The organism is Pseudocitrobacter vendiensis (genome assembly GCF_943590815.1).
Classification (GTDB): Bacteria; Pseudomonadota; Gammaproteobacteria; order Enterobacterales; family Enterobacteriaceae; genus Pseudocitrobacter; species Pseudocitrobacter vendiensis.
The window spans coordinates 1-46,169 of record NZ_CALSBS010000033.1; the positions used below are offsets into that span (position 1 = coordinate 1).

At 50.3% G+C, this 46,169-nt stretch carries 63 protein-coding genes; 47 read left to right on the forward strand and 16 right to left on the reverse strand.

What is annotated here, in order from left to right; genetic code table 11:
* From NMC31_RS22455 to NMC31_RS22505, 11 genes are all read left to right on the forward strand, one after another.
* A partial coding sequence (locus NMC31_RS22455; RefSeq protein WP_253899130.1) for a major capsid protein occupies positions 1-783 on the forward strand: 783 nt, incomplete at its 5' end.
* 71 nt (positions 784-854) lie between these two features.
* Positions 855-1,289, forward strand: coding sequence for a DNA-packaging protein FI (gene gpFI / locus NMC31_RS22460; RefSeq protein ID WP_253899131.1), 435 nt, complete (start codon positions 855-857; stop codon positions 1,287-1,289).
* A gap of 2 nt (positions 1,290-1,291) precedes the next feature.
* Positions 1,292-1,684, forward strand: a complete 393-nt coding sequence (locus NMC31_RS22465; protein ID WP_253899132.1) for a hypothetical protein — start codon at positions 1,292-1,294, stop codon at positions 1,682-1,684.
* Positions 1,681-2,295: a hypothetical protein gene (locus tag NMC31_RS22470; protein ID WP_253899133.1), complete on the forward strand. Its 615-nt coding sequence runs from the start codon at positions 1,681-1,683 to the stop codon at positions 2,293-2,295. The genes NMC31_RS22465 and NMC31_RS22470 overlap by 4 nt, the downstream gene beginning before the upstream one ends.
* Entirely contained in the window at positions 2,295-2,843 is a 549-nt protein-coding gene (locus NMC31_RS22475; protein ID WP_151218832.1) for a hypothetical protein, read from the forward strand. Before NMC31_RS22470 ends, NMC31_RS22475 begins: the two co-directional genes overlap by 1 nt.
* Entirely contained in the window at positions 2,843-3,433 is a 591-nt protein-coding gene (locus tag NMC31_RS22480) for a hypothetical protein (RefSeq protein ID WP_253899134.1), read from the forward strand. The genes NMC31_RS22475 and NMC31_RS22480 overlap by 1 nt, the downstream gene beginning before the upstream one ends.
* Positions 3,434-3,772, forward strand: a complete 339-nt coding sequence (locus NMC31_RS22485; protein WP_063617405.1) for a GPW/gp25 family protein — start codon at positions 3,434-3,436, stop codon at positions 3,770-3,772. It abuts the gene before it with no gap.
* Positions 3,765-4,769 (forward strand): baseplate J/gp47 family protein, encoded by a 1,005-nt coding sequence (locus tag NMC31_RS22490; protein ID WP_253899135.1) that lies wholly within the window; start codon positions 3,765-3,767, stop codon positions 4,767-4,769. Before NMC31_RS22485 ends, NMC31_RS22490 begins: the two co-directional genes overlap by 8 nt.
* Entirely contained in the window at positions 4,762-5,370 is a 609-nt protein-coding gene (locus NMC31_RS22495; protein WP_253899136.1) for a phage tail protein I, read from the forward strand. The genes NMC31_RS22490 and NMC31_RS22495 overlap by 8 nt, the downstream gene beginning before the upstream one ends.
* Position 5,371: 1 nt before the next feature.
* Positions 5,372-6,676, forward strand: coding sequence for a phage tail protein (locus NMC31_RS22500; RefSeq protein WP_253899137.1), 1,305 nt, complete (start codon positions 5,372-5,374; stop codon positions 6,674-6,676).
* Between the two features lie 18 nt (positions 6,677-6,694).
* Positions 6,695-7,120: a tail fiber assembly protein gene (locus tag NMC31_RS22505; protein ID WP_253899138.1), complete on the forward strand. Its 426-nt coding sequence runs from the start codon at positions 6,695-6,697 to the stop codon at positions 7,118-7,120.
* On the opposite strand, the gene NMC31_RS22510 is transcribed toward NMC31_RS22505, so the two are convergent.
* Entirely contained in the window at positions 7,092-7,517 is a 426-nt protein-coding gene (locus tag NMC31_RS22510) for a tail fiber assembly protein (RefSeq protein WP_253899139.1), read from the reverse strand. The genes NMC31_RS22505 and NMC31_RS22510 overlap by 29 nt on opposite strands.
* Complete coding sequence (locus NMC31_RS26335) at positions 7,514-7,822, reverse strand: gp53-like domain-containing protein (RefSeq protein WP_436651025.1); 309 nt, start codon at positions 7,820-7,822, stop codon at positions 7,514-7,516. Before NMC31_RS26335 ends, NMC31_RS22510 begins: the two co-directional genes overlap by 4 nt.
* 131 nt (positions 7,823-7,953) lie before the next feature.
* Between NMC31_RS26335 and NMC31_RS22520 the strand changes: the two genes are divergently transcribed.
* The 9 genes from NMC31_RS22520 to NMC31_RS22560 all read left to right on the forward strand — a co-directional run bounded on the left by NMC31_RS22520 (position 7,954) and on the right by NMC31_RS22560 (position 16,238).
* Complete coding sequence (locus NMC31_RS22520; protein ID WP_151218842.1) at positions 7,954-8,511, forward strand: recombinase family protein; 558 nt, start codon at positions 7,954-7,956, stop codon at positions 8,509-8,511.
* Between the two features lie 54 nt (positions 8,512-8,565).
* Positions 8,566-8,754 carry a hypothetical protein gene (locus NMC31_RS22525; protein ID WP_253899140.1) on the forward strand — a complete coding sequence of 63 codons (189 nt, stop codon included), beginning with the start codon at positions 8,566-8,568 and terminating at the stop codon, positions 8,752-8,754.
* The gene (locus tag NMC31_RS22530) at positions 8,741-10,180 is read left to right on the forward strand and encodes a phage tail sheath protein (RefSeq protein WP_253899141.1); all 1,440 of its coding nucleotides are present in this window, start codon (positions 8,741-8,743) and stop codon (positions 10,178-10,180) included. Before NMC31_RS22525 ends, NMC31_RS22530 begins: the two co-directional genes overlap by 14 nt.
* Entirely contained in the window at positions 10,180-10,686 is a 507-nt protein-coding gene (locus tag NMC31_RS22535; RefSeq protein ID WP_063617411.1) for a phage major tail tube protein, read from the forward strand. The genes NMC31_RS22530 and NMC31_RS22535 overlap by 1 nt, the downstream gene beginning before the upstream one ends.
* 62 nt (positions 10,687-10,748) lie before the next feature.
* Positions 10,749-11,375, forward strand: coding sequence for a hypothetical protein (locus tag NMC31_RS22540; protein WP_253899142.1), 627 nt, complete (start codon positions 10,749-10,751; stop codon positions 11,373-11,375).
* 111 nt (positions 11,376-11,486) lie between these two features.
* The gene (locus NMC31_RS22545; protein WP_253899143.1) at positions 11,487-14,504 is read left to right on the forward strand and encodes a phage tail tape measure protein; all 3,018 of its coding nucleotides are present in this window, start codon (positions 11,487-11,489) and stop codon (positions 14,502-14,504) included.
* Complete coding sequence (locus tag NMC31_RS22550; RefSeq protein ID WP_151218847.1) at positions 14,504-14,998, forward strand: phage tail protein; 495 nt, start codon at positions 14,504-14,506, stop codon at positions 14,996-14,998. Before NMC31_RS22545 ends, NMC31_RS22550 begins: the two co-directional genes overlap by 1 nt.
* Positions 14,998-15,213: a tail protein X gene (locus tag NMC31_RS22555; protein WP_253899144.1), complete on the forward strand. Its 216-nt coding sequence runs from the start codon at positions 14,998-15,000 to the stop codon at positions 15,211-15,213. The genes NMC31_RS22550 and NMC31_RS22555 overlap by 1 nt, the downstream gene beginning before the upstream one ends.
* Positions 15,204-16,238, forward strand: coding sequence for a contractile injection system protein, VgrG/Pvc8 family (locus tag NMC31_RS22560; protein ID WP_253899145.1), 1,035 nt, complete (start codon positions 15,204-15,206; stop codon positions 16,236-16,238). The genes NMC31_RS22555 and NMC31_RS22560 overlap by 10 nt, the downstream gene beginning before the upstream one ends.
* A 54-nt stretch (positions 16,239-16,292) precedes the next feature.
* Here the strand turns inward: NMC31_RS22560 and NMC31_RS22565 are convergent, their stop codons facing one another.
* Together NMC31_RS22565 and sopA are read right to left on the reverse strand one after the other, a co-directional pair.
* Entirely contained in the window at positions 16,293-17,315 is a 1,023-nt protein-coding gene (locus NMC31_RS22565) for a ParB/RepB/Spo0J family plasmid partition protein (RefSeq protein ID WP_253899146.1), read from the reverse strand.
* A gap of 2 nt (positions 17,316-17,317) precedes the next feature.
* Positions 17,318-18,481: a plasmid-partitioning protein SopA gene (gene sopA, locus NMC31_RS22570; protein WP_253899147.1), complete on the reverse strand. Its 1,164-nt coding sequence runs from the start codon at positions 18,479-18,481 to the stop codon at positions 17,318-17,320.
* A gap of 679 nt (positions 18,482-19,160) precedes the next feature.
* On the opposite strand from sopA, the gene NMC31_RS22575 reads away from it, so the two are divergent.
* Positions 19,161-21,056 carry a protelomerase family protein gene (locus NMC31_RS22575; protein WP_253899148.1) on the forward strand — a complete coding sequence of 632 codons (1,896 nt, stop codon included), beginning with the start codon at positions 19,161-19,163 and terminating at the stop codon, positions 21,054-21,056.
* Positions 21,057-21,229: 173 nt separating this feature from the next.
* On the opposite strand, the gene NMC31_RS22580 is transcribed toward NMC31_RS22575, so the two are convergent.
* The 10 genes from NMC31_RS22580 to NMC31_RS22625 all read right to left on the reverse strand — a co-directional run bounded on the left by NMC31_RS22580 (position 21,230) and on the right by NMC31_RS22625 (position 29,455).
* Positions 21,230-22,015 (reverse strand): BRO-N domain-containing protein, encoded by a 786-nt coding sequence (locus NMC31_RS22580; protein WP_253899149.1) that lies wholly within the window; start codon positions 22,013-22,015, stop codon positions 21,230-21,232.
* The gene (locus tag NMC31_RS22585; RefSeq protein ID WP_063617367.1) at positions 22,012-22,242 is read right to left on the reverse strand and encodes a hypothetical protein; all 231 of its coding nucleotides are present in this window, start codon (positions 22,240-22,242) and stop codon (positions 22,012-22,014) included. The genes NMC31_RS22580 and NMC31_RS22585 overlap by 4 nt, the downstream gene beginning before the upstream one ends.
* Entirely contained in the window at positions 22,239-22,403 is a 165-nt protein-coding gene (locus tag NMC31_RS22590) for a host cell division inhibitor Icd-like protein (RefSeq protein WP_253899150.1), read from the reverse strand. Before NMC31_RS22590 ends, NMC31_RS22585 begins: the two co-directional genes overlap by 4 nt.
* A 367-nt stretch (positions 22,404-22,770) precedes the next feature.
* Positions 22,771-23,190 carry a hypothetical protein gene (locus tag NMC31_RS22595; RefSeq protein WP_253899151.1) on the reverse strand — a complete coding sequence of 140 codons (420 nt, stop codon included), beginning with the start codon at positions 23,188-23,190 and terminating at the stop codon, positions 22,771-22,773.
* A 62-nt stretch (positions 23,191-23,252) separates the two neighbouring features.
* Positions 23,253-23,588, reverse strand: coding sequence for a hypothetical protein (locus NMC31_RS22600; RefSeq protein ID WP_253899152.1), 336 nt, complete (start codon positions 23,586-23,588; stop codon positions 23,253-23,255).
* On the reverse strand, positions 23,585-23,968 hold the full coding sequence (locus NMC31_RS22605; RefSeq protein ID WP_253899153.1) for a DUF5448 family protein: 384 nt from the start codon (positions 23,966-23,968) through the stop codon (positions 23,585-23,587). The genes NMC31_RS22600 and NMC31_RS22605 overlap by 4 nt, the downstream gene beginning before the upstream one ends.
* A 6-nt stretch (positions 23,969-23,974) precedes the next feature.
* Entirely contained in the window at positions 23,975-24,301 is a 327-nt protein-coding gene (locus NMC31_RS22610) for a hypothetical protein (protein ID WP_253899154.1), read from the reverse strand.
* Between the two features lie 82 nt (positions 24,302-24,383).
* Positions 24,384-24,599, reverse strand: a complete 216-nt coding sequence (locus NMC31_RS22615; RefSeq protein ID WP_253899155.1) for a hypothetical protein — start codon at positions 24,597-24,599, stop codon at positions 24,384-24,386.
* The gene (locus NMC31_RS22620) at positions 24,592-28,596 is read right to left on the reverse strand and encodes a plasmid replication protein, CyRepA1 family (protein ID WP_253899156.1); all 4,005 of its coding nucleotides are present in this window, start codon (positions 28,594-28,596) and stop codon (positions 24,592-24,594) included. Before NMC31_RS22620 ends, NMC31_RS22615 begins: the two co-directional genes overlap by 8 nt.
* A 250-nt stretch (positions 28,597-28,846) precedes the next feature.
* Entirely contained in the window at positions 28,847-29,455 is a 609-nt protein-coding gene (locus NMC31_RS22625; RefSeq protein ID WP_063617374.1) for a helix-turn-helix domain-containing protein, read from the reverse strand.
* Positions 29,456-29,536: 81 nt separating this feature from the next.
* Between NMC31_RS22625 and NMC31_RS22630 the strand changes: the two genes are divergently transcribed.
* The 9 genes from NMC31_RS22630 (at position 29,537) to NMC31_RS22670 (ending at position 33,897) form a co-directional block, all read left to right on the forward strand.
* Positions 29,537-29,752 (forward strand): Cro/CI family transcriptional regulator, encoded by a 216-nt coding sequence (locus NMC31_RS22630; RefSeq protein WP_074174131.1) that lies wholly within the window; start codon positions 29,537-29,539, stop codon positions 29,750-29,752.
* Positions 29,742-30,479: a bacteriophage antitermination protein Q gene (locus NMC31_RS22635; RefSeq protein WP_253899157.1), complete on the forward strand. Its 738-nt coding sequence runs from the start codon at positions 29,742-29,744 to the stop codon at positions 30,477-30,479. The genes NMC31_RS22630 and NMC31_RS22635 overlap by 11 nt, the downstream gene beginning before the upstream one ends.
* A gap of 206 nt (positions 30,480-30,685) precedes the next feature.
* Positions 30,686-30,889 (forward strand): hypothetical protein, encoded by a 204-nt coding sequence (locus NMC31_RS22640; protein ID WP_253899158.1) that lies wholly within the window; start codon positions 30,686-30,688, stop codon positions 30,887-30,889.
* Between the two features lie 2 nt (positions 30,890-30,891).
* Positions 30,892-31,974, forward strand: coding sequence for an exonuclease domain-containing protein (locus NMC31_RS22645; protein WP_253899159.1), 1,083 nt, complete (start codon positions 30,892-30,894; stop codon positions 31,972-31,974).
* Positions 31,971-32,438, forward strand: a complete 468-nt coding sequence (locus NMC31_RS22650; RefSeq protein ID WP_253899160.1) for a hypothetical protein — start codon at positions 31,971-31,973, stop codon at positions 32,436-32,438. The genes NMC31_RS22645 and NMC31_RS22650 overlap by 4 nt, the downstream gene beginning before the upstream one ends.
* 1 nt (position 32,439) lies before the next feature.
* On the forward strand, positions 32,440-32,799 hold the full coding sequence (locus NMC31_RS22655; RefSeq protein ID WP_253899161.1) for a hypothetical protein: 360 nt from the start codon (positions 32,440-32,442) through the stop codon (positions 32,797-32,799).
* A 215-nt stretch (positions 32,800-33,014) separates the two neighbouring features.
* Complete coding sequence (locus NMC31_RS22660) at positions 33,015-33,329, forward strand: hypothetical protein (RefSeq protein ID WP_063617379.1); 315 nt, start codon at positions 33,015-33,017, stop codon at positions 33,327-33,329.
* Positions 33,329-33,655: a hypothetical protein gene (locus NMC31_RS22665; protein ID WP_063617380.1), complete on the forward strand. Its 327-nt coding sequence runs from the start codon at positions 33,329-33,331 to the stop codon at positions 33,653-33,655. The genes NMC31_RS22660 and NMC31_RS22665 overlap by 1 nt, the downstream gene beginning before the upstream one ends.
* A gap of 20 nt (positions 33,656-33,675) precedes the next feature.
* Entirely contained in the window at positions 33,676-33,897 is a 222-nt protein-coding gene (locus NMC31_RS22670; RefSeq protein ID WP_063617381.1) for a hypothetical protein, read from the forward strand.
* Between the two features lie 372 nt (positions 33,898-34,269).
* On the opposite strand, the gene NMC31_RS22675 is transcribed toward NMC31_RS22670, so the two are convergent.
* Together NMC31_RS22675 and NMC31_RS22680 are read right to left on the reverse strand one after the other, a co-directional pair.
* The gene (locus NMC31_RS22675; RefSeq protein ID WP_253899162.1) at positions 34,270-34,557 is read right to left on the reverse strand and encodes a helix-turn-helix domain-containing protein; all 288 of its coding nucleotides are present in this window, start codon (positions 34,555-34,557) and stop codon (positions 34,270-34,272) included.
* Entirely contained in the window at positions 34,557-34,868 is a 312-nt protein-coding gene (locus NMC31_RS22680; RefSeq protein ID WP_063617383.1) for a type II toxin-antitoxin system RelE/ParE family toxin, read from the reverse strand. The genes NMC31_RS22675 and NMC31_RS22680 overlap by 1 nt, the downstream gene beginning before the upstream one ends.
* 166 nt (positions 34,869-35,034) lie before the next feature.
* On the opposite strand from NMC31_RS22680, the gene NMC31_RS22685 reads away from it, so the two are divergent.
* The 17 genes from NMC31_RS22685 to NMC31_RS22765 all read left to right on the forward strand — a co-directional run.
* Positions 35,035-35,256 carry a YubE family protein gene (locus tag NMC31_RS22685; protein WP_063617421.1) on the forward strand — a complete coding sequence of 74 codons (222 nt, stop codon included), beginning with the start codon at positions 35,035-35,037 and terminating at the stop codon, positions 35,254-35,256.
* 11 nt (positions 35,257-35,267) lie between these two features.
* Positions 35,268-35,495: a hypothetical protein gene (locus tag NMC31_RS22690; protein ID WP_063617384.1), complete on the forward strand. Its 228-nt coding sequence runs from the start codon at positions 35,268-35,270 to the stop codon at positions 35,493-35,495.
* Positions 35,496-35,762: 267 nt separating this feature from the next.
* Entirely contained in the window at positions 35,763-36,833 is a 1,071-nt protein-coding gene (locus NMC31_RS22695; RefSeq protein ID WP_253899163.1) for a DNA-methyltransferase, read from the forward strand.
* A gap of 49 nt (positions 36,834-36,882) precedes the next feature.
* On the forward strand, positions 36,883-37,176 hold the full coding sequence (locus tag NMC31_RS22700) for a hypothetical protein (protein ID WP_253899164.1): 294 nt from the start codon (positions 36,883-36,885) through the stop codon (positions 37,174-37,176).
* Between the two features lie 142 nt (positions 37,177-37,318).
* Positions 37,319-37,630, forward strand: a complete 312-nt coding sequence (locus NMC31_RS22705; protein WP_063617387.1) for a hypothetical protein — start codon at positions 37,319-37,321, stop codon at positions 37,628-37,630.
* Entirely contained in the window at positions 37,627-38,118 is a 492-nt protein-coding gene (locus tag NMC31_RS22710) for a hypothetical protein (RefSeq protein ID WP_063617388.1), read from the forward strand. The genes NMC31_RS22705 and NMC31_RS22710 overlap by 4 nt, the downstream gene beginning before the upstream one ends.
* A 13-nt stretch (positions 38,119-38,131) precedes the next feature.
* On the forward strand, positions 38,132-38,599 hold the full coding sequence (locus tag NMC31_RS22715) for a hypothetical protein (RefSeq protein ID WP_253899165.1): 468 nt from the start codon (positions 38,132-38,134) through the stop codon (positions 38,597-38,599).
* Between the two features lie 26 nt (positions 38,600-38,625).
* Entirely contained in the window at positions 38,626-38,835 is a 210-nt protein-coding gene (locus NMC31_RS22720; RefSeq protein WP_063617390.1) for a hypothetical protein, read from the forward strand.
* 9 nt (positions 38,836-38,844) lie between these two features.
* Positions 38,845-39,159, forward strand: a complete 315-nt coding sequence (locus NMC31_RS22725) for a DUF4406 domain-containing protein (RefSeq protein ID WP_063617391.1) — start codon at positions 38,845-38,847, stop codon at positions 39,157-39,159.
* Positions 39,160-39,170: 11 nt separating this feature from the next.
* On the forward strand, positions 39,171-39,638 hold the full coding sequence (locus tag NMC31_RS22730; protein WP_063617392.1) for a hypothetical protein: 468 nt from the start codon (positions 39,171-39,173) through the stop codon (positions 39,636-39,638).
* A 429-nt stretch (positions 39,639-40,067) separates the two neighbouring features.
* Positions 40,068-40,574 (forward strand): terminase small subunit, encoded by a 507-nt coding sequence (locus NMC31_RS22735; protein WP_301544640.1) that lies wholly within the window; start codon positions 40,068-40,070, stop codon positions 40,572-40,574.
* Positions 40,546-42,474 carry a phage terminase large subunit family protein gene (locus NMC31_RS22740; protein ID WP_253899166.1) on the forward strand — a complete coding sequence of 643 codons (1,929 nt, stop codon included), beginning with the start codon at positions 40,546-40,548 and terminating at the stop codon, positions 42,472-42,474. Before NMC31_RS22735 ends, NMC31_RS22740 begins: the two co-directional genes overlap by 29 nt.
* Positions 42,474-42,677 (forward strand): phage head-tail joining protein, encoded by a 204-nt coding sequence (locus tag NMC31_RS22745; protein ID WP_253899167.1) that lies wholly within the window; start codon positions 42,474-42,476, stop codon positions 42,675-42,677. The genes NMC31_RS22740 and NMC31_RS22745 overlap by 1 nt, the downstream gene beginning before the upstream one ends.
* Positions 42,674-44,254: a phage portal protein gene (locus NMC31_RS22750; RefSeq protein ID WP_253899168.1), complete on the forward strand. Its 1,581-nt coding sequence runs from the start codon at positions 42,674-42,676 to the stop codon at positions 44,252-44,254. The genes NMC31_RS22745 and NMC31_RS22750 overlap by 4 nt, the downstream gene beginning before the upstream one ends.
* A complete protein-coding gene (locus NMC31_RS22755) occupies positions 44,238-45,533 on the forward strand; it encodes a S49 family peptidase (RefSeq protein WP_253899169.1) in 1,296 nt (431 codons plus the stop codon). Before NMC31_RS22750 ends, NMC31_RS22755 begins: the two co-directional genes overlap by 17 nt.
* A 9-nt stretch (positions 45,534-45,542) precedes the next feature.
* Entirely contained in the window at positions 45,543-45,878 is a 336-nt protein-coding gene (locus NMC31_RS22760; protein ID WP_253899170.1) for a head decoration protein, read from the forward strand.
* A 42-nt stretch (positions 45,879-45,920) separates the two neighbouring features.
* Positions 45,921-46,169 (forward strand): major capsid protein (locus NMC31_RS22765; protein WP_253899171.1); only part of this gene is annotated, 249 nt, incomplete at its 3' end.

Below are 46,169 nucleotides of genomic sequence, written 5' to 3' on the forward strand. Positions count from 1 at the left end.
CATGAAGTGAATATTGATATGACTCCGCGAGCGTTGCCGGATGAAGATCCTCGTGCGCTGAAAGACCCGTCTTATCGCCGTAAGCGCCTCATTCTGCAGAACCTTCAGGATGAAGAGCTTGCTATCCAGCAGGTGGAAGAGAAGCAGTGTATTGATGCCGTTCTGCATGGTCGATACATCATGAAAGGGGATCAGTTTGCGCCGGTGGAAGTCGATATGCTCCGCAACCCGGAGAATAACATCATTCAGGCAGGCGCAGCAGCGTGGAGCCAGCAGGATAAAGAAACGTTTGACCCTACCGACGATATCGAACGCTATGCGGAAAACGCATCCGGGGTGATTGACCTGATTGTGTTCGATCAGAAGGGCTGGGCATTGTTCCGTTCCTTTAAGGCGGTGAAAGACAAACTTGATACCCGCCGTGGTTCCAATTCTGAGCTGGAAACAGCCTGTAAAGACCTGGGCAAAATCGTCAGCTATAAGGGTAACTTCGGCGATGTGGCCATCGTGGTTTATAACGGCCAGATGCAGGTTGATGGCGTAAAGCAAAAAGCGCTTCCTGAGTTCACGATGGTATTGGGTAACAGCAGCGCCCGTGGTATCCGCACCTACGGTGCTATTCGTGATGCAGTGGCCCAGGCTGCTGGCATCGATCGTGGTAGTCGTTTCCCGCGTAACTGGATTGAACCCGGAGACCCGGCAGCGGAGTTCACGATGGTTCAGTCTGCTCCGTTGATGCTTCTGCCTGATCCTAACGAGTTTGTTTCTGTCCAGCTGGGCTAATTAGGGGATAACCCTGCGTACTTTAACCATTAACCGGGACATTAGTCCCGGTCATTACTTCTGAGGTTTTTATGGCTGAGAAAGATGATTTACTGAAAAAACTGGCAGAGCTGGGTGAGAAGCTGGGGCGCGATGTTCCGACAGGCACGATCGCTGAGCTGAAAGGCAAAGTCGTTGAGTGGCAGGCTGAGCTGGATGCCCTTGATGCAGACGATGGCGAGCATGGTTCGGATCACACTGAAGATGGTAATAATACCGGTGATACTGGTGCAAGCCAGGCTGGCGCTGGTGCAGAAACAGTCGTAAAACCGGCAGAAGCGGTTCCATCCAGTAATAAAAGTGGTACGTCCTCTCTGGTCCGATTCACAGCTTTAGCCACTCTGCATGTTAATGCGGTTTCTGACGACGATGACGAGATCGCCGTAGTGGTAAAAGGCCAATCAGCCCGTTTGCCAGAAGAAGTCTTTAACCAGCTACAGAAACGCAAGCTGGTCAAAAAGGTGTAACCATGAGCGACTTCGACAGCCTTTTCGATGGCGCTATGCAGCATGCTGACCAGGTCATAATGGAGAGAATGTCGGGGTCGTATCAGTTACAACTGAAAAACGGCTCAACACTGGATATCAGGGCGATATATGACACGCAGCTGCAGCCGGCGACAGGGAACAACAGCGGTACGAACCCCCGGAATATTGATGCAGCGTATGAAAACGGTCTCCTGACAGTTTTAGGGGCGCGTCTGGATCGTGATTTGATTCATGGTGCAACAGTCTTGACAAAGTTCGGCGTAAAGACCATCGCCCAGGTTCTGTATCCTGATGCCACAACAACAACGATGGTGCTGGCAATGCCTACTGGCGGTGAGTTACCGACAGGCAATGGTGTGAGGTTCACGAAATGAGCAATAGCATGGTCTATATGCAGATTGACGATGAACAAATCGACAATGTGCTGGCGTTATTTTCTGATCTCGATGCCAGGGTTATCAAACTGGCCTACCATCGCGCGTTACGGCGTACAGAGGCGACGGTCAAACAGCTGGCGGCGCGTATGATGCGCGACCGCCTCAAATTAAAAGCAGGGTTGCAGAAGCGGCTTAAAGGCCGTATTCAGGCGTATATGAAGCCAAGCAGTACGGCCGATGAAATGAAGTTCTGGTTCGGCTTAAACAATCTGGACCCGTTGATGTTCCGGGGCGGTGCGAAACGTGCTCCCGGAGGATTGATGATACGTGGAACGTACTATGAACGGGCGTTCGTCGCGATAATCCACGGTAAAAAAAAGGTTATGCAACGCGAGGGCGCAGCCAGGAATCCAGTTAATCGTCTCACATTGCCGATCAGCGATGAAATGATTGTCGCACTGGAGGATGAGCTGTTTGTTGCGATGCCTGAGATTTTCCTTCGACACTTTGAAACTGATCTTCGTGGCCGCGTTAAATCGAAGGAGTGGAAAAGTGGCTGGAGTGACCGGCAAATGTCATCGGCTGCTAATTCTATCGGAGGGTGGTAATGGGGATCATGATTGCAACGGCCAGCCAGTTTTATGACCAGCTCGAAGCCGGTTTACGGGCGAAACTGGTTGATAGCATTCCGGTTGCCGGCTACGACGATATAGACAGACCTGAAATTAAAGGGCCTACGGTGCTGATTCAGCTTGAAGATGCTCATCCTGGTCGGCGTAGCTCCAGTGGACGTTACTGCCACACTCAGATGATTACGGCTCATTGTGTCGTCCCGTCATCGCTTCCCAGAGCAGTGTTGGTTGCAACAGACCTGGCGTATGAAGTGGAGAGAATAGTTGACCTGAATAATTGGGGCATTTCGCCGGAATGCTGTGGCCAGCCCGATATCCAGGTGAATGGCGATACATCCTTTTTGTTTGGCTGGGATGGTGTTGAAGCACGAGGTGTTCAATGGCAGCAGAATATCTATCTCGGCGCGGATTATTTTGATGCCGATGAAGAACGCGCCGGCATCCGGCTGGCGGTAAACCCGAAACACCCTGATAAGCCTGGTGAATACCATCCATTTCCCCCTGACCGGGGCGAGGAGGGCTGATGCTTGAAGGGTTGCTGAGAATGCACCTGGCTCCGATTCATGAGGCCCTTGCAGAACTTCATGATGCTGCTGAAGAAAATAGGCGGCAGGGGAATAATCTTATCGCCAAAGGTGTAGTGGAGTCGGTTGTGGAGGGACGGCGGATTGTCGTTGCTATCGGTGAAAATAAAACGCCTCCAATTCAGTTTTTTGTGCCGGCAGCGGGAAAGGTTACTGACTATCGATGCCCTTCCCCAGGAGAAATTGCCATAGTGCTGAATTTTGGCGCAGGTGATGATTTTGGATCGAGTATCGCACTCTGCGGGGTGGAGTCGGGGGCATTTCCGTACCCCACTAATGACCCCAATATCACCATGACTAAATATGGTGATAATGCCTATACAAAAGTCGATCTCACCACTGGCGCAATGGAAATCCACGCCGCAGGCGGTGTGACTTATGTCGATACTCAATTTGTTAAAAACAAAGACGGTGAGATGGCTGATAAAGTCAGAACGATGTCTGCAGATCGTGAAATCTTTGATGGCCATAACCACCCTGGCGATAGCGGTGGTCAGACGAAAGAACCGAACCAGAAACAAGGGGGTTAAATGCTCGGAATGGACCGACGAACGGGCCGGGCCATTGACGATACAGAGCAACTGATATCCCGACTGGCCCAAGTCATGACTACTCCGAAGGGTGCCCGAAACCGTGTTAGAGACTTCGGATCTGATGTCCCCAAATATTTCTCCGCAAATTTAAATCCCACTACAGCCCTTTTAATGAAATCAGCGGCGTTCTCGGCTCTGAAAGAGCCGGTCAACGGCATGCTGGACTTCGACTGCAGCAAAATAACAATCCAGCCCACGGAAACGGGCTGTTTAATGCAGTTTACGGGCAAGTTTAACGGGAAAACGACAACAGTGAGTGTGCCGCTAAATGTTTAACCCATTAACTGATCGCCTGCCGGTTCCTGATGCGCTGACCGTCACCGGCGCAACGGCCCGCTTGCCTGAATTGAAAGAGGCGTTGCTTGCAGAGGTTGAAAAACTTCGTCCTGCAGACGTCGAAGCGATTACCGAAACGTTGGAAAATAACGCTGAAATGCTGGTTGTGTTGCTGCAGGCTATGTCGCAGGTTATTACCAATCGCGAGAGGCGGGCTAACTGGCAGCTGCAACAATTACTGGTTTTATGGGCCAAAGACAGCAATCTGGATGCCCGCACGGCAGAAATGGGTGTTACCCGGCAAGTTATTACGAAAGGCGATCCTAACGCATTTCCTCCCATCGAAGACGTGATGGAAAGTGACGATGATCTGCGCTTCCGCGCACTTCTGGCACCCTACGGGTTCGCAACCACAGGGAGCCGCACGGCGTATCGGTTCCATGCAATGACGCTCGGAGAAAAGCCGACAGTGACGATCGAGTCACCATCTGCCGGCACGGTCACAGTAACGTATAAGTTCCCTGAAGCGTCGCCGACAGCGAGAGTTCGTGATGCCAGCCCAAGAATGGAAGCCCCGGAGACAGGCAGGGTCGGTGTATGGATATTATCGCGGGAAGCTGAAAACGGAGTCCCCAGCGAGGAGCTGCTCTCCACAGCAGAGAAATACCTGAACAGGGATGACGTCGCGCTGGAAAGTGATGAAATCACGACCTACCCAGCGGAACCACTGGAGTACAAGGTAAAAGCCGTTCTGCACGGAAAAAACACCCCGGATGGCCAGATTGACCTTGATGCGATAAAGACCACAGTAGAAACCTACACCCGCAACGCGCAGCGCCTTGAGGGAAGCATTGATATCTCCATCCTGTATTACCTGCTGCAGTCAGCGCAAAGCGTCGTAAAAGTCGATTTGCTGGAGCCTACAGAATCGGTGGAAGCCAGTTACAGACAAGCGCCGTACTGTACTGGCGTGGAGCTGGAGATTCAGTATGACTGACGATCGTTCCCTTCAGCCTGATAACCGTTCTGGCCTGCAAACAGCTCTGGAGAAAATTCTGGATAATGCGATGGCCACAATCGAAGCAGAGGCTCCGTTTCGAACCCTTCTGTTTCCAATGCAGGCTCCTAAGCAGTTTTTGCCGTCGCTGGCGATAGAGCGTGGTGTTCAGGATTGGGCGGCAACGGATACCGAGAACGCGATCAGGAATACGGTAGCAAATGGCCTGATTATTCAGTCCCGATCGTGTACCCGGAATGGTATAGCTCAGGCTCTTATAGCGCTGGGTTTTGATGCCCGTGTCACCAGAAGTGGCCCGTATTCAATCAGCGTGGTTGCCAGCCTTAGTGATCAGCCGCTTGATGGTAAAACCAGTAAACGAGTCGGTGATCGCATATCCACATATAAAGCGGAGCGGGACAGTGTTTCTCTGACGATGGTCCGTAAGGCATCTATTTCTGGCCGTGTTGGTATAGCAACAAGAACCGGCCAGGTAATCCGAGTCCCTTATTACTCACCTGGGGCATTAAGCGTATCTGTTAGTCCTTTAGCAGGCATCGCTAATCGCCAAATAAGATACCTGAAAGTAAGAGTGGAATAATATGGCTAGGCAGTATTACGGAATATTAACGACTAAAGGGCGCGCCCTTTATGCAAATGCGTTGTTATTAAATCAGGATGTTAATCTTAGCGAAATGGCAATTGATGATACCGTTAATTTTTTGCCAGATGAAAAACTTGAGTCATTACCGTCAGAAGTTTACCGCGCTGAATTAAACTCGCTGGAAAAAGACGAAGATAATGACGAGATGGTTATTGCTGAGTTGGTAATACCATCGCAGCGTGGCGGTTTTTATTGCCGTGGTTTTGGTCTTTATACGGATACTGGAATATTGTTTGCCGTTGGCAGTCTGGCTGAAACATACAAGGCTACTGAAGACGAGGGCAGCGGGGGAGAACTGGTCATCCAGGCTGATATCGTAGTGACGAACACTGCGGCATTAGTGTTGAAAGTTGATCCGACGACCGTTCTTGCTACACGCGAAACCGTTGACAGAGCTATCGCTGCGCATGAAGCCAAATTGGACCCTCATCCACAGTATGCGCCGAAAAATAGCCCTACACTCACGGGCATACCAAAGGCTCCAACGCCCGCAGCAGGTAATAACACTACGCAGATCGCTACCACAGCTTTTGTGCAAGCAATAGCGACGGCACTGAACACCGCACTGGCGCTCAAAGCTCCGCTAGCCAGCCCTGGGCTGACCGGGACACCGACAGCGCCTACGGCGGCACAATCGACGAACAACACGCAAATTGCGACGACAGCTTTTGTTAAATCAGCTATCGCTGCACTTGTTGCGTCATCGCCGGCAGCGCTCGATACGCTGAATGAACTGGCTGCTGCACTGGGTAATGATCCTAATTTTGCCACGACAATGACCAATGCGCTTGCCGGAAAGCAGCCGTTGGACAGCACGCTGACAAACCTTAGCGGAAAGGATGTCGCCGGGCTTCTCTCATACCTTGGTTTGGGGGAAGCGGCAAAGCTGGCCGCCGCTACAGGTTCATTGAGTGCTTCCGGGTGGTTAAAAATCCCAATATTCGGAGGCGCGTCTGTCATTTTGCAATGGGGAAAAGTGGCTCTCACAGCAACTTTGAATAGCGGAGCAGCAGTCAAGGGATACGACGGTGTAACTGTATTTAACTATCCCATATCTTTCCCTAACGCAGCACTGATTGTAAATGCTACCCCAATGGACTCAGGCGAAACCCTTGTGGAAACGGCAACGGCGAACGGAACTTCCAAAACTGCCGCAACGGTACGAGTTGGGGGGGTAGCCATAAAATCAGATCCAGCTGCGACCGTAGACTTACATGGATTTGTCTTCGCCATTGGTTACTAACTATTAGTCGAGAAACATATGAATTATTGGTTTAGTCCAGAAAATAACGCCTTTTATCCCGTTGCGTTGAAAAATGACTACCTCATAGCAGGGACTCTCCCTGATGATTTAATCGAGGTAAGCGATAATGTATTTATGGAATATTCGGGAACACCACCCGAAGGAAAAGTGAGAGGTGTTGCAGAAGATGGATACCCGATATGGGTTTATCTTCCCCCCTTAACGCCAGAGGAGGAAGCTGAAGCAGCAGCACAGCGGAAAGCTGCGTTGCTGGCAGAAGCCCAGGGTGCGATCAGTATCTGGCAAACCGAACTACAGCTGGGAATCATCAGCGAGGACGACAAAGCCAGCCTGATTAGCTGGCTGGCTTATATCAAAGAGCTGCAAACAGTTGATACCGATGCAGCGCCAAACATCAACTGGCCGACTGCTCCGGCGCTGTAGGCCACTCAATATCTGGCGCGGTGGATGTGTCCACAGCGTTCAACGCGTCCAGATAGTCCAGCCATTTGTTGAATAATAATTTTTCATCGTCTGAAAGGCGTCCCAGCGCTAACTTAGACGGCCATTGTTGCCCGTTTATCCAAGCGTTGATTTCATCAATCTGCTGTTGTTTTTCGGCTTTCGCCTGAAAAATCAGTTCGTCTTTAGATAGTGGCGGCGCATCCACCCATGCAGGGTTTCCAGAGTCATCAGCGCTCAGCACTTTTCCATCAGGCCACGCCACCCCAGCGAACTCATTATAAATATCAGCACTTACTTCAATAGCATTGGAGGGAACCTCGGAGACGCTCTGGATATAAAACCCGACCGGGTCTTGAGAGAAATAAATTTTATTCATAATGATACCGCCATCCAGCACATTGCCCCTGGGGAGCCGTCATTAGTCGTTCCATTATTCCAGTTAATTCCGTGCAAATGCATCGTTGTAGGGGTCAGTGGGGAGCCAGCAAGCAAGCCTCCGCTCCCCACTGTACCGTCCAGATCCATGGCGACAATAATATAGTTTGAGGACGGAAATGCGGTCGGTAACGTTATTGTTGCTCCACCATACGGCACCGATGCTTTACCTCGCTGAATCACTGTTCCATCTGGGAGTTTCGTGTACCTTGCGTTTGATGAACCACCGGAAGCGAATACACTCATATCCGGTATTTGGTTAGGGCCAGTTCCTACATCCCTTTTCGCAGCTTCTCTTAATTGAACGTTTTTTATAACCCCTGAAAATCAGACGATATTTCGCCGTTTCTCCTGTTTTTACAACAGGAGAAATACCCATGATTTACGGTTATGCCCGCGTTTCAACGAACCATCAGGATACTGAACTTCAGCGTCTTGCTCTCGAATCAGCAGGGTGTGAGCACATAGCGGAAGAGCATGCCAGCGGGCGGAAATCGAACAGACCGGTTCTAAAGCGGCTGATCGCCACTATGCAACCAGGTGATGAATTGGTGGTCTGGAAGCTGGACAGGATAGGACGCAACGTCCTGCATGCGTTGCTGATGTTTCAGCAACTACAGGAAAAGGGTATCAACTTCCGCAGTATTACTGATGGTGTGGACTTAAAAACAGCCAGCGGGCGCTATAACTTTCGTAACATTCTGTCCGCTGCACAATATGAATCAGATCTCAATAGTGAACGAACGCTCGCTGGTTTGGCTGTAGCCAGAGCAAAAGGGCGGATTGGTGGTCGTCGCCCCAAATTTACAGAAGAACAATGGGAACAGATGGGGAGGTTAATAAATAAAGGAATATCAAGGCAGCAGATTTCAATTATTTATGACGTGGGTATTTCAACGTTATATAGAAAATTCCCCGCGATGCTTCACCAATAAAATCTGAATATCCAAAAGCGACTGAGAAGTCGCTTTTTTTATGTAGAGGAAAATATGCAGAAGAAAAAATACGTAGTCATTATCGGCGTTGAACATCCGGGGACTGGCCATTGGTTGCCAGCAGGAACGGAGGTGGAACTGTCGGAACGTCAGGCAAAAATTATGCTGCAGAACGGCCACATCAAGTTATCTGCAGACGTCAAAAAAAACCGAGTAGTAAGGGAATCCCGTGCCAAAAATTGAGAATTTCGTACATAACGGCGCATCCGTCGAATTTCAGGCTGCGCCGGCTGCTATGGGGCCGATTGGTGCAACAGTGTTTGGGCTGGTTGGTACGGCACCGAACGTTCATGCCAGCGTACCTCTGAATAAGCCCTTTCGCGTGAACAACCCTGCAGCGCTGGCAAAACTGGACCCCACGGGGGCAGAAGCCGGTACTCTGTATCCTGCGATCTATGCCATTCAGCAGTTGGCCAATGTCGTTTGTTATGCAGTAGTAGTCGAAGAAGGGGACGATGCTCCAGAAGATAAGGATTATACGGGGGTCATTGTTTCCGTTTCAGAAGATGCAGAGGCTGGAACCCTGGCGATCACGCTCAAGGATAGTACGCTGACGGTTGATGTAACTGATGCCACCGGCTGGACGGTGAGCGTTGGTGGTAAAACGGCTAATATCGTCAGCTATGACGTCAGTAACGAAGATGTTCTGACTATCACAGCTGGGGCGATTACAGCGGCAGATTTGCCTGCTGAAACTGTGCTCACTATTCACGGTAAGGATTTGGCGGGTGCGACCACGGTCGCAAATATCATCGGCGGTATTGACCCTCAAACGGGCCGATTAACGGGGATGCAGGCGCTTAAAGGTACTCCAGAGGCTCTGACTCATATCAGTTGTCCTGGTTTTCCGCAAAAGGCAGTTGCTGACTCTCTGGCAGCGCTTGGCGCGAAGATTTTCGCGATTCCTGTCGGCGATGGCCCCAGCACGAACGACGAAGATGCTATTACTCTGTCAAATAGCATGGGGGTGGTCGGAACCGGGTACGACTCTTATTACCTGGTTGATCCGATGGTGAAAGTCTACAGCCGCGCGGAGAAGGACTATGTGTACGGGTCTGCCAGCGCTCAGGCGCTGACCTGCTTCGCTCGCGTTAAGCAGTGGGAGTCTCCGGGGAAAGGGCGTATGTCCGTGAATATCGAGGGACTGCAGCGACACATTGACTACAACCTGCTTGATAAAACCACGAACGGCGATCTTCTTAACGCGAACGGCGTCAGCTACTTTGCTCGCACCTCGCTGGGCGGATACTCGCTGATTGGGAACCGTACCGTCAGCGGTCGCTTCGTTTCTCAGGTTGGTCTTGAATACGCGATTATCCGTAAGCTGCTGGCCACCACGGAACAGGGCATGGCGTATAACCTGACCAAAACGTTCATGCAGCAGCGCGTAAACCAGATTAATACCTGGCTTGCCGGCTTGCAGACGGAAGAGGCGCTGATTGGCGCGAAGGTTTATCTGCATCCTTCCCTCAACACGGTAGACACATACACGAACGGTGAATGGCATATCGCGATCAACTATGCCGGTTACTCGCCGAACGAGCATGTTGTTTATCACCTGGCCGAAGATACTGGCATCGTTGAATCATTCTTAGAGGAAATTCTGTAATGGGTGGCGTTTTAACTCGCATGGCGCGTCGTGCAACTGTACAGGGTATTCCCCTGATGCTGACGCTTGAAGATGTATCCGATCCAGCCCCGGCGAAGGTGATGGAAAAGACCCGTGGCGGCTCGTTCATCGAACGTGAAGTCAACACCGGTATTGAAGCAATGAGCGCCAGTTTGACTATCACCGGCGCGACGTCAGAGGTTCTGGCCGTGTATGGCCTGACTACTGGCAGAACGGCAGCGGTAACGGTCGAAGAAGCGTACCGCGATGAAGATGGCAACAAATATACGGTTGTATCGGAGTGGATCGGGGAAGCCAGTAAAATTGAGGACAGCAACACCAAAATGGGTGAGCTGGCCCAGACGGTTATCTCGTTTTCACCTTCGTGGAAAAAGAAAACCATCAACGGGGTTATCGTCTGGGAAGTTGCCACCAACGGTAGCGTGATGAACCTCGGTACTGAAGATATTCTTGCTGAATTCCGCTCTATGGTTGGCCTGTATTAATTCCATCCTTACGTTTTGATGAACCCCGCATATAGCGGGGTTTTTTTATATCTGGAGATTCTATGTATAGCCGCACGATCCCCCTTTTAAACCCGATTAAAACCGATAAAGGCGAGCTGAAAGAAATCGTTGTTCATACCGCTCCGGCGAAGCTAACGCGGGAAGTTGGTCAGAAATATGATCTGGAGCGTGACCCGGAAGGCATCGCTCAAATGGACTACATGTTCGATTTGGCGATGCTCATGACGGGACTGTCTGAAACAGACATCTCCATGCTTTCAACACCGGATTACAACTCTCTCAAAGACGAAGTCAGAAAGCTGGCATTCAATACCAGCGAAGATTTGCTTAAAGAAGATTTTGCGCGTCACCGCCAGGCTGGTAAACGCGATAAAGAACCGACCATTTCGTTAGAAGAGCCGGAATTACTGGTTCCGGTCACGGATGAAATCGCCGGCGAAATAAAAAGTTACCGGCTTAATCCTCCGACCGTTGGCCTGACACGAAAATTGCGAAATGAAAAAGACGAGCATAAGCGCGGCATGGCTATTTCAGCGCAGTGTACCGGGTTGCATACCGACATTATCGACCAGTTCCACATGCCTGATTTCAACTATCTGATGGGGAAACTGAGCGATTTTTTGACGGAAGGGTCGGCATTCTTTCAGAAGCAGACGTCGACCGACTAACCGATGTTCTCCCCCTCGTTTATCACGCGACAGAGCATGAAATTTTGTCATGGACGGTGCCGAGGGCGTTAGCTCGTTATCAGCTGGTCATCAAAAAGTTAGGAGCCGGTAGTGGCAGATAAAAAAATATCGGTACTACTCAGCGCTAAGGATCAGTTATCCGCCGTTTTTGAAAAGTCGGATAAAACGCTGGACCGGCTGCGTAAAACAGCCGGCAGCGCCAGTGATGCGCTGGGTAAAATTCAGCGCACCCAAAGTGATGTATCGGCCTACGCCGAGACCAATAAGGCGCTGAACGAAACCAATCAAAAGCTGACGGTAAACCGCCAGCGTGTCGATGCGGCAGGCAGTGCGCTGAAAGCAGCACAGTCCGAGCAGCGTCGTTATCAGCGGGGGATTGCGGCAGCAGAAGAAGCCATACGCCAGCTGGATATGGAGCTGGTTAAAAATGGGCGTCTGACGAAAGAGCAGCAGGTCGCGTATCTCCAGGCGAAGCAAACGCTGGATCAGTTGCAGCCGTCACTGAAAAAAGCGACAGCGGAAGTCGCCGCAACCCGGCGTGAAAGTAATGCGGCCACGCGAGAGATGAACTCCCTGACGTCAGCAGCAGAGAGAGAGCAAAACCGCGTTAAATCGTTGGGTAGCGCTCTTGATAAGGCTGGCGTTGATACCAATAAGCTGGGGCAGGCGCAGGCGAAATTAGCCGCCGATGCCGATAAGGTCACTCGTTCTCTGCAGCGGCAGGAAGCCCGTATAAAAACGGTGAACAGCGCTCGCGATCAGATGGCTAAGAATCAGCAGACGCGAAGCGATATTAAAGGGCAGGTGTTGGGAACCGCCGCCGCAGCTGCGCCATTAGTTTATGCGGCCAAGAAAGCGGTTGATTATGAATGGGCGTGGGCAGACGTTCAGAAAGTTGTGAACTTTAAGGACAAGAAGGAGGATGTTGATTTTCAGCACCGGATTCAGGCTAAGGCGGTAGAGCTAGGGATGGGTCAGACGGATATGACCGAGATTGTTGCAGCAGCTGGCCAGGCGGGGGTTGCTAACGATAAAGACGGTAATGTCGATACTAAACAGCTGGAAAGATTCTCTGTTGACGCGGCTAAAATGGCGGTGGCGTTCGATTCTGACGCCAAGACTGCCGGTGATACGATGGCTACGCTCCGCACTTCATTGAAGCTCAATCAGGATCAGATGATGGAGCTGGCGGATGTTATCAACGCCCAAAGTAACTCCATGAACGCTAAGGCGATGGTTGTTGCCGGCGTCATGAGGAGGCAGGGTGCGAACGCTGAACTTGCCGGCTTTGATCGTAAACAGGTTGTAGGATTGGCATCGGCTCTGATTGCGTCAGGCGACACGGAAGAGACTGGCTCAACGGCTCTGAAAAATATTACTGGCCGGTTAACTTCTGGTTTTTCTGCATCTAAAAGCCAGCGCACAGCGCTCGATATGCTGGGTTTCGACCCGGAAGTATTAGCAAAGGACATGCAACGTGATGCCGTTGGCACATTGAAAAAAGTCCTGACCGTTATTAATAAGCAACGACCTGACCAGCAAAAGGCATTAATCAGTTCTATTTTTGGTGAGGAAGTCGCTGGTTCAGTGGCAAAACTCGCGGGCAATATGGAATTGCTGAATAAAGCAATGGATATTGCTAACGATAAAACAAAGTATGCCAACTCTATGGAGCAAGAGTATCAGCAGAAAGCGCAAACCCGCGCTCAACAGCTAAAAAGGATACAGTCAGCCACTGAAAGGGCGACGGTTGCTTTAGGTACTTTGTTGCTCCCTGTAGTTGATGAGTTAGCTCCGCCAATCACCGATTTCGCTAATGGTCTAAGCAATCTTCTCGAAACGTCATCAACCGCAAAAACCGCCTTTGGCTGGACGCTCAAAGTTGGAGCAGGGCTGATTGCACTGAAAGCTGGCGTGATGGCCATCAAGGGTATTGGCTCTCTGGTTAGTGATGTTAAACAGCTTGGCCGTATCGGTGGTGTGAAGCTGGGCATCACGACAGATAAAACCGCCGCAGCGGCGAGTCGCGCGACGTCGGCCCTTGCCCGTTTGAACAGGCAATTAATGTCTATGGGGCGGGGTGGCAGAGGAGGCCCACCTGGTTCTGGCGGTTTTGGCGGATTGGGCGGCGGAGAACCCGGAGAGGCAAAACCCCGAACCAGACCAGGTAAGCCGAATGGCCGACGCTGGCCGCGTCTGAAAGGTCGTGGCCGGTATGGCGCAGCAGCTGCTGCGGCGATGATGTTGCTCCCCTCTTTTGATGCGTTTGGCGCTGAAGATGATGCTCCGGCCGGTCGTGCCGGAACAGGGGATGTTTTACCGAAAACCGAAGGGGCTGTTGATACGCTGCCGGGAAATCGTGCCGGCGTCAGTAGCGTCTTGCCGAAAGCTGAAGGGGTGGTCGACACTTTGCAGACTGGCGCTGCCGTGATGGCCCCCTTCAGCAAGGGTGTCGGTGGTCGTTTATTAGGTAAAGCGTTTATGCCTCTGCAACTGCTGTCGGGCGGTTTGAATATCGCTGATACCTATGCTCAGGGCGGGAACGCGGCCCAGATGGGGCAGGCTATTGGTGATACCGGTGGTGGTCTCGGCGGCGCGGCGCTTGGCGCAATGATTGGTACTGCCATTCTGCCAGGCATCGGGACGGCCATTGGTGGAGCGCTGGGCGGTATTGCCGGCAGTTCGCTGGGTGCGTCGATTGGAGAAAGCGTCGGTCCCTGGGTAGGAAAAGCCTTTGGCGAGGTTAAAGGCTGGTTTGGTGGCGATAGTGGCAAACCAGCACCTGCAGCAGCAACCGCCGAGAAAATTGCGCCGGTAAAACCAAAGGATTTGGTAAAGACAGCGCCGAAGGATATCACCCCGGTTATCGATGCGGCGGTTAAGGCTCAACAACCACCACCAGTTCCCAATGTAGCTATTCATAACAAGATTGAAGCCAGGTTTGATGTTAAGGCATCGGGCGATCCTGCCCAGGATAATGCTCTTGCGGAGAAAATAAAGGCCATGCTTCAGGATGTGCTGAATAAAGCTAATGCGGCTGCGTTGGCATCGGTCGGAGGCGTTGATGCTCGACTGAATGCATCACTGAATGGACAGAGGAGTGATTAGTGGGATTATTCAACCAATATATCAGCCAGCCTCTTGAACTGTCGCCCACACAATTTGTGTTGGGCGATTTTGTTTTCAGCCTGCCAGAAAACTCCCCTATTGAGTCAATGGCGCGGACGTTTGACGGCGGATGGGTCACTATCGACCTGCTGAATGAACTCCCCCTACAGCAGCAAACTGGGCGGAAACTGGACGAAATCAGGTTCAACTGCTCATGGTTCAAGGATGAAGGGACAAAAAATATTGGCAAACTGCTCCATTTGATGGAGCAAAACAAACCGTTAAGCCTGGTTCGTGGGGATGGAACCAATATGGGGCAATTTACCATTCGCGGGTTTTCCACGGATGAAACCTGGATGCATCAGGAAGGGAAGACGATGAAACAGGTTGTCACTATCAATCTGCTGGAGTTTGCCAATAAACCCATCGAGCAGAAGAGCGCTGGTAAGAAAGCCAGCACATCGACCAGTTCCGGGACGAGTGGGAGCAAATAATGCGAGTGAGGAGCCGTGATCGCGATACGGTGCAGTTTATCGCGTGGGTAAAGCTGGGTCGTGATGATGATGAGGTCGAACAACAGATTTATGATCTGAATCCTCATTTACACAGTTACGGGCGAGTATTGCCAGCTGGCGTTGTGATCGAACTTCCCGAAATTACTGATACCACGACAACTGAAGTTGACGAGCAGGTGACGATATGGAGTTAGGTTACACCCCTGTTCATTACTGCGAGGGACCTGGTGCGGATATTATTAATGCCCGGATGACGCAGTTTGAGCGCATAGATGTCAGCAGCGGGAAAGAAACTGACAGGCTGATACTGACGGTTGATGTTACAGACCTGAAAGGCATCCCGGAGGAAGGCGGAGACCTGGTCTGGTATGAAGGGTATAAAGAGACGGGCGTCGTAAAAATCGGAAGATTTCGTATAACGACGATAAAACCGCAGCTTTACCCCAGGGTCATCACGATCACGGCCACTGCTGCACCGTTTGAAAAAACGGACCCGACAGGGTTCCGGGAGCGCCGTTCGGCGTCGTGGGACAATACCACTCTGGGCGAAATTTTCCAGAAAATAGCGAAACGGCATAATCTGACACCACGGATGGACAGTCGGTTAGGCGGTTTTAAATATTCGCACGTTGACCAGACCAACGAGACAGACTCGGCCTTCATTAACCGGCTGGCTGAAGAGCATGACGCGATGGCCAAACCGGTGAATAGCTTTTATGTCCTGTCATACCGTGGTGAGTCAGCCAGCATCACAGGGAAAACTCTGCCGATCATCCAACTGCGTTGCCCACCGGTTAATGAGCCAGGATGCAGGGATTTTATCCAGTGCTCTGTTGATATGCCCGGTAAGCAAAAGTCAGGTGGTGTTATCGCCAGTTATACCGATGAGAAAACAGGGGAGGTTAAGTCAGTCACATCGGGGTCTCCGCCCTATAAAAAGTTACCTCATACCTACGCGAGCAAGGAACACGCAGAAGCCTGTATGAAAGGGAAATCCAGAAAGGTTAAGCGGCAGTCAAAAAAAATTCGTCTTGATGTTCCTGGTGATCCATACATCGCGGCTGAAGGGCTGATAAAGATGGACAACTCTTTCCCGGATGGAATGAGAGGGACGATAAGCATCGACCGCGTAGAGGCGCGTTGTACGCGCAGTGAGGGGTATAGGATGACCATTACGGCGAGTGAGCCGGTAGCATCAAAGGCGAAGACAAAGAAGTAGAGTAGTGTTGTATCGAGCGAGGCCCCTGCGTAAGCGGGGGCCTTTTTTTTATGGCTATTTTTTATTTTTGATTATGCTTTCCAGCTTGTCGAGGTCAAGATTGACCTGTTCTGCTGCACCCAGCTCGGATTCAAGCAGCGCCTCTATTTTTTTCATTAAATTAGAGGGAATCTTGCGGTTATCTAATTTTAAGGTGACAAAATTACCTTTGTATTTAGCGGTAACGCCGTCGCCATATGCTTTCTCAGTCTTGGGTACTTCTGTTTTATCGACAAGAATAAAGTCCTGTAGCGCCTGAATAATCCGTGCTGGTTCAAAATCCTCACCTGCTTGCTTCATGCGAAGCAGCTGCCGCGCACCGTCGAGCATAGTCTGCTCGTGACCCTGATAGATTTTGGATAAAGCATCGCCGGCGCGGGCTGATAATTCACCCGGATGTTTGAAGATAGACAAGATCTCCTTCGGCAAGCCGGCAGTATTCATGCAGCGATTCACGATATTTCGGTCGATACCTTCTGCTTCAGCCAGGGCTTTAACATTGCCATCAAATTCTTTTAGGCGGCGTAAGTACCTTTTCCCGCGCTCATACGCACTGGTCGGGCGATAGTCGTTGCCTATCTGCGACAACCACTGCATTTGCTCATCATCAAGTTCACCGACGAGGACTCGATAGTCACTACCAGTGATGATGGCTGTTTTGCGGCGGCGAGAGCCATCGGCAACCTCTATTATCCCTGCTGTTCTCCTGGCGATCGCGGGGTTCTGCTGCCCTGAAGTGAGGAATGACGGGATAAGGTCAGCCAGCGCTGATTCGTTCAGCAATTCCTGATCGCGCTCGTTACCGAGCCAAACCATTGTGGCCATCTCGACCTTATCAGCAGGAATGGTTTCCAGCTTAAAGGCTACGTTACGACCGCAAACAGGCAGCGTAATAGTGTTCCCGGACAACGAACTCAATTTACTCTGTAAGTCACCAACCATAGGCGAAACAGACTGCGCTTTTTGCGGAGCATGATGGGTGTTGCTCATTAGCGTTTCGATGTTGGGCGCATTTTTTAAAATAGAGCGCTGCTTCATAATTAGTCCTCCCAACGTGGTTTGATCAGGTCTTCGAAAATTTCTTTGCAGACAGGCTCCCATATGGCCACCGCATTTCGCCAGGCATTAAGCGTCGACCTTTGATTTGCCGCTTGCTCAAAGACGGTACGCATTTTTATCTGCCCTTTGCCTACTTCATCAGTTACCCGTACAACCTGCCGCAACACCATCGCTCCCCAGGTATTCCGTATTTGCTCTTCCATCCATCGAGACTGGTTGCCAGTTGTCAGGCTGTATTTAGTCAGGAGCAACCGGACTACAGGTTCGAAGCCACCCAAATCGACGGTTTCAAGCAGGTCCAGCAGCATAGTGAAGAACTGGAGTACAGAGGCATAGTCGAACAGCTCTGCAGGGGTAGCGACAACGATGACGTCAGCGGCACAGACAACGTTAATCGTTCCCGTACCGAGGTTCGGGGCGCTGTCTATGACGATAATGTCGTAGTTATCCCATACAGACTCGATAGCGGCACGCAGCATCAGGTGCGGGGGATGAGGCAGCTTCCCCTGGGAATGGTACTGCATCAGATCTGTTTCAATGCGGTGAAGGGCCAGGCAGCTGGGGATTATGTCGAGACCCGGCCAGCATGTTGGTTTTATCGCATACTCGGCGTTGTCGCGTTTACCGAGGTAAAACGGAAGCAGGGTATCGTCTGCGTGAATGTGTAAGTCAGGAACGTAACCGTGATACATAGAGGCAGTCCCTTGCGGGTCATTCCCCTCCACCAGCAGGACGCGGTGTCCCTGTAGGGCTAACCATTGCGCTTGGTGTACTGCAGATGAGGTTTTGTAAACCCCTCCTTTATGCGACATTACGGCCAGAACGACCGGGTTTTTATCGTCTGGTCGCTGGTTTGGGTTGCCAAAAACGCTCCGCATATTGCTAATTTGGTCAATCGTATAGCCGGCGCGACGTTCCACTCGACCGCGCATCTCAAAATCGGGAGCAGGTAGGCGACCAGCTTTCTCCGCATCCCTGATGGCCTGCGGTGTTACGCCTATCAGGTCAGCTACTTCAGTAATGCCCCAGCGGCGAGTGATACGACGAGCTTCCGGGCTGTCATCGCCGAACTGTGCGATGGCTATAGCGCGGGTCATTTCTTGGCCGCGATTGATGCAGTCATGCAGTAAATTAATTAACGACATCCTATTCCCCTCTCAAAAGGTCCTTAATCTTTGTGTTATTCATCCTACTTCACGTTTTTTAAGCAAAGCAACATAAAAAACGCAAAGTTAGACGGAAAACGCAAAGTTAAGGATATTACCAATCATATGATGCGACAGAGGAGCCATTGAGTTGCACCTGAGCGTATCGCTATTGCTGTAGTTGGTATATTCACAACCTAACCAAATGATTTATAAAGACAATTTATTTGTTTAAAAATCATCCAAAGTTAGGCGAACATGCCAAATTCCTCGCTGTTTATACACTTAAAATCATTCCATCTTTCTCGCCAAAACAACGGAACACAATCAGAGAATGATTACACATATTCATTAGCTCACTATCTGAGAACACTATAACAGAACACAAACAAAGAATGCAATAGATTCAGATCACAAACTAGGAACACAGGTGTCTCATCGTATCATATACACGGAACACATCAGCACACAGTAGCCCATTATACGCGCGTATAATGGGCTACTGTGTGCTGATATGGAGAACACAAGTACAGAACAATATATATTTATTCCGATATTATGATCTGTTATCGTTCAGTAATTGTGTTCTGTAGTTTTGTGATGGATGTAGTGTAAATAATCGGCTATTGTTCTTTGATTATGTTACGATAATTCAAGGCAGATAAACGGGAGATCCAGGATGAGCAAGGTAAAAATCGGTGAGTTAATCAATTCGCTCGTGAACGAGGTTGAGTCAATAGACGCCTCTGACCGTACACAAAGTGAGAAAACGAAGAGAATTAAAGCCGCCGCAACACGGTATAAAAATGCTTTATTCAATGATAAAAGGAAGTTCCGTGGGAAGGGATTGCAAAAAAGAATAACTGCAAATACTTTTAACGCATATATGAGCAGGGCAAGGAAGCGCTTTGATGATAAGTTGCATCATAGCTTTGATAAAAATATTCATAAATTATCCGAAAAGTATCCGCTTTATAGTGAAGAAATTTCTTCATGGCTATCTATGCCCGCTGCAACTATCCGCCAGCACATGTCAGCGCTTCAATCAAAATTAAAATCAATAATGCCTCTTGCCGAAGAATTATCAAATTTAAAATTAGGTGTAAAAAGCAGCGAGGCTAAGTTAATAAAATTAGCCAAAAAATATCCCGACTGGAGTTTTGCTATTAGCGATTTAACCAGTGAAAATTGGAAAGACAGTCGCGATTACCTTTATAAATTGTTCCAGCAAGGCTCCTCTTTGTTAGAAGACCTTAGCCAGCTTAAGGTTAACCATGAGGTTCTATACCATCTGCAACTAAGCCCTGCGGAAAGAACCTCTATACAACAGCGATGGGCCGATGTACTGCGTGATAAGAAGCGCAATGTAGTCATTATTGACTACCCAACATATATGCAGTCCATTTATGACATCTTAAATAGCCCTACTACTTTATTTAGCTTAAAAACTCGTTCTGGCATGGCTCCTTTGGCCTTTGCTCTGGCAGCAGTATCAGGCCGAAGAATGATTGAGATAATGTTTCAAGGAGAATTTACGGTATCAGGAAAATATACCGTGGATTTTTCCGGTCAGGCTAAGAAACGCTCTGAAGATAAAAACGTATCAAGAAAGATTTATACACTCTGCGAAGCTAAGCTATTTGTTGAATTATTAAATGAATTACGCTCCTGTCGTGCTGCTTCTGACTTTGATGACGTAGTTAAAGGATATGGCGAAAACGACACAAGGTCAGAGAACGGAAGAATTAATGCTATTTTAGCAAAAGCCTTCAACCCCTGGGTTAAATCATTCTTTGGTGATGACCGCCGCGTTTATAAAGATAGCCGCGCTATTTACGCCCGTATCGCATATGAAATGTTCTTCCGCGTCGATCCACGGTGGAAAAACGTAGATGAAGACGTGTTCTTCATGGAGATACTCGGTCACGACGACGAAAATACCCAACTGCACTACAAACAGTTCAAGCTGGCCAATTTCTCCAGAACATGGCGTCCACATGTTGGGAACGAAAATAGCCGGCTGGTGGCTCTCCAGCAACTGGATGAAGCTATGCCCGGATTCGCCAGAGGTGACGCTGGTGTACGCTTGCACGAAACCGTTAAGCAGCTGGTAGAGCAGGACCCTTCTGTGAAAATCACAAACAGCACGCTAAGAGCCTTTAAATTCAGTCCGACGATGATTTCCCGGTACCTGGAGTTTGCAGCTGACGCACTGGAGCAGTTCGTTGGCGAAAATGGCCAGTGGCAACTGAAGGTTGAAACGCCGGCGATCATCCTGCCAGATGATGATGCCGTTGAGCCAATCGAAGAACCAGACGATGATTCCCAGGATGATGATCTTGACGACGATGAAATAGAGCTGGATGAAGAGAACGGCCAGCCGCATGACGAACAGGAAGAACCAGAAGAACACCAGCCGGCTGCACCAAAACCCATATTTAAACCGGCAAAAAACAACGGTGACGGCACATACATGATCGAGTTTGAATACGATGGAAAGCATTATGCCTGGTCCGGCCCAGCCGATAGCCCAATGGCCGCTATGCGAGCCGCGTGGGCGGCGTACCACAACTAAAAGGAAAGCCACCGGTGTATATCGGTGGCTTTATTTTGGTGGCCTGTCCCTACCCGTCCCCTGCAAGGAACGGAAGGATTAGGCGGAAACCGCAGCTGCAACAGCAGACATCGCCGTCCCGACTGCAGGGACTTCCCCGCGCATGGCGGGGCTTAAATTCGGGCTGGCCAACCCTATTTATCGGTAACAGCTGGAACGGTTAGTTTCGTGGATAGGGTCTCCAGCTTCTCTATGACCAGCTCAAAATGCGCCGGCAGCACCTTCTCCAGTTCCGTATCGATATCGGTGATCGGCAACTCCCCGCAGGACATGCTCCGCTGACCGCCGCGAACGACATCGCGCAGCAGCTCCCTCTCGTAAGCTCGCATATTGCCCAGGGCTGTTTCAGCAGCCGTTAATATTCGACGCAACTCGGCGACGATAGCCGGGAGATCATCAACAGTAATTGGATTAGGCGACGGGTTCCTGCAGGCGCGGCGAAGCGCCAGCCAAACACCACTGATCCACGCGTTCCTGTACTGAAAGCTCTGCGCAATATCGTTTATCAGCCCACGCAGCTCCTCTTTCTGCCGCCAGTCCAATGGTTCACCGGCGCATTTAGGCACTGGCTCGACATAGGCATATTCTCCGCTTTTTCGGATAGCTGGCAGCACCTCGTTCGTTACCCATTTGCGAAACCGCCAGGCTGTTGTGCCTTGCTTCACCGCGTCGCGGCAGCGGAGGATCAGGGTATAAAGGCCGGACTCGTTAACTATGTTCGCTTTGTCATTGCCACGGCTTAAGCCCTGAATTGAAGTAAGGGCTACCTCATCATCATCTAAATTCTTGATAGCCTTCGTTGGGTTCCCAATATCTAAGGCTCGGCAAACATCGGCGACAATAAACCACGGATTACCGTCAACCATGACCACCCGTATCGGGTGGTTTTCCTGAAATGAAAATACAGAGAGCGCGTTCATTTTGCCTCCCCGGATTTCAACTGCTCAGATAGGGACAGGGAGCAACCACGGGCCTCTTGCGTCAACTCACGCGCAACCTGCAGGAGTTCTGCTGCTTCCTGCAAATACAGTGAAGCCTCGTAGCTGGAGATAGTACGGTGGGCAGAGGATACCAGCGCCTCTACCTGCGCCAAGCGCTCCTCAATAGACTCCAGTAGCCCCAGGGTATTCAGTTCGACCTGATTCATGCAGCCACCCCGCTAACCGGGATTCGGGCTGATAAAACGAGAACAAAACGGCTGGCGAACTGGCGACGAGCTTCCCGTTCTGACGAAGCAATGGTGGAGAGGTTGTGGATATGAGATTTTTTATCGGTACGGCAGATCGCCGCGAACCTGAATTTGAGCATGGTGCGCACTCCAGTTTGGTTAGGGGTGCTACCACCAGAGTTGAGAATCTCTATGGGGTGGTAGCCCAGACGGGGTTCTCAACACCGGCCCAAACGAAACCGGCCCGACAAAAGTCGGCCCCGCCTGAGCCACCATAATTCGGATATGCGCAGGCACAGACACAAAAAAAACACGCTGGCGCGTGCTGTGCGTCGTCTGGTTCGTTCGGGGTTGAGATGCCCGGATGCGGAATTTGCCGCAACGGGTTAACTCTACCGCCAAAACGGAACGCACGTCAATAATTTAGGTAGATATTTTACCCCGTGACCAGTCACGGGGATAGCCGTTTTTATAGTTTGCTTTACTAACTGATCAGAACCTGATCAGTTAGCTCTTCGGCGGGTAAGTTTTTCTAAAGAGGTCGAATACTGCATCAATATTAACTTTTGGTGCATACATATCTACATACGTGACGTCAGCATAGTTCGGTTCAAAATTATCACCGTATTGAGATGCTTTCCCATTAACAGGCTGAATCATATAGCCATAAACACTATTTTTGGCTTCTGCAATCTCATATAGCGGTTTTGGGCTAATTACAGGTTTATCTCTGTCAAAGCACAGGATAAACCAACGTTGCTCAAATTGTTGTCGATAACAGGGAAGCGCAATTCCTGAAAAACTCTCAAGTTGATATTCAAGTTTTTCCTGTGCATTTTTGACATACATCGGCGCATCAACGCCATCGTCCCCACAACCAGCCAGTATAGCGGCCATCGTCCCTGCTAAAACAAGTTTCTTACGCATAATCACCAACATATAATTCTATGAAATGAATGGCTATTTTATACGCAAGAAACATACTGTTACTACTTCAATCCGGTTATCCGGCTGAAGAACGCGCCCACCTTCGACGTTGTCTCAAACCCCATACGTCCACGGATGAGCCACTGGAACGGAATGGTCAACAGGTACAGCGGAACGAACCATAAACGGTTCAGGCGCTGCCAGAACGTCCCGTCACTGCACTCCATCCACTCGGTATTGTCGACAACCTGATAAGCAAAGTGGCTGCGCTCATCCTCCAGACGGCCACCACACAAAAAGCTGGTAATTTCTTCATAGTTTTCGAAGCCTTCATCCTTCAGCTTCTTTTCCAACTGATAGCGATGAAGTACCGGTACCCATCCTCTGCGGTAAATCATGATTTAATCCCCGTTTCTGGAAACATTTCCTGCAGCCGCTTTTCGTAGCACACATCGTCGAAATACTTCTGCTCGACTTTCAACTCAAAGTCATTCAGCGTCATTTCTACAGGTCTGATACCGTAAAGCAGAGTGCCTTTGTTCAGATCGTACTTTTCCTTATCCTCTTCTGTTCCTGCATCCTCCATGATAGTTTCGGCAATATCAGAAAAGCAGATCGCCGCGCACCGAAAATCAGCAAAAGCCCGGTGCTCTCCCCACTCAGTGACGACATAAACAACACGCGTAGGGCCGCTGGCGCGGCGCTTAATTTCGTTCTCAATATCTCGCTTAAGCTCGTCCAGCTCGTAGTCATTTAACTTGTTAACGCTAATATCCATCGCCAGTCACCCCCACTGTCCATCAGCGAATAACGCGTTGTACTCCGACAACGGCAGGCGTTCGCCCTCGATGGCAATATTCAGTTCGTACCGCGTTCCCGGGTTTTCTTTATCGGCATCAGCCCAACGTTCAGCAGCTGCTGCAGCAAGACATTCAACCGCTTTCGGGTAGTCCTCAGTGCGGAACCAGCCAACGTTAACCCCGCCATCAGTCACAGCCCAGGCTACCTTTTTTTCTCCTTCCTGGATGGCCCGTATGCGGTCGTTGCACTCATCGCGGCAAAACTTCAACTGGTCATAGTCCAGACTGTCTAAATAGTTAGTTGTCGACATTTTTCACCTCACCATATTCCAAAACCTGTACGCGCAATAAGCTGGCAGACTCCAAGCAATAACAGAGTAATGATGACTACTTTTACTGGCGGCATTGATTCTCCTCTCCGTTCATCAGTATTTCCCGATATACCCATTTCCACACGCGGTAGTTGTTCGCAAAGGCTGTGCCACGGGCTTTAATGCGGCGAACCCGAGTATCTTCCTGGCAACTCTTCAGCGCCTTGTTCAACCGATACCAGTGCTGAAGAACCGATAAGATACCTATGGCCAGCAGCGTTAGCAGTAAATCAGCCATAGAACGCCTCCTGCGCGCCGTAGCCGCCCGTAGTCATTCCGGTGATGTATTCACGCAGCTGCCGCAGTTCGTTGCTGGAGAGGCGATCCATGAACTCTGTGAGGTACAGAGAGGCAAACGTCATAGCTATGCTTGCTGGCGACCAGCTGCTCATTGTCGCCAGCTCATCGTCGGACAGCGCGGTCATCGCCCAGGCCTCCGGAACAGGCACCGGCAGCGTGGCCAGAGCCTCAGATATTACTGAATGAGGGGCGTCCAGATTCTGCCCGTCTGTGGATCGCGATTTATGATCCATATATATATTGAGATCCAAATCGTGATCCACATCGTTGGCGGTCTTCTCGGTTTTACGCATCTGCAAGGTCAAGCCGTCTTCCTGGCGCTGGGCGAGGATGTCCATCATGAATTCTGCCGACTGCTGGTCGATGAAGCGGATTGTTGGCCGCTTATCTCCATCCCTGGCGCGTCGCTTGTCGGTCTTAAGACCGAGGGACTCGCAGATGTTTTTAAACAGGGCTTCCGGGACCTTCGGTTTTCCTTTCGGCGTTATAAAGCCGCCGATGCGCAGAACGTTGTTCAACAGGTCGCGGCGTTCGGCGGTCATGAGGTTGTCCCTGGCGAATCTGAGGCGTTCCTGGGTGGCTTCGCCGGTCATTGTCTCCGGGTCGATGCCGCAGTCGATAAAATACTGCCGCAGCGCTGTCGATTTCAGTCCGTAAAAGCCACGCATGGCAACTTCGACTGCCGGCGCGGTTTTTACTTTGTAGTCGGTAATGCCAGGGTGTTTCGCCTGGAATGCGTCATCCGCCTGTTCGCGGGTCATGGCCGTGACGACAAAGTATTGCCACTGCCCGGTTTGCCGGAAGGCGTAGGTAAAGTTGATCGCCGACTCTTCACGGTCATAGCGTCGCGCTGTGACCTCATCGAGCAACATGGTTTCGTATCGCTTGACCTTATCGCGAGCGCCATCAAAGTAGAATTTCAGGGTGTCTTCGTTTACCGGCAGCTTCAGCTCGTTCTCGATGTCCCAGCGAACCAGCTGCGCCTGTTCTTCAAGGGTTAAGGCCCGTTTTTTCAGAAGTGTTTCGCGTTCTGATTCATCCGGTGTCTCGATGCGGAGATGGAGATCCAGCGTTTGCTCCCAGACGATTTCCCGCGCTTCCTTACGCAGCTCCTTGCCAAGTTCATTGGCCTGTGGGTCTCCGGCCAGCGGCGCAACTTTATAGCCATCGCTGTGCATAATGCAGATCATGTTGCTGGCGTAATCGTTACGCGCCGTCGCTTCAATGGCCGACGCTTTGATTTTCATTCGGGTGAAATCGGTGTTGGCCACGCCCATCGATATTCTGTCGCCATCAAAGACAACATCCGTCAGTTCGCCGTTCATGCCGGCAGTGGCCAGAAGTGCCTGGACGTATGCGCGTTCAATTTTTTGTGGGTCGGTTTCGCGTTTTGCGCGAACCTTATCGAAGCCGATGATGAATTCTTTTGCTGTGCGGTCGCGGCGCAGCATCTGGATTGCATCGCTGGGGACCACCTCTCCGCAGAACATGCCGAAGTGGCGATCGAAGTGTTTCTGCTCGATGGATACGCCGGATGAGATTGACGGGCTGTAAATCAGGCCATCGTACTTCTTCACCATCTTTTTCGGCTTGTTGGTGAACTCTTCAACTTCCGGCTCTGGTTTGCTTTTCTGGTTCACGCACAGGAACTTCTTATGCGGGTAATTCAGGCGAAGGGTCGCGGTAACATCCTCTGCGAACGTCGAGCTGTCGGTGGCCAGCATGATTTTTTCACCCATCTCGACGGCCTTCATCACTTCGGACATGATGCGATCCTTTTCGGTATAGAACACGCGAATAGGCTCGCCGGTTTCGCGGTTGCGAACGTCGACCGGTAATTCGATAACGTGGATTTGCACCCATGCCGGCAACCCCAGCTCTTCGCGGCGCTTCATCGCCAGTTCTGCCAGGTCAACCAGCAGATCGTTGGCGTCGGCATCCACCATGATCGGGTGTAATTCCGTTCTGGCCAGCGCGTCAATCAGCGTATTGAAAACCAGGACAGGGTTTTCCATTGCGCGGCCTGACAGAACAGCGCGTAGCCCCTGTGTGGCTTCGTCAAACCCGAAATAGTCGTGCTGGCGCATCAGTGGTTGCCAGCAGCCTTTCGGGATGGAGTTTATGCAGATGGTCAGCTTGTTGGCGTATGGTGCCATTTCCTGATAGCCAGGGTCCTGGTAATGCAGAATGTCGGCCTTCGCGCCTTTCCCTTCTGTCATCATTTCCCACAACCCGCCGATAAGGCTCACCCTGTGCGCGACAGAAACGCCGCGTTCAGCGTTATGCATCAACGGACGCAACAGGCCTGTCGACTTCCCTGACCCCATGCCGGCGCGAACAATGACGATCCCCTGCAGCTCCTGCACGTACTTCAGGACATCTTCGGTCATCACCGATGTTTCAAAGCGTTTGTACGTGATGTGCTGAGGCCGCTTGTTCGGGTCTGTTATGCGGTCACTGAATGAGCGAGGGGCTTGTGCCGTGCGGCATTTTCTGTTCAGGCGGCGGGCAATATGGTCTTTGACTGTGGCGCGGTAGACGCTCTCCAGTCCCATATCCCGCAGAACGATGCAGAACATGTTGAAGAGATCTGACGGGCTGTTTGGCACCGGGCATGTCAGCATGCCGATATCTACCGCGTTCAGCAGCTCTTTGGCGAAAGTGCGGCGGTTATCCCGTTTGATGGTTTTCAGCTTGTTCAGCGTCAGCGTGAGCAGGTCTGCACTGGCGTTCAGGCGGTTCGATTTGGCGAACAACTGGCGAGAGGTTTCGCGGAGGCCGCGTAGTTTATGCAGGTCGTTAAAGTCGCTGCACTCCAGCTGGGGATCATCTTCAAAAGTCGGGTAAACACATTTTATGCCGTGGAACTTTGCAAGAATCTCAAAGCCGGTGCGCAAGCCCGTATTGCCTTTCCCTTCAGCTGACGATTTGCGGTCGTTATCCAGTGCGCAGGTGATTTTTGCGGCGGGATAGACGTTCACCAGCTGCTCGACAACATGGATCATATTGTTGGCGGATATCGCGACAACCACGGCATCGAAGCGTTTGTTCGGGTCCTTTCTGGTTGCCAGCCATACGGAAGCACCTGTCGCAAAACCCTCTGTTACTGCTACGTTCTGCGCCCCTTTCAGGTCGCCAATCACGAAACAGGCCCCGACGAAATCACCGTTTTTGATAGCGCTGGTCTGGAATTTACCACCGTGCTGATCGACACGTTGCCAGCCGACAATTCGCCCGTCTTTTCGCCCGTCCAGGTGCGCCAGAGGGATAGCCATATAGGTTGTTGGCCCACGGCTCCATTTTGCGCTGTCGTGACTGGTCACGCGACGAACATCACACGCGCTAAATACGTCACGAATTCCTTTTTTGACTGCATAAGGCCATGACCCGTCTTCAGCTGGCGCATGTTCCCAGGCATGATGGAAAGCCAACCAGCCGAGCAAACGTTCATGCTCCATCTGATTGTTTTTTAAATCATTAATGCGTTTCATCTCGACGCGGCGGCGGCGTGCTTCAGCCTGGCGTTCCAGGCGTGCGCGTTCTTCTTCTGGCTGAGCGACCACGGTCGCACGGCTCCGCTGCTGCTCACGGCGATATTCGGAAAACAGGAAGGAGAAACCACTCCATGAACCGGCATCACTGCCTTTCTGGACGAAGTTTACAAAGGGGTAACTTATGCCGTCTTTGCTCTGCTCCAGTCGGGAGTAAATTTCGACGCGGCCTTTGAGGCCCTTTTCCAGCGCTACCGGGAAGGCGTTATTGTACGTGGTGTAGCGCTCTTTGCTCCCACGAGGATTCAGCTGGATATTGTCAGCGCAGGCATGCCAGTTGATACCGGCCATCTGCGCCAGTTCGCTAAGCTCATCCCGTGCAGCTTCAAGCAATGAATACGGATCGCTGCCAAAGCGCTCCGCGTAGAATTCTTGTAAGTTCATTTTTTAGCCTTTCCATGCGAATTAGCATTTTTTCGGGTTGAAAAAATCCGCAGGAGCAGCCACAATAAACGCACAATCTTTCCGAGGGACGTGTCGTTGTTTTTGTGGCGGTGCTCCTGAAAAAAGGCCCGAGTTTGCCGACTCGGGTTTTTTTTCGTCTTTTTTCGGCTGCTGTAACCTGGTTCAACCCTGCGAAAGTATAGATCGCATTAAACCAGAATTATAGCCAGCAATAAACCCCGTTATTGTATCATCTACCCTCTACCATGAACGATTTGATCGTACCGACTACTTGGTGCACAAATTGAAGATCACTTTTATCATGGATAACCCGTTGAGAGTTAGCACTGTCTAAGTAGTAGTGCTCTTCGTCAAAACGCGCCAACCGCTGAATAGTGATTTCGCCGTTCTTCTCACAAACCAGCACATCCTCACCCGGAACGAGCGTGAGCGAAGAATCCACCAGGATAACGTCTCCTGGCTGGTAGTTACGCTGAACCTGGTTCCCGACCGTTAATGCGTAAACGGTGTTCCGTTGACTCACGAACGGCAGGAATCGTTCTGTGTTGGCAGGTTCTCCTGGCTGCCAGTCGCTATCCGGCCCACTTTCTGTCGTACCAATAACAGGAACGCGGTCTGGATCAGATTCAGTGCCATACAGTATCCATTGCACGGGTTTACGCAGGCACTTTGCCAGCGATAGCCCGATTTCCAGCGACGGCATTACGTCGCCACGTTCTAAGTTTTGGACGCCAGGAAGAGAGATTCCCACAGCCTCTGCTACTTGCTTCAGTGTCAGTTTCAGCTCTAAACGGCGTGCTTTCAGTCGTTCGCCTCGTGTTTTCATAGTGTTAATCATAAATGATCTGTTTATAGCTGGCTATAAATTTTATAAATTATACCTAGCTTTAATTTTTGATTATTGATTATAATAATCACCATGAAACCCGAAGAACTTGTGCGCCACTTTGGCGATGACGTAGCAAAAGCAGCGGCAGGCGTCGGCGTTACACCCGGCGCGGTCTACCAATGGCTGGCTGCCGGGGAAATCCCTCCTCTGCGTCAGAGTGATATAGAAGTTCGCACCGCTTACAAACTAAAGAGTGATTTCACCTCTCAGCGCATAGGTAAGGAAGGGTGTGATAGTGGAACTTAATAACATACGGGCCTGTGTATCCACAGCGCTGTCCGATATTCATTACCTTCAGCGCGGCATTCTGGAGGTTCAGCTGGAGCAGCTGCGTCTCGGCAGTTCTGGCCGTTTCACTGATAAACCGACCAGAACGATCTACATAGGCGATACGGAGGCTTATGAAATTTCAGTCGCTGCAGAGCCGGTTCGTTATCACGCCGGCAAGACTTTTAAGCAATCCTCAATGCTGCTAACTGAATTAGATTTTCAGACAGCCAGCTGGCGCAGGGCCATTGAACAGTTAAATAGCGAAGAGTCGGCATGGCTGCATTATTGCTACGGCTGCAAACCTAATTACAGGAATGACGTGATTATTTGCCAGTGGCTGTGGCTTGATTTTTTAGTTGCTCATTCCCGGTCGGGTTTTAAAAAAATGAAACTATCGACTAAAAAAATCATGCAGAAATTAACTTACTACGGAATTCAGCAAGTTAAATCTGAAATTTTTCGTGGTGAAAATGAAGATGTGCAGCGGGAGGATGAACATATAAGTTCCCTGCTGGGAATATCCGTTGATAGCTGGCGAAAAGATTATAAGAAGCGCTGGATATTGCTGAAATCACGATGCCTGTATCTGAACAAAACCGCGTTATTAAATGCGGCGGAGAAACGCAGTGAAATCATTAACCGCTATCGGGCAAGAAGTACCAACCTGCCTGTGCCAGCAGGTTATGCACAGGAAGCCAGCTAAACCGGAACTCCGGTATGCGGGAAGCAGGAACGAATACATCATCTGGTGCCCGACATGCGGCTATCGGACTCTTCCTGACAGTAACAGGCAATCTGTTATTACTGAATGGTATTTATCAAACCAACCAGGTAACAAACATATAGAAAATATATGGCTTAAACGTTATCTGGAAATCAGAGAGGGTGCGACCACGGTCGCACAAGATAATGAAGAAAACGCCATTTAAACAAGGCCCCATGTCGCGCAATGATGCGGAAAATATTTCTCGCGTTTATAGGCAAAAAGGGCGTGATGTCGTTATTGCTGAATCAATGAATTTAGATGGAAGCTATTTTGTTTACGTCGACCTGCCGGAATCAAAGAAAGAACCTACACCATCCAGAACTTTTCAACAAAAAATATGGGAATGACTATGTTTCATATTCAAAGAACAATCCTTCAGATGATGATGGCCAAATGGCTGAAAAGGGATTATGTCATTATCGATACGGAATCAACAGGGCTTCTCAGCGATGATGAAATTATCGAAATCACGATCATCAATATGCGCGGTGATGTGTTGCTGGACACCTTGGTTAAGCCGACGCGCCCAATTCCACCTGACGCCACCAAAATCAACAACATCACCGACGAAATGGTCGCTGATTCCCCGACATGGCCAGAAGTATTCTCGTTGGTAAAAAACATCATTGCCGGGCGTAAGTGGCTGGCGTGGAACTCCTCTTTTGATGCCCGGATGATGGTGCAGAGCTGCTTAAAAACGGATTTTTTAGATGGTATGAAGCCCGACGCCGTCGCCTCTGTTATCCGTGACATTGAGACGAACCATATTGACGCTAAAGCTATCTACGACCAGTGGTATGGCGAGTTTGACAAGAAGCGTAAGGGTTTCAAGCGCCAACGCCTGACAACAGCCGCTGAACGTCATGGAATCGAAATCGGTGGAGCGCATCGCGCGTTGGCTGATTGCATGATGGTTCTTGGCGTTCTGAAAAAAGTCTGTGAGCACCCCCACCTGCAGGAAAACACAGAACAACAAAACCTGCCCCCCTGCCCGTTCTGCTACGGTCCACCATCGTTATTCACTCATTATCTTGACGAGATGCAGTTCAAGCCTCTGTATCAGCCCGTAAATTACGGGGATGACGGCCTGTACGTAGGCTCTTATGTCTTCTGCCATGAGTGTGGTGCCCAGGGGGAAGAAATAGAGGCTCACGTTTACGACGATTCAGATGTTCACCAGCTTGAAGAAGCAGCAAAGAATGTCTGGAGTAATCGCGGCGATCGCCATCGTGAGCTTTATGTCTCGAACATTGAACGTAAAGAGGTTGAGACGGTTCGTGAGTTAAACCGCGAACAGGCCAACCTGGTTATGTTGGTTAAGCAGCTGGCCCACTCAATCCGAACGTATAACCCTGATAGTTTACTCGCCGAACGAGCCATGAAGCACCTCAAAGCAGCCGGCTTAATCAGTGTGGAGGATATTTTGAGATGACCGACTCCACAATACATGCACAGCGGGCTGTAATGGCGCGTTTCAACGCTGCCGCCAAAAAATACCGTTCCACATATGCCGATCACCGTAACGACCCGTGTAACGGCGAAGCGCTGGAAGCCTGGGACAAAGCTACGGCTGAGTTCTCTGCGATGATTGCCAATGATGAATTAAACATCATTGCGGCGCTGTTAGAAGCGCTGGAGGTCACAGAGAACCGGGCTTCTGCTGCTGAGAAGCGTATTCCTGAGTTGGAAAATGAGATAACCGTGAGCCTGAATGAGATGGCTCGGATTATCCAGAGAGAAACTAAAGCTAAACGCATTGCTCTACAGAATATAGCCGAGCTGGAATCCCGCACCGTGAAATTGCCTTATCTACCAGACGACTGCGACCGAACGGAAGCGCATTTTAAATACCAAGTTGCGCTGACTGCCGCTGGCATCAAGTGGGAGGATGTGTGATATGGCAGATGTTAGCAATGGCCCGGTATCAACATTACCTGGCTGCATTTCTGGTGTGCCGGCAGGTACTAAATGCGATGAGCATCCCGATCGTGATGCCGTTCGCCGCGTTCAGGGTGAAACAGATTCATTTGGCTGCGAGTATCACGATATGTGCCAGGAATGCCACGATGAATATGTACGGGAATCCCAAACTGCCGATTATTCCGGTAAATGCAACTGGTGCGGGAATCATGTTGATCACTTATATCCCCATCGAGATATCGAAGAAGGGAGCTACGGCCGCGTCTATGAAGTGTGCAAACCCTGTATTGATGCTGAACGTCAGCGCGGGGAAGAAGAAGATGAAGAACGGTGGTAATGAATGATGGATATAGGCCAGATAAGAGCCAGGCTTCGGGAGTTGTCTGCCGAGTGTTTTCACGCCGCGCGTGAACTTGATCTTGGAGCTGAGCGTACAGAGTTGTTTTGTCTGCATGACGTTCTACGCAAGCTATCGACCCCAGGTTACGGTGTTGAAGTTCACGATACTATGAATCCGCTTCTGCGCGGCGATGATGAAGAGTGAGAGGACTAATGTCTAATAACAGACTAACAGAGGGGCAATTACTTTTTCGCCTTCAGGATTTTTATGGTGCAGAACAGGATGCTTTAAAAATTGGAGACTATGAGTTTGCGCAGGAATGTTCAGACATTGTGAGTGTTATCCGCGAGCTACAGGCGTTTCGTAAGGCTAATAACGCTGGGCCGGTAGCTATGAAAGACCATGAGCTTCGCGAGCTGGTAAACGCGTTGCTCGATATCGCTGTCGAATATCATGGTACACAGCAGCTGCGCGACCGCATTGCCCGAACCGTAAGCGCCGCCATGCTTAAAAAGGAGAATAGATAATGGCACTGACACCAGCTGAACGGCAAAAGCGCCGCCGTGAGCGACTGAAAAAAGAAGGAACCACCAGGCGAGACTGGCTTCTGGAACCAGAAGAACTACGCATGCTGGGTGAGATTTGCGAGCAGCGTCGTCCGGGTCGAACCCCATATGCAGAAAATGAAGTGCTGGGACTGTTGATCCGAAAAAATTACAAAGAGCTTCAAAAGAGTCTGGCCGGTTCGTGTGAACGATGTGGAAAGAAACTGCCGGTTTCCGAGTGCCTGTTTGATGGTGAAGGTTCCTGCCTGTTAACCACGTTAAGGTTGAAGCTGGCAATTAAAGCGTGACTGGTCACGGAGGGTTAAAAATGGATAAAAGTGCATTACTCCTTGAACGGCTTCGGCAGCGAACTGAAAACAGTATGGCCAGCGGAGGAGATGGTTTTATTTTTGCTTCAATGCTTGCGTTCGACGTAGGCCTGAGCACCAGAACGGTTCGGGGAATGTTGGATTCTGCTGTTCGGTGCGGCATCCTGGAAAAAAAGGAGCGCGGGGTTGGTCGTGCACATAAGTACCGGACTATTCAGTGAATTAACTAAAAAAATTGTCGAAATTTGGCTGTATCGTTTGCGGATATATCTGTAATTATATACAGTATAATAAACCTTGGTAGATTAAATGGTATACGATTCAATGACAGATGCAGCCGTATCATGTTGTGAAAAACTTGATTCTCAGCTAAGCGATCTTGACGCTGTCCTGGATATGGTGAGCACCGTTATGGCCTCACCAGAGGCCAGTCTGCATATTAATGAAGCGACACGACTTCTCCGCATGTCCCGTGGGATAGTCCACAGGTGTAAAGATGTGGTTGCGGTTGAGCGTAGTCGTCAGGCATGCGATTAAAGGGAAAGGAGATATCCCCTTTCCCTTGCTATGAACAAAGTCGATTCCTGATCTAATTAATAGACCGCGTGAATATCAATGCTTGCACCGCAAGCCTTAGCGTATCGAGAAAGCGTTTTCATGCTTGCACCGAGAGGGTTGCTTTCCAGGCGGCTAATAGCTGACGGTTGCAGTCCCATACGTTCTGCCACCGCTGATTTAGTCAGGCCAGCTTTCTCTCTCATTTCATACAGCATTTCAACCATAGCCAGCTCTTTGTCGGCTTCCTCATAGCCCCGGATAGCCTCCGGGGTGTTGAGCAGTTTTTCTTTAACCTGGTTAAACGGGATGCCTTTTACTTTCATCAGCTCATCTCCTTCAGACGCGTTCTGGCGATATCAATTGCCTTAGCAGGTGTTTTTTGCGTCTTTTTAACAAACGCATGTAGTAGATAAATTTCGTTGCCGGCTGCGTAGGCGTACAACGTTCTTGCTATGTTTTTATCCCCTACCCTTAGTTCGAAAAGGCCACCGCCAATAACGCGGCTATGAGGCATTTTCATTTTGTTACCTTCACTTTCCAGTCTCTCGATCAGCCGGGTCATACGACCACGTAGCTCATCAGGTAGTTCTTGTAGCTCATCCAGCGCTGCCGGGTGGGTTATCACGTTAAACATAGTATAGCCTCCTGATGTAGAAAATATACCAAAAACGGAAATTTACCGCAATAAAGAAATTTCACTAAAAAGATAAAAATAACACTGGATGTGTTTAGCAGGCAGAGTTACAGTTCGTGTCGTTGAGAGGGGAAAAGCCCATAACCGCATGAATTTGGAGAAGATTGTGAACTATCAAGGCAACGAAAAAATGCGTCAGGACGCAGCGGAAATTTCTAACGAGCTGTATGAGTTGTGGCAGAAAGTAAAACGCTTCGAACGTGAATACAGCTTCAACAGCAAGGACCTGACAGACCGCTTGGCTGGGCGTCTGGTTGGCACGATGGAACCGAAGCTGGCCGAACTGAATAGCTTCATGGCCGATGTTGATTACCAGTTTGAAGATTAAGGAGTAACGCGGTGAACGTTAAAGAGATTCGGCAGAATATGACTGAAGCAGCGTTAAGTGTAGAGACTGTAATGCGTGGGCATCCACGCATTAGCCTGAAAGAATTAAGTGATGCCTGCTGCTTAAGCCAGACGGCGGTTGAATTTATCGTTGAGCAGATGGTTTGTTTGGGTGTCGCACAACGCGGTGCTTTCGGGCGGTACTCACTTACGGTTGAGTATAAAAACGGAATTTTCTGAGAGTGTGCGACCACGGTCGCACAGAATAAAAACGAAAAAGGTTGGCAAAACAGCTATTTTTAGGTATCGTTTTTCTAAGTTGGGTGTTTTGCGCCTGACGTCCGAACAACCGCCTACGGGCGGTTTTTTTGTGCCTGAAAAAAGTGGGCGCGGGACAAGTTGCAGCTTATCCCGCGGTCAACCCATGCCAGAGGTATAGGCTGAACCCAAAGCCCACCCGCGATGCGCATCGCAGGGTTAGCTTACCCAGGCAGAAACATAATAGCTATGTTAAAAACTACACAAATCAATGGAGCGCAGCTCGTTTGCGCAGATTCTCTGCAATTCATCAAAACCATCCCCGACAATTCCGTAAACCTGATCGTGACCGACCCACCCTATTTCGGCGTGAAGTCGAACGCGTGGGACAACCAGTGGGATAACGATGCCGATTTTTTAGGCTGGATTGACGAGTTTCTTGCGGAGTTCTGGCGGATACTGGCCCCGAACGGCAGTTTGTATATGTTTACCGGTTCGCGGCTGGCATCAAAGATAGAACTGCTTACCAGCGATCGTTTCAACGTTCTGAACCATATCACCTGGGCAAAACCAAGTGGCATATGGCGTGGGTGCCATAAAGAAAGTCTAAGGGCTTACTTCCCGGCAACCGAGCGCATTATGTTTGCAGAACACTACGGCGCATCCGGTTATGCGAAAGGTCAGTCAGGTTACGCGAGCAAATGCGCAGAGTTGCGGAAAGATGTTTTTTCCCCGTTGATTGAATCATTTGCGTCAGCTCGACGTCAGCTGGGGATTTCGGCAGCGGATATTAACACCGCGACGGGAAAACAGATGTGTTCGCATTGGTTTTCGGCATCGCAGTGGCGGTTGCCGGCGCTGGATGACTTTAATAAGTTGCACGAGTTGTTCCGGCAGCGTGCTGAAGCCCTCGGTGTTCCATGCCCTTCGCCTTTTAATGTTGGGTATGGAGAACATGAAAAGCGCTATGCCGACCTTAAATCACGCTATGACGTGGTTAAGGGCCAATATGACGATCTAAAGGCCCAATATGAAAACTTGCGTCGACCGTTCTCTGTGACAGCGGATGTCCCCTATACCGATGTCTGGGAATTCCCGCCTGTGCAGTATTACCCTGGTAAACATCCTTGTGAGAAGCCGGCTGCGATGATGGAACACATTATCAGCAGCAGCTCTCGCCCTGGTGATGTAGTCGCGGACTTCTTCATGGGATCTGGTTCAACCGTTAAAGCTGCGTTGAAGCTGGGCCGTCAGGCGATAGGTGTTGAGATCGAAGAAGAGCGCTTTTTACAAACGGTCTCCGAAATAGAAAAAATTTAACGACAGGCCTCGCGTTATGCGGGGCTTTCTCAAATAAAGGGAGTGTTAAGTGGAAAAAAATCAGAATGGCTGCCAAATACTGCCAGTAGCTAAAGACTTCAAATTTTGTCTGGGTCAGTTGGTTAATCTGCGTATCAGTGATGAATGGGGCGAAGTTCAGGCCCGTGCGCAGTATCTCAACGGTGAGAATCAGTACCTTGTGTATTATCAGGCCGCTGATAAATGCGCGACTCAGCGTTGGTACTCAGAATCGCAGTTGGTGGCGGTAGAAGACGATCGCTCTCCGGGTATGCCGGTTTTTGGCTGCGTAGAGCTGCCTGAAGGTGCAACCGTAGAAGATTAATCATTACAGAAGCTCCTGCGTAGGGGCTTCGATAATGTTTATCCCGGCAAGCGGATAACTCAATCAATATCCCTGAGAGGGGATAACTCTTAGCCTCGCAATAGCGGGGCTTTTTAATGCCCGCCGCGCGGGTGGCGGAGTCATGAACACAGCTATCGAATACGGAAATCCTGATCTCTGGCTGGTTCTGCTCATGATCTCAGCTGGAGTGGTATCAAGCGCTTTGTTGTCTGATACCCCTTTGAACCTGCGACGTCTTACAGGTGACGTTATACGGGGGGTGATTGTTGCAATCATCCTTTGGGCATACGGAATTATGGGCAACGTTTCAATTTTGAAGGTTATTACCCTCGCAGGCCTGTCAGCCATTGCCTGGCCTCATACCGTCAATGAAATCACCAGATTCGCAAAAAACACAATCAGCCGAATTTTCGGCGGGAGAAATAAACGATGAATTATGGGCTGGTCCGCAAACAGGATGCTGTTTGCTATGCCGAGGCTGTCTGCGACGTAATCGGCCACGGGAAAAATAATGCAGCTGTTTTGCTGTGTGTGGAAACCGCTGCTGCCGAAACGTTGCTGGGTGAATATTCAGATCCAACCCCAACCAGTGCAGGCACTGGTTTAACGCAAGTTGATCCGGGAACGTTCGAATGGCTTCGTGATAAGTACAAAAGCAGCCGCTATGCCGGCACGCTGCTGAAAGAGTTTGGTGTTGACCTGAGCCGAACCGTTTATCAGGAGCTGAGAACGTCCCCTCTGCTGGCGATGCTGTTTTGCCGTCTGCGTTACCTGGCTGTTCCTGAGTCAATCCCTACGACCCGTGAAGGTCGGGCCAGCTACTGGAAGAAGTATTACAACACCTCGGCAGGCAAAGGCACGCCGCAGGATTATATCGATAAATGCCAGCGTGCTGGCGTTGACGCGCTATTCAAGCAGTGAAGCGCAAGGAGTAATGATGAACAGTTTAAAACGAATTGCTAAAGCCTGGCTGCTGATGAATGTCACTTTTGGTCTTCTTATTTTTGCGACGCAGCCGGCGCTGGCCAGTGACGATTACGATCTTGATTCCCTGATTCATCTGCTTCCCCCTGGCTGGGCCAGTGGTGTAACAGGGGTGTTTATCGTTCTTTATGCCGTGGCGCAGCTGCGTGCCGTTCTGCCACCTTCTGTGACTGGCCGTATTCCGGTGGTCATTATGAAGATTCTGGACTTCGTAGCCGCGAATTACGCGCATGCGCGTAATGCCGATGCCGCCAGAAAAGTTGCACAGGAAGCAGCCAGGGCAAATGGACCATCGGATGATGAATTCCGTGTGATGGTGGAAACGGCCAAAAACAAAGGGGAACTGCGTGGAAGTCGTATTGAAAGTGCTGGCACTGATACTGGAGATGACGGTTCAGGCAGTAAAAACCCACAGTGATGATGAACGGCAGCAGAGGATAGATTATGCGCGAAATAATCCCGCTGATTATCTGCGCCGTTTTGGCAGGGTGCGAGTCGTCGACCCCGATATTGGCTCCGAGTCCGTGCGCAGCAGAGAAACCGAAGATTGATATCACTCATATCGATGGTTACTTCGTTATTTCTGATGATGACATGGGGCAAATAACTGGATACATATCGGCCCTTGAAGCCGGTTGTATCGCTCCAAAATAAAGGGATGAAATGAAAGTTTATATTGCCGGGCCAATGACGGGTCGTGAAGATTTTAACCGTAACGCTTTCAATAAAGAGGCTGAACGTTTAGCCCGTCATGGTCATACCGTTCTTAACCCAGCTAGTTTGCCTGATGGGCTTGAGCAGCGTGAATATATGGATATTTGCTTTGCGATGCTCCGCTGCGCTGACGCGATCCTGATGCTTCCTGGCTGGCAGACATCCTCCGGGGCTACAGCTGAGTACCATTATGCGTACAAGATGGAGCTACCTGTTTATTCAACGCTTCATTACCCACCTGTGGCACCGATTGTAGCGGCATAAAGGAGATGGGGATGCAAATTATAGACATCTGGATGCCGCCTCGGAGCAGCAAAACGACAGCTCTTGTAGCGATGTTAAAGGGATTTAACCAGCATGAACTATGTGCGATGTATGTTGGTTCTGACGAACAATGTATGGAGATTGTTCGTCAGCATGGAATCCCCAGGGAGTGGACTTGTCGATTCAGTTTACTTGTTGGAGCGGAAATAAGCAAAATCCCGAAAATTTTAATAATTGATGACCGTGAATATACCGAATCTAAATTTAAAAAAATATTTGGATTTAGTCTTCTTGATACCGTTAGAAACATCGAAGCATATGGCTATGTCTATGCGTTTAATTTATATCCACCACTCCACGAAATAACCGTCGAACAAACAATAAATCTGTCTCACAACGATATTAAGTTGATTGAGCAATCACTTGGTGAAGCCAGTCGTTCAATAGCAGAAGTCAATAGCCGACTATATAAAAAGTAGTGTTCCGCTTTCGTGCGACCACGGTCGCACGCTTTTCTATTCTCATTGACATGAGCGTTGCTGCGTAACGGGTTCATAGCCCAACCTACGCGGGCTTATAGCGCTCATGTCAATGAGGACGCAAGTGCCGCTGAAGAGCTGGCCAGCGTAACAGACTGCCGGAGATAAGCGCCGGGGCGTTGCGCTCTTCATCGAGCGACCACGGTCGCACGGGGTGGCTCTCACCCCCCCCGTCAATGCGAGTCATTATCGTCTGTGGGTCCTTTCCGGCCCCTGCGTAAGCTACGGGGCTTCAGACCCGCACGGTATCGCTATATACGAAAATTTTCAAAAATGGCGGTTGTTGTTTAGTCGTTTCGCTTCAGCCATGTCCATATGCGGCTTTCAGGAAAAAAAATAACAACCAGCCCTCAAAAAAACGGGTGAAAAATGAGTGTTTACCTGAATAAGAAGGATATGGCTGCCAGCCTGCGTATATCAGTTCAGGCCTTTGATAAATGGGGCGTCGAACCTGCGAAGAAGGACGGGCGAGAGGTTTTTTATGATGTCCGCAGCGTGCTTGATAACCGGTTGACGCATAAAAACGAAACGAAAAAAACCGATGAAGAATCTGACCAACTGGATGAAGAAATCAAGGCTGAACGGTTACGACTTCTGAAAGCACAGGCTGACGAACAGGAACGGGAAAACGCTCGCGCAGAGGCATTGCTGGTTGATACCGCGTTCTGCACCTTTGTTTTAAGCCGGGTGGCCAGCGAGATAGCCAGCATTCTGGATACCATTCCTCTTGCGTATCAGCGAAAGTTTCCGGGGTTGAGTAAAAGTCACGTTAATCACCTTAAGGGGGAAATTATTAAGGCAAGAAATAAGGCAGCAAAGGCGGAGGGGATTATTCCAAAACTGTTAAATGAATATATCAACGGAGCAGATAAATAACCTTATTTCCGCTGTAGAAGCTGGTCTTGCTGCATTATTTAAGCCTGAAGAAATGACCGCCGTCGAGTGGGTAGACGATAACTATTACCTCCCAAGAGAAGGTAACTATCAGGAAGGTAAGTGGGAAACGCTGCCATATCAGCGGGCTATTGTGAATGCAATGGGTTCCGATGATATCCGAAAAATAAACCTTCTTAAGTCAGCCCGCGTTGGTTATTCAAAAATGCTATTCGGTGTGCTGGCTTATTTCATCGCTCATAAGCAGCGCAGCATTATCACATGGCTCCCCACTGATGATGATGCTAAAGACTTCATGAAAACCGACGTCACACCGACGATTCGTGATGTTCCAGCTTTGCTGGCTCTCGCGCCGTGGTATGGGAAAAAGCATAAAGACAACACCATCACCCTGAAAAGTTTCTCTAACGGGAGAAGTTTGCGAGTGCTGGGTGGAAAGTCGGCAAAAAACTACCGCGCCAAATCGGTCGATGTGGTTGCTTATGATGAACTTGCTGCATTCGACGCTGACGTTGAGGGGGAGGGTTCCCCAATTTCCATCGGTGATAAGCGTATCGAAGGTTCTGTTTGGGCAAAAAGTATTCGCGGCTCCACACCCAAAATTAAGGGCCAGTGCCAGATGGAAAAAGCGGCAAAAGAATCGCCGCATCTGATGCGCTTCTATATTCGTTGTCCGCACTGTGGTGAATATCAATATCTGAAGTTTGGCGATAAAGAAACGCCATTTGGTTTCAAATGGGATCGCGGCCATCCTGAGTCGGTTTTTTATCTCTGTGAGCATACTGGCTGTGTAATTCGGCAGCACGAGCTGGATTACACTGGTGCCCGTTATGTTTGCGATAACACCGGCATCCGCACGGAAGATGGTATTCACTGGTATTCCTCTGCCGGCGATGAAGTATCCCCACCACTGAATGTTACTTTTCACATCTGGACAGCGTATAGCCCGTTCACCACCTGGGTGCAGATTGTTACCGAGTTTGAAGATGCTGTAGGCGATACAGCCAAAATGAAAGCCTTCGTTAACACCACGAAAGGCGAAACATGGTCTCCTGAAGTTGGCGAACGCCCGGATGCGGAACTGCTTGTTGAGCGTAAAGAGGATTACAAGGCTGTTGTTCCAGAGTTTGCGGTTTATCTGACGGCTGGTATCGACTCTCAGCTGGACCGCTACGAGATGCGTGTGTGGGGATGGGGACCTGGTGAAGAATCATGGTTGATTGATCGCGTCATTATCATGGGGCGTCACGACGAAGAAGAAACGCTTAAGCGTGTCGACGAAGCCATTCACAAGCGGTACACCAGAGAAAATGGTACTGAAATATCCATTTCACGCATCTGCTGGGACATCGGGGGGATCGACCCGGATATTGTCTATAAGCGCTCCCGTATGCATGGCCTGTTCTGGTTGATACCCGTAAAAGGGGCATCAACTTACGGAAAACCCGTGGCGGATATGCCGCGTAAGCGGAATAAAAAGGGTGTCTATCTGACAGAAATAGGCACCGACACGGCAAAAGAGCAGATTTACCACCGTTTCACTTTGGTGCCGGAAAACGATGAACCATGCCCAGGCGCTATCCACTATCCCAATAATCCTGATGTATTCGACCAGGCAGAAGCACAGCAGCTGACGGCTGAAGAACTGGTTGAGAAGGACGAAAAAGGCAAAAAACGTCTGCTGTGGGATAACAAGGGCAGGCGTAACGAAGCGCTGGATTGTTTAGTCTATTCGCTTGCGGCCCTGCGTATCAGTAAAGCTCGATTCCAGATCAACCTGGAAGAACTGCTGGCCAGCCAGCGTGAAGATGGTGAAAACCGCAGGCAACAAAACCAGCTTAACGAGCTGGCTGAACTGGCAAAACAATTAGGAGGTAATTAGTGGTAACAAGAGCCGATCTGGATGAAGCAAAGCGAGCTTTACATGACTTAATGACTGGTAAGCGTGCCGTGACAATCCAGAAAGATGGGCGGCGTGTAGAGTATTCCAGCGTCAACGTTAATGATCTGAAGCGATATATCAAAGAGCTGGAAGATGAGCTGGGCTTATCTGGCCGTCGTTCCCCCGTGAGGTTTTTCCTATGAAACAACTGCTGGGGCCGGACGGCTCAACCCCACTGCGAGAATACGCAGGATACCAGGGCGGAGGTGCGGGCTTCGGTGGTCAGTTAATTGACTGGAATCCTGCGCGGGAAAGCGCAGATGAAGCGCTGCTGCCAGTGCTTGATCGCGGTAACGCCCGCGCGGAAGATTTAGTTCGTAACAATGGCTACGCGGCCAATGCTATCCAGTTGCACCAGGATCATGTTGTCGGGTCGTTCTTCAGGCTGAGTTATCGGCCACAATGGCGTTATCTGGGTATTAACCAGGAAGATGCGCGTGCATTTGCCAGAGATGTGGAAGACGCATGGTGGGAGTTTGCTGAAGACGATCATTGCTACATCGATGCTGAACGCAAGCGAACATTCACGATGATGATCCGCGAGGGTGTTGCGACCCACGCTTTCAACGGAGAGCTGTTTACCCAGCCTTGCTGGGAAAAAGAGCAGCGTCGAATTTTCCGTACTCAGTTCAAAATGGTTAGCCCGAAGCGTGTCAATAACCCGTTTGGGCAGTCGGACAGCAATGAGCTACGTGCCGGCGTTCGTGTCAGCAAGGCAGGGGCGGCGATGGGATATTATGTCAGCGATGACAGCTATCCTGATTGGTCGTCCCAGCAGTGGACGTATGTTCCACGCGAGCTGGTCAATGGTCGCCCGGCGATGATCCATGTGTTTGAGCCAAAAGGAGATGGACAGACGCGCGGAGCGAACCAGTTTTACAGTGCTATGGAGCAGATGAAAATGCTCGATACGCTGCAAAAAACGCAGCTGCAGAGCGCCATTGTTAAGGCGATGTATGCGCTGACCATTGAGAGCGAGCTGGACAGCGAGAGTGCAATGGAATTTCTCTTGGGTGCTGGTGAAGGCAGTAAACCTAAGTTCAATGAACTGCTGAAGGTGCTGAATACTTACTACGATGCGTCACCGGTCAAAATGAACGGTGTGAAAGCATCGCACCTTGCTCCAGGTGACTCACTGAATCTGCAGACAGCCCAGAATGCGGACAATGGTTTTTCAGTGTTTGAAGCGGCGTTGCTGCGCAATATAGCGGCGGCGCTGGGCGTTTCGTATGAACAACTTTCCCGTAATTACCAGCAGCTCAGCTATTCAACCGCACGGGCCAGCGCCAATGAATCCTGGGCCTATTTTATGGGGCGCAGGAAGTTTATAGCTGCCCGCCAGGCCAGCCAGATGTTTCTCTGTTGGCTGGAGGAAGCAATCGTGCGTGGGATTGTTAAGTTACCGCGTAATGCACGGTTTTCATTTCAGGAGGCGAGAAACTCCTGGGCGAAATGTGAGTGGATTGGTTCGGGCCGTATGGCCATTGATGGTCTGAAGGAAGTTCAGGAGGCCGCGATGCTGATTGAGGCCGGGCTGAGCACATACGAAATTGAATGTGCTAAACGCGGGCTGGACTACGAAGAAGTGTTCCAGCAGCAGGTTCTGGAAATGAAAGCACGTAAGAAAGCTGGTCTCCGGCCTCCGGCATGGGCAGCGCAGGTGTTTAATGACACCCTGAATAACTCAAACAAGGAGGACGCAGATGCAATCGCTGCGTAATTTGCCCCACATTGCCAGCATGGCGTTCAACTCGCCGCTACTGATAGAACCCGCCTATGCGCGGGTTTTCTTTTGCGCACTGGCCAGCCAGATGGGAATTGGCACCGTGCGTGACACGCGGGGAGAACTGTTGACCGGGGATCAAATCGGCAATGAGTTGGCTCTGTTCGGTGAAGAAGAGCGCTCTGTTGAGCGAAAACCCTATCAGGTATCTGGCCGTATTGCGGTGATCCCTGTTAGTGGAACGCTGGTCAGTAAGGCCAGTTATCTCAGTAGTTATTCCGGGATGACTGGTTACAACACCATTATTGGGCTGCTCGGAAAGGCGGTTCATGACCCGGATGTTGACGGCATTCTACTGGATATGGATACGCCAGGTGGCATGGTTGCAGGGGCATTTGATTGCGCCGACAACATAGCTCGTATGCGGGAAATAAAACCCATTTGGGCGCTGGCTAACGATATGAACTGCAGTGCTGGCCAGTTGATTGCCAGCGCGGCGTCACATCGCCTGATAACGCAAACGGCTCGTACAGGCTCCATCGGCGTGCTGATGGCGCACTCGAACTACTCCGGTCAGTTACAGCAGGACGGTATCGAAATCACGCTGCTGCACAGCGGGGCGCATAAAGTGGATGGAAATATCTACGAAAAGCTCCCTGAAGATGTACGCAAAAAAATGCAGACGGCGATTGATGCAACCCGGCAGATGTTTGCTGACAAAGTGGCGCAATACACCGGGTTAAGCGTCGAAGAAGTGCTGGCGACGGAGGCGGCGGTCTATTCCGGCGCAGATGCGCTGGAAGTGGGGCTGGCTGATGAGCTGGTCCTGAATACTGATGCCATTGCACACATGCGTGAAGCGATCGGCAGTAAAACAACGACACGCAACAGCGGAGGCTCAATGTCGAAAACAACCCCAACCACCACCCTTGAAAACCAACCGAGTGGTGAAGGTCTCAATGTCAATCAGCCGGACACCGGCGCAACCCTGACCGCCGAGCAATTAAAGGCGGCAGTGAAAGCCGAGAGCCAGCGCATGATGGGCATTATGAACTGCGAAGAAGCCATCGGGCGTGGCGAACTGGCTAAAGAGCTGGCCGCAACTGAGGGGCTGGGCGTGGATGATGCGAAGCGCATCCTCGCAGCAGCCCCCAAGAGCGCACAGGCCCGTTCTGAAACCGCGCTCGACACGTTGATGGACAGCGCCCCGGATACGCTGAGCGCAGGTCTGGACAATAAACAGAACGATAACGATCTGCTGGATATTCCCTGCTAAGGAGGGGAGATGATTAAGGACACTTTTGAACATATTCAACCGGGCGCTAATAGCGACCCACGTTATACCGCTGTGATGGCCAGTGGCCTGACAGCTCCGACGTCAAAATTGACTCCAGTGATGCTTGATGCCGCTGAAGATAGTGCGGGTACGGTAGTTGCGTGGGACGGCCAAAAAGCCGGTACCGCCGTTGCATTGTTGGCGCTTGATGCAGATGGCACCGAAACACTGGTGACCGTGTACAAAAGCGGCACCTGGCGCATTGAGGATATCCAGTGGCCTGAAGGGGTTTCGGATATCAAGAAATACAACGCTTTTGCCGGTTCGGCACTGAGCGTTCAGTAACGATAACGGGCCGCTAATGCGGCCTTTTTTAAAGGAAGAATCATGGCAGGTGAAACTTATACCACCACGCAATTAATCGACGTTTTACGCAAAAAAATGAAGTTCAAACAGGTGTTTATGAGCCTGTTCTTTCGTGAAACGTTTTTGTTCTCAACCCAGAAGGTGGATCTGGCTGAAATCCCTGGTGATGTGGACATGGCTGTTTATGTCTCTCCGACCGTAGGTAGCAAAGTGCTGCGTACGCGCGGTGGTTTGACGAAACAGTTCCAGCCGGGTTATGTCAAGCCGAAG

Bases quoted from the DNA above. Each gene is read 5' to 3' on its own strand.
- NMC31_RS22615 (WP_253899155.1), bottom strand. From the start codon at position 24,599: ATGGCTGATTTACTGCTAACGCTGCTGGCCATAGGTATCTTATCGGTT.
- NMC31_RS22525 (WP_253899140.1), top strand. From the start codon at position 8,566: ATGCAGAAGAAAAAATACGTAGTCATTATCGGCGTTGAACATCCGGGG.
- NMC31_RS22645 (WP_253899159.1), top strand. From the start codon at position 30,892: ATGTTTCATATTCAAAGAACAATCCTTCAGATGATGATGGCCAAATGG.
- NMC31_RS22655 (WP_253899161.1), top strand. From the start codon at position 32,440: ATGGCAGATGTTAGCAATGGCCCGGTATCAACATTACCTGGCTGCATT.
- NMC31_RS22555 (WP_253899144.1), top strand. From the start codon at position 14,998: ATGCGAGTGAGGAGCCGTGATCGCGATACGGTGCAGTTTATCGCGTGG.
- NMC31_RS22670 (WP_063617381.1), top strand. From the start codon at position 33,676: ATGGATAAAAGTGCATTACTCCTTGAACGGCTTCGGCAGCGAACTGAA.
- NMC31_RS22510 (WP_253899139.1), bottom strand. From the start codon at position 7,517: ATGAATAAAATTTATTTCTCTCAAGACCCGGTCGGGTTTTATATCCAG.
- NMC31_RS22475 (WP_151218832.1), top strand. From the start codon at position 2,295: ATGGGGATCATGATTGCAACGGCCAGCCAGTTTTATGACCAGCTCGAA.
- NMC31_RS22590 (WP_253899150.1), bottom strand. From the start codon at position 22,403: ATGCTCAAATTCAGGTTCGCGGCGATCTGCCGTACCGATAAAAAATCT.
- sopA (WP_253899147.1), bottom strand. From the start codon at position 18,481: ATGTCGTTAATTAATTTACTGCATGACTGCATCAATCGCGGCCAAGAA.
- NMC31_RS22520 (WP_151218842.1), top strand. From the start codon at position 7,954: ATGATTTACGGTTATGCCCGCGTTTCAACGAACCATCAGGATACTGAA.
- NMC31_RS22720 (WP_063617390.1), top strand. From the start codon at position 38,626: ATGCGCGAAATAATCCCGCTGATTATCTGCGCCGTTTTGGCAGGGTGC.
- NMC31_RS22760 (WP_253899170.1), top strand. From the start codon at position 45,543: ATGATTAAGGACACTTTTGAACATATTCAACCGGGCGCTAATAGCGAC.
- NMC31_RS26335 (WP_436651025.1), bottom strand. From the start codon at position 7,822: ATGAGTGTATTCGCTTCCGGTGGTTCATCAAACGCAAGGTACACGAAA.
- NMC31_RS22665 (WP_063617380.1), top strand. From the start codon at position 33,329: ATGGCACTGACACCAGCTGAACGGCAAAAGCGCCGCCGTGAGCGACTG.
- NMC31_RS22585 (WP_063617367.1), bottom strand. From the start codon at position 22,242: ATGAATCAGGTCGAACTGAATACCCTGGGGCTACTGGAGTCTATTGAG.
- NMC31_RS22730 (WP_063617392.1), top strand. From the start codon at position 39,171: ATGCAAATTATAGACATCTGGATGCCGCCTCGGAGCAGCAAAACGACA.
- NMC31_RS22485 (WP_063617405.1), top strand. From the start codon at position 3,434: ATGCTCGGAATGGACCGACGAACGGGCCGGGCCATTGACGATACAGAG.
- NMC31_RS22500 (WP_253899137.1), top strand. From the start codon at position 5,372: ATGGCTAGGCAGTATTACGGAATATTAACGACTAAAGGGCGCGCCCTT.
- NMC31_RS22580 (WP_253899149.1), bottom strand. From the start codon at position 22,015: ATGAACGCGCTCTCTGTATTTTCATTTCAGGAAAACCACCCGATACGG.
- NMC31_RS22495 (WP_253899136.1), top strand. From the start codon at position 4,762: ATGACTGACGATCGTTCCCTTCAGCCTGATAACCGTTCTGGCCTGCAA.
- NMC31_RS22715 (WP_253899165.1), top strand. From the start codon at position 38,132: ATGATGAACAGTTTAAAACGAATTGCTAAAGCCTGGCTGCTGATGAAT.
- NMC31_RS22605 (WP_253899153.1), bottom strand. From the start codon at position 23,968: ATGGATATTAGCGTTAACAAGTTAAATGACTACGAGCTGGACGAGCTT.
- NMC31_RS22630 (WP_074174131.1), top strand. From the start codon at position 29,537: ATGAAACCCGAAGAACTTGTGCGCCACTTTGGCGATGACGTAGCAAAA.
- NMC31_RS22490 (WP_253899135.1), top strand. From the start codon at position 3,765: ATGTTTAACCCATTAACTGATCGCCTGCCGGTTCCTGATGCGCTGACC.
- NMC31_RS22600 (WP_253899152.1), bottom strand. From the start codon at position 23,588: ATGATTTACCGCAGAGGATGGGTACCGGTACTTCATCGCTATCAGTTG.
- NMC31_RS22735 (WP_301544640.1), top strand. From the start codon at position 40,068: ATGAGTGTTTACCTGAATAAGAAGGATATGGCTGCCAGCCTGCGTATA.
- NMC31_RS22750 (WP_253899168.1), top strand. From the start codon at position 42,674: ATGAAACAACTGCTGGGGCCGGACGGCTCAACCCCACTGCGAGAATAC.
- NMC31_RS22505 (WP_253899138.1), top strand. From the start codon at position 6,695: ATGAATTATTGGTTTAGTCCAGAAAATAACGCCTTTTATCCCGTTGCG.
- gpFI (WP_253899131.1), top strand. From the start codon at position 855: ATGGCTGAGAAAGATGATTTACTGAAAAAACTGGCAGAGCTGGGTGAG.
- NMC31_RS22650 (WP_253899160.1), top strand. From the start codon at position 31,971: ATGACCGACTCCACAATACATGCACAGCGGGCTGTAATGGCGCGTTTC.
- NMC31_RS22540 (WP_253899142.1), top strand. From the start codon at position 10,749: ATGTATAGCCGCACGATCCCCCTTTTAAACCCGATTAAAACCGATAAA.
- NMC31_RS22470 (WP_253899133.1), top strand. From the start codon at position 1,681: ATGAGCAATAGCATGGTCTATATGCAGATTGACGATGAACAAATCGAC.
- NMC31_RS22625 (WP_063617374.1), bottom strand. From the start codon at position 29,455: ATGATTAACACTATGAAAACACGAGGCGAACGACTGAAAGCACGCCGT.
- NMC31_RS22480 (WP_253899134.1), top strand. From the start codon at position 2,843: ATGCTTGAAGGGTTGCTGAGAATGCACCTGGCTCCGATTCATGAGGCC.
- NMC31_RS22740 (WP_253899166.1), top strand. From the start codon at position 40,546: ATGAATATATCAACGGAGCAGATAAATAACCTTATTTCCGCTGTAGAA.
- NMC31_RS22660 (WP_063617379.1), top strand. From the start codon at position 33,015: ATGTCTAATAACAGACTAACAGAGGGGCAATTACTTTTTCGCCTTCAG.
- NMC31_RS22610 (WP_253899154.1), bottom strand. From the start codon at position 24,301: ATGTCGACAACTAACTATTTAGACAGTCTGGACTATGACCAGTTGAAG.
- NMC31_RS22755 (WP_253899169.1), top strand. From the start codon at position 44,238: ATGCAATCGCTGCGTAATTTGCCCCACATTGCCAGCATGGCGTTCAAC.
- NMC31_RS22705 (WP_063617387.1), top strand. From the start codon at position 37,319: ATGAACACAGCTATCGAATACGGAAATCCTGATCTCTGGCTGGTTCTG.
- NMC31_RS22725 (WP_063617391.1), top strand. From the start codon at position 38,845: ATGAAAGTTTATATTGCCGGGCCAATGACGGGTCGTGAAGATTTTAAC.
- NMC31_RS22695 (WP_253899163.1), top strand. From the start codon at position 35,763: ATGTTAAAAACTACACAAATCAATGGAGCGCAGCTCGTTTGCGCAGAT.
- NMC31_RS22680 (WP_063617383.1), bottom strand. From the start codon at position 34,868: ATGTTTAACGTGATAACCCACCCGGCAGCGCTGGATGAGCTACAAGAA.
- NMC31_RS22595 (WP_253899151.1), bottom strand. From the start codon at position 23,190: ATGCGTAAGAAACTTGTTTTAGCAGGGACGATGGCCGCTATACTGGCT.
- NMC31_RS22535 (WP_063617411.1), top strand. From the start codon at position 10,180: ATGGGTGGCGTTTTAACTCGCATGGCGCGTCGTGCAACTGTACAGGGT.
- NMC31_RS22465 (WP_253899132.1), top strand. From the start codon at position 1,292: ATGAGCGACTTCGACAGCCTTTTCGATGGCGCTATGCAGCATGCTGAC.
- NMC31_RS22560 (WP_253899145.1), top strand. From the start codon at position 15,204: ATGGAGTTAGGTTACACCCCTGTTCATTACTGCGAGGGACCTGGTGCG.
- NMC31_RS22620 (WP_253899156.1), bottom strand. From the start codon at position 28,596: ATGAACTTACAAGAATTCTACGCGGAGCGCTTTGGCAGCGATCCGTAT.
- NMC31_RS22675 (WP_253899162.1), bottom strand. From the start codon at position 34,557: ATGAAAGTAAAAGGCATCCCGTTTAACCAGGTTAAAGAAAAACTGCTC.
- NMC31_RS22565 (WP_253899146.1), bottom strand. From the start codon at position 17,315: ATGAAGCAGCGCTCTATTTTAAAAAATGCGCCCAACATCGAAACGCTA.
- NMC31_RS22640 (WP_253899158.1), top strand. From the start codon at position 30,686: ATGAAGAAAACGCCATTTAAACAAGGCCCCATGTCGCGCAATGATGCG.
- NMC31_RS22710 (WP_063617388.1), top strand. From the start codon at position 37,627: ATGAATTATGGGCTGGTCCGCAAACAGGATGCTGTTTGCTATGCCGAG.
- NMC31_RS22575 (WP_253899148.1), top strand. From the start codon at position 19,161: ATGAGCAAGGTAAAAATCGGTGAGTTAATCAATTCGCTCGTGAACGAG.